This is a genomic window from Nocardia sp. NPDC059764 (assembly GCF_042732555.1).
Lineage (GTDB): Bacteria > Actinomycetota > Actinomycetes > Mycobacteriales > Mycobacteriaceae > Nocardia.
In genome coordinates, this window is the sequence record NZ_JBHWHH010000047.1 from 1 (window position 1) to 44,821 (window position 44,821).

Below are 44,821 nucleotides of genomic sequence, written 5' to 3' on the forward strand. Positions count from 1 at the left end.
GGCGGTGGCCGCGCGCACACCGCCACTCGTCACCGCGGTCAGTAGGACCGGGGCAGGCCCAGCGAGTGCTGGGACACGAAGTTGAGGATCATCTCGCGGCTGACCGGAGCCACCCGCGCGATGCGGGCGGCGGCCAGCATGCCCGCCAGGCCCACATCGGAGGTCAGGCCGGACCCGCCGTGGGTCTGGATGGCCTGGTCGAGCGCCTTGATACTGGACTCGGCCGCAGCGTATTTCGCCATATTGGCGGCCTCGGCCGCGCCGAAGTCGTCACCGGCGTCATAGAGGAACGCCGCCTTCTGCATCATCACCTTGGCCAGCTCGAGCTCGATCTTGACCTGGGCCAGCGGATGCGAGATGCCCTGGTGCGCACCGATCGGCACGCCCTTCCACACCGCGCGCTCCTTGGCGTAGGAGACCGCCCGGTCGATGGCGTAGCGGCCCATGCCGACCGCCATGGCAGCGCCCATGATGCGCTCCGGGTTCAGGCCCGCGAACAGCTGCGCGATGGCCGCGTCCTCCTGGCCGACCAGCGCGGTCGCCGGGAGCCGGACGTCGTCGAGGAACAGGGTGAACTGATTGTCCGGCTCGATGATGTCCATCTCCTGCTTCGTCTTCACGAAGCCGGGGGTGTCGGTGGGGACGATGAACAGGGCGGGCTGCAGATTGCCGGTCTTGGCGTTCTCGGTGCGGGCCACGATGAGCACGGCCTCGGCCTGGTCCACGCCGGAGATGAAGATCTTGCGGCCGTTGAGGATCCAGTCCTCGCCGTCGCGGCGGGCCGTGGTGGTGATCTTGTGCGAATTGGAGCCCGCGTCCGGCTCGGTGATGCCGAAGACCATTTTGCCGCTACCATCGGCCAGCTTGGTCAGCCACTCCTGCTTCTGCGCCTCGGTGCCGTACTTGGTGATGATGGTGCCGCAGATGGCGGGCGAGACCACCATGAGCAGCAGGCCGCAGCCCTGCGCCGCCAATTCCTCCTGGACGAGGGCGAGTTCGTAGATGCCCGCGCCACCGCCGCCGTACTCCTCAGGCAGGTTCACACCCAGGAAGCCGAGCTTGCCGGCCTCGTCCCACAGCTCGTCGAACGGCTCGCCCTTGCGGGCCTTGGGCCCGGCGTAGTCGCGGAAGTTGTACTTGGCGGCCAGCTTGGCCACCGCCTCCCGCAGCGCCTTCTGTTCGTCGGTCTCGATGAAACCCATTGCCTACTCCTGATCTTCGCTGTGGACGACGGCGAGCACCGTGCCGACTTCGACCTGCTGGCCGGCGGAAACGTTCAATTCGGTGAGCACGCCCGCGGCGGGGGCGGCGATGGTGTGCTCCATCTTCATGGCCTCCAGCCAGAGGATCGGCTGCCCCTTCTCGACCCGGTCACCCGCGGCCGCGCCCAGGCGGATGACCGCGCCGGGCATCGGGGCCAGCAGCGAGCCCTCGGCCACCTGGTCGGCCGGATCCTCGAAGCGCGGCAGGCGGCGCACCGCCACTGGGCCGAGCGGGGAATCCACCGCCACCAGATCGCCGTAGCGGGCGACCTCGAAGCGGCGGCGCACCGGGCCCCGCTCACCGGGCACCTGGAGGATCACCAGATCCGGTGTGGCCTCCAGCAATTCGAGACCCTCGTGGCCCTCGACCTCCAGGCCGGACCGGGCGATCCGGTAGCGCACGTCGTGGCGGCCGGTCAGGCGGGACTCGTAGGACTTGGACTGCGCCTGCGACGGCAGGTTGCGCCAGCCGCTGGGCAGACCGCCGCCGATCCGGGCCGCGCGCCGGTTGACGGCGGCGTCGGCGAGCGCGGCGGCCACGACGGACAGCTGCTCGTCCGCCTCGGAAACCAGTGGCGCGGACAGCTTCTCCAGATCGTGGGTGGCGAAGAAGGCGGTGTCGGTGTCACCCGCCAGGAACGCCGGATGCCGCAGCACCCGCACCAGCAGATCGCGGTTGGTGACCAGGCCGTGGATCTTGGCCCGCTGCAAGGCGGAAGCCAGCAGATGCGCGGCCTCGTCACGGGTCTCGGCGAAGGAGATGACCTTCGACAGCATGGGGTCGTAATGCACGCCCACCACCGAGCCGTCCACGATGCCGGTGTCCAGACGCACACCCGGCTCGGTCAGCACGGTGAATTCGCCCAGGGTGCCGGGGATGTCGAGGCGGTGCACCGGGCCGGACTGCGGCTGCCAGTCGTGGGCCGGGTCCTCGGCGTAGAGCCGCACCTCGATGGAGTGGCCCCGCATCTCCGGCTGCCGCGTGGGCAGCGGGCGACCGGCGGCCACCTGCAACTGGAGGCGCACCAGGTCCAGGCCGGTGACCTGCTCGGTGACCGGATGCTCCACCTGGAGACGGGTGTTCATCTCCAGGAAGAAGAAGTCGCCCTTCTCGTCGGCGAGGAATTCCACGGTGCCCGCGCCCTCGTAGCCGATGGCCTCCGACGCCAGCCGGGCCGCCTCGAACAGCCGCGCCCGCATCCCGTCGATCCTCTCGACCAGCGGGGACGGGGCCTCTTCGACGACCTTCTGGTGGCGGCGCTGGATCGAGCACTCGCGCTCGCCGACCGCCCACACGGTGCCGTGGGTGTCGGCCATGACCTGCACCTCGATGTGACGGCCGGTCTCCAGGTAGCGCTCACAGAAGACGGTCGGATCACCGAAGGCGGACTGGGCTTCCCGCTGCGCGGCCTCGATCTGATCGTTCAGCTCGGCTACATCGCGCACCACGCGCATACCGCGACCGCCACCACCGGCGGACGCCTTGATCAGCACGGGCAGCATGTCCGCGGTGACCTCGGCCGGGTCCAGCTGCTTCAGCACCGGGACACCGGCGGCGTCCATCATCTTCTTGGACTCGACCTTGGAGCCCATCTGCTCGATGGCCGCGACCGGCGGGCCGATCCAGGTCAGCCCGGCCGCCTGCACGGCCTTCGCGAATTCGGCGTTCTCGGAGAGGAATCCGTAGCCGGGGTGGATGGCGTCGGCGCCGGCGGCGAGCGCGGCCTCGATGATCAGCTCACTGCGCAGGTAGGTCTCGCCAGGAGTGTTGCCGGGCAGGCGAATTGCCGCGTCCGCCTCGGCGACGTGCGGCGAGTTCGCGTCGGCGTCGGAGTAGACGGCGGTCGTCGAAATGCCCATGCGACGGCAGGTCGCGAAGACGCGCCGCGCGATCTCGCCACGGTTAGCGACCAGAACGTTGGTGAGTCCACCCGTCGCCCCGCCGCCACCCCTGTAGGAATCGCTTCGCGATACAGTCATTTCGGCCTCACATCCGGAAGACGCCGAAGCCCTCGGCGCCCTTGATCGGGGCATTGTGAATGGCGGACAAGGCCATTCCCAATACCGTGCGGGTGTCGCGGGGGTCGATGACGCCGTCGTCGTAGAGGCGGCCCGACATGAACATGGGCAGCGATTCGGCCTCGATCTGCGCCTCGATCATGGCGCGCAGCCCGGCGTCCTGCTCCTCGTTGAACGGGATGCCGCGCGCCTCATTGGCCGCGCGACCCACGATGGAGATGACGCCCGCCAGCTGCGCACCGCCCATGACGGCGGATTTGGCGCTCGGCCAGGCGAACACGAAGCGCGGGTCGTAGGCGCGACCGCACATGCCGTAGTGGCCCGCGCCGTAGGACGCGCCCATGAGCAGCGAGATGTGCGGGACCTTGGAGTTCGAGACCGCATTGATCATCATCGCGCCGTGCTTGATGATGCCCTTCTGCTCGTACTCCTTGCCGACCATGTAGCCGGTGGTGTTGTGCAGGAACAGCAGTGGCGTGTTCGACTGGTTGGCCAGCTGGATGAACTGGGTCGCCTTCTGCGCTTCCTCCGAGAACAGCACGCCACGCGCGTTGGCGAGAATGCCGACCGGGTAGCCGTGCAGTTCGGCCCAGCCGGTCACCAGGCTGGAACCGTAGAGCGGCTTGAACTCGTCGAAGTCCGAGCCGTCCACCACGCGGGCGATGACCTCGCGCGGGTCGAACGGGATCTTGAGGTCGCCCGGCACGATGCCGAGCAACTCCTCCTGGTCGTACAGCGGCTCGATCACCTCGGTGAGCGGGCGGGCCGTCGGCCCCTTCTTCTCCCAGTTCAGGCGCTTGACGATCGAGCGGCCCAGCCGGATCGCGTCCTGCTCGTCGACGGCGAGGTAGTCCGCCAGACCCGAGACGCGTGCGTGCATTTCGGCACCGCCCAGCGATTCGTCGTCGGACTCCTCACCGGTGGCCATCTTCACCAGCGGCGGACCGCCCAGGAACACCTTGGAGCGCTCCTTGATCATGACCGTGTAATCCGACATGCCGGGGATGTACGCGCCACCAGCCGTCGAATTGCCGAACACCAGTGCGACAGTCGGGATTCCGGCCGCGGACAGCCGAGTCAGGTCGCGGAACATGCGTCCGCCCGGGACGAAGACCTCTTTCTGCGTCGGCAGATCCGCGCCGCCTGATTCCACCAGGCTGATGCAGGGCAGACGGTTCTCCAGCGCGATGTCGTTCATCCGCAGCGTCTTGCGCAGCGTCCACGGATTCGAGGTGCCGCCGCGCACCGTCGGGTCGGGCGCGACGATCATGCATTCGACGCCCTCGACGATGCCGATGCCCGCGATCACGCTCGCGCCGACATGGAAGTCGCTGCCCCAGGCGGCCAGCGGGGCCAGCTCCAGGAACGGCGAATCCTCGTCGATGAGCAGTTCGATGCGCTCGCGCGCGGTCAGCTTGCCGCGCTTGCGATGCCGCGCCATCTTGTCCGGGCCGCCGCCCGCGATGTTCTTGGCGTACTCGACCTCGACCTCGGCGAGCTTGGCGCTCATCGCCTCGGACGCGGCCTGATAGTCCGCCGAATTCGGGTCGACGGTACTGCGCAGAATACTCAAGACTGGAACCCCAATCGCTTGGCCGCGAGGCTGGTCAGAATCTCATTGGTGCCGCCACCGATACCGAGGATGCGGACATCGCGGTAGTGCCGCTCGACCTCGGACTCGCGCATGTAGCCGAGCCCGCCGAACAGCTGAACCGCCTGGTGGGCAACCCATTCGGCGGTCTCCACCGCGGTGTTCTTGGCGAAGCAGACCTCGGCGATCAGATCCGTCTCGCCCCGCGCGGCGCGTTCGGCCAGCACGTGGGTGTAGACCCGAGCCACGTCGATGCGACGAGCCATCTCCGACAGCGTGTTCTGCACGGCCTGGCGGCTGATCAGCGGGCGGCCGAAGGTCTCCCGGTCCCGGGTCCACTGCAGGGTCAGGTCCAGGCAGCGCTGCGCGTGACCGTACGCCTGCACGGCCAGACCCACCCGCTCGCTCACGAAAGCCTGTGCGATCTGGGCGAATCCGCTGTTCTCCGGACCCACCAGGTTCGAGGCCGGCACCCGCACGTCGACATACGAGAGCTCGGCGGTGTCGGAGGCCAGCCAGCCCATCTTCTCCAGCTTGCGGCTGACCGTGAAACCGGGCGTGCCCTTCTCCACCGCCAGCAGCGACACACCCGCCGCGCCCGGACCGCCGGTGCGGACCGCGGTCACCACGTAGTCGGCGCGCACACCGGAGGTGATGAAGGTCTTGGAGCCGTTCACGATGTAGTCGTCGCCGTCGCGCACCGCGGCGGTGCGCAGATGCCCGACATCGGAGCCGCCGCCCGGCTCGGTGATGGCCAGCGAGCCGATCTTCTCCCCCGCCAGCGTCGGCCTCACCCAGCGCTCGATGTGCTCGGCATTGCCGGAGGCGATGATGTGCGGCACCGCGATACCGCAGGTGAACAGGGATGCGAACAGGCCGCCCGAGCAACCCGCGTAATGCATCTCCTCGGCCACGATGGCGGCGTCGATGGCGTCACCACCGGAACCGCCCGCGGACTCGGGGAACTGGATGCCCAGCAGGCCCAGCGCGCCCGCCTTCTTGTGCAGCTCCCGCGGGATCTCGCCGTCGCGCTCCCAGCCGTCCAGGTAGGGCAGCACCTCGCGCTCGGCGAAACCACGGACGGTGGCGCGCAATTCGCGACGCTCCGGGGTGTTCCAGGGACTCACGTAACTCATGGCAGCAGCTCCACGGGAATCTCGACGTGCCGGGCTCGCAGCCATTCCCCGAGCCCCTTGGCCTGAGGATCGAAGCGGGCCTGATAGGCCACGCCCTCGCCGAGCAGGCCCTCGACGATGAAGTTCAGCGCCCGCAGGTTCGGCAGCACGTGCCGGGTGACCGGCAGGTCGGCGGTCTCGGGCAGCAGGCGGCGCAGCTCCTCGACGGTCAGGGTGTGGACCAGCCAGCGCCACTGCTCGTCGGTGCGCACCCAGACGCCGATATTCGCGTTGCCGCCCTTGTCACCACTGCGAGCCAGGGCGATCGTGCCCAGTGGGGCGCGGGTGGCGGCACCGGACGGAAGCGGCTGCGGCAGTTCGGGTTCCGCGACCACGTCCAGTTCCAGAGTCTCTCCGGCGGGCGCGATCGCCACCTCGGAGCCGTCCGCCAGCACGGCGGTGTGCGGGATCTCCTTGGAATCCACGTATCCCGGCGTGAACACGCCGTACGGACCGCCATTGCCGGGCGGGGCCGTCAGCGAGAAGCCGGGGAAGCTGGCCAGCGCCAATTCCACCGCGACACTGGAGAACGCGCGCCCCACCTTGTTCGGGTCGGGGTCGCGGACCACGCAGCGCAGCAGCGCGCTGGCCTGCTCCTCGGTGTCGGCGTCGGGGCGGTCGAGCCGCGCCAGCGTCCAGTCCAGTTCGGCGGGACGCACCGTCAGCCACGACTCCAGCTGACGCTGCGCCAGCGCGGCCTTGGCCTCGATGTCCAAACCGGTGAGGATGAACTGCATTTCGTTGCGGAAGCCGCCGATGGTGTTGGTGGACACCTTGGTTCGCGGCGGCGGGGCCTCACCGGTCACGCCGCTGATCAGCACCCGATCCGGGGCCTCCTGGCTCACCTGGATGCTGTCCAGGCGGGTGGTGACGTCCGGGCCCGCGTAGCGCGCGCTCTGGATCTCGTACATGAGCTGCGCCTTCACCGTGTCCACGGTGACCGCGCCGCCGGTGCCCTCGTGCTTGGTGATGACGCTGCTGCCGTCGCGGCGCACCTCGGCGATCGGGAAGCCGGGGCGGCCCAGATCCGCGATCTCGGTGAAGAAGGCGAAATTGCCGCCGGTGGCCTGGGTGCTGCACTCGATGACGTGCCCCGCCACCACCGCACCCGCCAGGGCGTCGTAATCGGTTCGGGCCCAGCCGAAGTGCGCGGCCGCCGGGCCGACCACCACGGAGGCGTCGGTGACCCGGCCGGTCACCACGATGTCGGCGCCCGCGGTCAGGCATTCGGCGATGCCCCACGCGCCCAGGTAGGCGTTGGCGGTCAACGGCGCGCCCAGGCCCAGTTCACCGGCGCGGGCGAGCAGGTCGTCACCGGTCACGTACGCGACCTTCGGTGCGAGACCGAGCTTTTCGGCAACCTCGCGCACCCGCTGGGCCAGGCCCGCCGGGTTGAGGCCGCCCGCGTTGGCGACGATCTTGACGCCCGACTCCAGGGCCAGCCCGAGGCTGTCCTCCAGTTGCCGCACAAAGGTTTTGGCGTAGCCCAGGTTCGCGTCCTTCATGCGGTCGCGACCCAGGATGAGCATGGTGAGCTCGGCCAGATAGTCGCCGGTGAGCACGTCGAGCTGACCGCCCTCGAGCATCTCCCGCATGGCGCTCATGCGATCGCCGTAGAACCCGGAACAGTTGCCGATCCGGATGAGATCCGGAGTGTCGGCGAGCTGACTCATGGAGGGCCTCCCTGTGTGCGCCCGAAGCCGGCGCAGCCTCGGTGCTGCGGTCGGTTACAGGGTCACATCAGGAACAGAAAAAATCAAGCCCGCGTGCTTGTTATTTGCGGAAATACCAGGTCAGGGCCGGGTAGCGGGGTGGCAGCAACCGTCAGGCAGACTGAACGGGTGTCCACAGACGTCAGCGCGCTCATCCTGCTCGCCCTCGCCGGATTCCTCTTCGGCGGCGCGTACTCGCTGTTCAAGACCTCACGCCCACTGGCCGTGACACTCGCCGTCTGTGGCGTGCTCGCAGCAGTGGGCGCGATCCTGTGGATGGCGAACTAGCTATTCCGCTTCGAGGCGGAAGATGCGCAGGTCTTCGGGGACGCCGCTGAGCGGGGCTGCGAAGAAGCTGCGGCGGTAGGGCTTCACGCCCAGGCCGAGTTCTTCCAGGGTCTCCGACTTCAGGGCGTCCAGGGTGGCACCCGAGAGCATGGTGTTGCCGTTGCCGCCCGCCTCCATGACGCGAGCCGCGATGTTCACGTCGATGCCGAGCCAGTCGCCGCCGATCTCGCGGGGGCTGCCGGTGTGCAGGCCCAGGCGCATCTGCGGGCGGTAGCCGTCCACCGACACCGCGGACAGGTTCTCCTTGGCGGCGATAGCGGCTCGGACGGCCCGGTCCGCGGACGGGAAGACGGCCATCACACCGTCACCCATGCGCTTGACCACCTGGCCGCCCCGATCCACGATCGGCGGCTCGATGGCCTTGGCCACCCGGCGCAGCAGGTCCAGGGTCACCTCGTCGCCCGCCGCCAGCGACCAGCTGGAGAAGGCCACCAGGTCGGTGAACATGATGGTGATCTCGTCGCTGCCGCGGCCCTTGCCGACCCGCTCCAGCATGGCCTGCCACACCTGCAGCGCGCCCAGCCCCAATTCGCGTGCGGCACTGGGCGAATCGCCGACCAGCTTGTCCGCCGCACGGGCCACCGCGCGCACCCCGCCCGGCCCGGAGACCGAGAGCGGATCGCCGAAACCCGGGTCACCGGGCAGGTTCTCGCGCGCCTTACGGATGGCGCCGATGATGTCGCCGCGCTGATTGGCGGCATTGACGAGGGCCGAGAGCTGGCCCGGGAAGCGGCCGCGGCGGCGCGGCTGCCCATCGAGCTCGTCCGGGTCCTCCGGATCCTCGGAAAGTTCTGCGGGGATCAGCGGGATGACCACATCCGGGTCGATACGCGGTTGGTCGCGCCCCCGGTTCCCGCCCGTGTCACGCGAGCGGTTGTGATCGGTCCCCAGTCCGTCCGTGCGGTTCGCGTCTTTGGCGCGGTCTCCGCCGTCGGAGGGTCGTTCGCTCACGCCCAGAGCGTATCCCAGCGCTCCGTCATGGGATGGATTAACGATTGCCACCGGACACCTCCCGATCGGTGCTAGCGGCCACATCGTTGGACCCGCCGAAGGTTTGAGTGTTTTGGTTGCTGAACCGATGCTACCGACCGTCCAGTGCAACGCGCCACACCACCACGGCCCGAATCAAACGTTAGCTGGACCACACTTTCGGCCCGGTATGAACCACCCCGCCGAATAACATCGGCCCGATACGGAATCCGTATCGGGCCGATGCGCGCCGCCGTGCCGGGCAGTGGCCGGCGGCTCCCCGGGCAGGGTCTATATCACTCGTAAAACGAGTCAGGCATCGCGTTTGTTCACCACGAAGAGCGCGGCTCCGAACACGACTGCGACGAAGGCCGCAAAGTAGATGAGACCACCCCAAGGACCCCAATGCCAATACTCGGATTTCTCGTCCACGGTTCCGAGGAACAGGCCCGCGTTCTGGAAGGGCAGCAGCACCTGGATTTCGCGGCCCACCTTGCCGAACGCGCCGACCATCGGCTCCAGGATCACCGGCCACACGATCAGTAGCGAGAGCGCGCCCGCCGACTGCCGGACCAGGGTGCCGACGCCCACCGCCAGGAAGACGATGAGCAGGATGAAGATCGGGACCGCGTAGAAGACCCGCAGGTCACCACTGGTGAGGCTGAGATGGGCGCCCGCGTCGTGGGTGACCATCGCCTTGAAGATGAAGAAGCCGAGGAAGGTCAGCACCAAACTCAGCAAACCCATAGCAACACCAATCAGGCCCGCTTTGGTGAGCAGCACGGTGGTCCGGCTCGGGGTCGCCAGGAAGGTCGTCTTGATGGTGCCGAAGCGGTACTCACTGGTGACCGCCAACGCCGCCAGGATCATCACCATCAGGTAGCCGAAGCCCGGCATACCTTGCGCCAGACCCGTGATACCCAGCCCCGCGATCGAGTTCTCCGCGTACGGCGCGTCCGAGGGATGCATCTTGCCCTCGGCCAGCTGGTCCTGGAACACCCGCCACGACGCGTTCAACGCCAGGCTGAACAGGGCGGCGATCCCCAGCGCGAACACCGCCAGCAGCACCGTGCACCACACCGGCGACTTGGTCGAGGTCAGTTTGATTCGTTCCGCGGTGAGCACTCCCATCAGAGGCCACCTCCCATCACCTGATCGAAGCCTTCGCCGTGGTACTGCACCGCACCACCGGTCATGCGCATGAACGCCTCCTCCAGCGACGCGCGCTGCGGGGACAGCTCGTAGAGCGTGATGTCATTGGCCCCGGCCAGCTTTCCGACCGCGTCACTGGTCACACCCGCCACCATCAGCGCCGGGCCGTCGGCCTCCGCGCCGTCCTCGCGCACCGTCATGCCGTTCGAAGTGAGCAGGCTGCGCAGCTGATCCAGCTGCGGACTGCGCACGCGCACAGACTGTTCCGACGCCTTCTCGATGAAATCCTTGGTGGAGGTGTCGGAGATCAGCCGACCGCGGCCGATCACGACGAGATGCTCAGCGGTCTGCGCCATCTCGGAGAGCAGGTGACTCGACACCAGCACGGTGCGGCCCTCCGACGCCAGCCGCTGCATGAAACGGCGGATCCAGAGGATGCCCTCCGGGTCCAGTCCGTTCACCGGCTCGTCGAACAGCAGCACCTGCGGGTCGCCGAGCAGCGCGCCCGCCAGGCCCAGCCGCTGCGACATGCCCAGCGAGAAGCCGCCCGCGCTCTTCCCGGCCACCTCGTTGAGGCCGACCAGGCGCAGCACCTCCTCCACCCGGGACTGCGGAATGTCATTGGACGCGGCCAGCCAGCGCAGATGCGAGCGCGCGGAACGATTGGGGTGCACCCACTTCGCGTCCAGCAGCGCGCCGACGGTGTCGAGGGGACGTTTCAGGTCGTGGTACGGCTTGCCGTCGATGAGCGCGGTCCCCGAGGTCGGGGTGTCCAACCCCAGGATCATGCGCATGGTGGTCGACTTACCCGCCCCGTTCGGGCCGAGAAAGCCGGTCACCTGCCCCGGACGGACCGTGAACGACAGATCCGACACCGCGACGGTCTGGCCGTAATGTTTGGTCAGGCCTCTCAGTTCGATCATGCTGCCCAGTCTTCCCCATGTAGTGAGCGCGCACTATCGCTAAAAGGTCGCGCGTCGCTCATCCTCGGGGATGATTACGGCCCGGACCCGGCTCCGGGTTCAGACCGCGGACCGGGCAATCAGAAACCGGGCGAGGAAGCCTGCGCCCAGAAGCGTTTCGGGATGCGGCCCGCCTGGCGGGCCAGCCAGCCGCCCTCCACCGCGCGAGCCATGGCCGCCGCCATCACCGCGGGCTGACGGGCGCGAGTGACCGCGGTCGCCAAAAGGACCGCCGAACAGCCCAGTTCCATCGCCAGGGCGGCATCGCTGGCGGTGCCGATGCCCGCGTCCAGGATCACCGGGACGCCCGCGGCGGCCACGATCATCTCGATATTGTGCGGATTGCCGATGCCCAGTCCGGTGCCGATCGGCGAACCCAGCGGCATGACCGCGGCGCACCCGACCTCCTCGAGGCGCTTGGCCAGCACCGGGTCGTCGGTGGTGTAGGGCAGCACCGTGAAGCCGTCGTCCACCAATTGCTCTGCGGCGGAGACCAATTCGATGGCATCCGGGAGCAGGGTGCGCTCGTCGGCGATGACTTCCAGCTTCACCCAATCGGTTTCGAGAGCTTCGCGGCCCAGCTGCGCGGTGAGCACGGCCTCGGCGGCGGTGCGACAGCCCGCCGTGTTCGGCAGCGGGGCGATCTCCAGGCGCTTGAGCAGGTCCAGCACGCCGGTGCCGCCGGCGGCGTCCACCCGGCGCATGGCGACCGTGGTCAGCTCGGTGCCCGACGCCAGCAGCGCCTCCTCCAGCACGGCCAGGTTCTCCGCGCCGCCGGTGCCCATGATCAGGCGCGAACCGAACTCGCGGCCCGCGATGACCAGCGGCTCGACCGCGCTAGCCACCCTGCACCGCCGTCAGCACCTCGATCTCCCAGCCGCGGCCCACCGGCTCGTCCCAGCGGGACTTCGGGAAGACCGCGCCGTCGATCGCCAGCGCCACGCCCTGACACGGCAGGTTCAGGCGCCCCAGCAGCTCGCGGACGGTGAGCTCCTCCGGGAACACGTGGTCCTCACCATTGACGGTGACGCCGACCGGAATTGCGGTCATCGAACTCCTCCTGAGATGAAACGGTGCGGGTCCGCGGCTCGCGCCTCGGGCAGCTCGGTGTCGGCGAGCAGGGCCAGTACGGCGTCCGCCGTGACCGGGGTGTCCAGGATGCCGTTGCGGCCGTGGCCCGCGGCCACGATCACCGTGTCGTCGAGGTATCCGATCAACGGCAGATTGTCCGGCGAGCCGGGACGCGAACCCGCGACGGCCTCGGCGAACTCGTATTCGCCCAGGCCCGGCAGGACGGCCTCGGCATCGGTGATCAGGTCCCGGACACCGGCGACGGTGACGGCGTTGTCGAACCCGACTTCGTATTGTGTTGCACCCAGCACGATCCCGTCAGCCCTCGGCACAAGATATATAGGGCGGCCGTGCACGCGGGCCCGGATCACCCGGCTGGGCGGGACGGGGGCGCTCGGGCGGCGGCGCAGGCGCAGGATCTCACCCTTCACCGGACGCACCGGCAGGCCCGGCCACAGCTGCGCGGAGGCGGCGCCCGCGGACAGCACGACGCGGTCGTGCGGCAGCGCCGCCAGGTCCTCGATCCGCTCCCGGCGGAACTCGACCCCGGCCTCGAGGCAGGCGAATTTCAGCGCGTTCACCAGGGCCCGGTTGTCGACGGCGGGTTCGGCGGCGGCCAGCAGTCCGGCGCGCACGCCGCGCCCCAGGCTCGGCTCGGCCGCCCGGACGCCCGCGCGATCCAGCAGGCTCAGCTCGTGGCCGCGGGCGTTCACCCAGTCGGCGATGGTGCGCAGGTCGGCGGCGTCGGCGGCATCCAGGGCGACGGTGAGGGTGGCGTCGGCGACGAAGACATCGGTCCCGGTGACGGCCTTCAGATCACCCGCGAACCCGGGCCAGCGGACCAGCGAGGCGGCGCCGAACGCGAGGGCCGCGTCCTCCCCCGGCCAACCCTCCGACAGCGGCGCGAGCATCCCGCCCGCGACCCAGGAGGATCCGGTACCCGAGGCCGGGTCGAAGAGGGTGACGGTCCAGCCCGCTCCGGCGGCCCGCCAGGCCACCGACAGTCCGATCACACCGCCGCCGACGACGGCCAGAGTCCGCATGTGAATCCACCTAACTCGTCCCCGCGTTCCCGGGGACCCGCATATATCCGATGCGAAACATCGGCCGCGAGGAAATGTCGCGAGTCGCCACACCGGGCGTTTTCCCTCGGGTCGTTTCGACCCGACAACCGTAGCGCGACTACCGTCACCCCTGTGCAACCCTCCCACCCGAACCGGCCCGCCACCCCACGGGAACGCCTCGCCACCGCGCGGCTCTACCTGTGCACCGACGCCCGCCGCGACCGGGGCGACCTGGCGGACTTCGCCGACGCGGCCCTCGCCGGCGGCGTCGACATCATCCAGCTCCGCGACAAGGGTTCCGCCGGTGAGAAGCAGTTCGGCCCGCTCGAGGCGAAGGCCGAACTCGCCGCCCTCGCCGAACTGAAGGCGGTGGCCCGCCGCCACGGCGCCCTGGTCGCCTGCAACGACCGCGCCGACATCGCCCTCGCCGCCGGCGTCGACGTCCTCCACCTCGGCCAGGGCGACCTCCCGCCCTGGTACGCCCGCCAGATCCTGGGCCCCGACGTGGTCCTGGGCCGCTCCACTCACAACCGCGCCCAAGCCGGTCTGGCCGCCATCGACGAACACATCGACTACTTCTGCACCGGCCCGGTCTACGCCACCCCCACCAAACCCGGCCGCACCCCCGCCGGCCTCGACTTCGTCCGCTCCACCACGGACTCCCACCCCACCCGCCCCTGGTTCGCCATCGGCGGCATCGACGAGCACACCCTCCCCGAAGTCCTCGCCGCCGGCGCCACCCGAATCGTCGTCGTCCGGGCCATCACCGCCGCCGACGACCCTCGAGCCGCCGCCCGCGCGATCAAGCAGCGCATCCTGGAGAACGACCAATAGCACCGATCTCGAGTGCTGTTGGTCGGCGCGAGCTTCCGTCGTGCCATTGGAACTGGCGGCATTTCAAAGATCCGGATATCACCTAGGTTCGGCTGCGATGGTGATCAATCCGATCGCCGCATCCTTCGGAGGTCGCCAATGCTCGCAAGTTCTGTGGTACGCAATGGATTCGGCGCGCTACTGCTGACCGCCACCGCGGTCGGCAGTGTCATCACGGCCGCGCCCGCACAGGCGTCGGTCACCCGCATCTGGATCCAGCAGGTCAGCGACGCCCAATCCAACCTCGCCGCGGACGTCGACAGCACCGCCCCCGTGTCCTTCTACGACAACGGCAAACTCATGCCGGGCAGCCCCGCCACTCCGGTCACCATCGACGGCAAGCACTACTGGGCCAGCGTCCCCCTCTTCGCTGGCGGCGTCCACAGCGTCACCGTCAAACAGGGCGACACCCAGCTCTCCGCCACCTTCCTCTCCACCGGCAGCGGCGAACCGAAACAGATCGGCAGCGGCAGTGCCGGCTGACGCGCCAGGGTCGATTCACCCATCGGCGACCACAACGCGAACACTCGAGCGTCGTGGGTTCTCGCAGTCGACACGCGATCCGCTGCATCACATGGTCAGGCCGCTGGGACCGCCGCGTGAATCCTCCTGCCCCGCACGGGAATAGCGGAGCAGGAGGGTGCGGGTTACAGGCCCGCGCAGCTGGCGCCGGAGACGCCGTGGTTGACGTAGACGTTGTTCTCGGGGTTGCTGTATTCCTGGGTCATGATCAGGGCGCCGCCGAGGCTGTTCTTGATGCCCAGGGCAACATCGTAATTGGTGCTTCGCAGAGTGAATCCGTTGTCGGATTGGGTGCTGTAGAAGTTGGTGGTCTTGGGCAGGCTGCCGGGGACCTCGAGGCAGGTTTCGCCGTAGATGACGGTGAAACCGGTGGAGAGGACGTACATGGCCTGGTTGGACCAGGCGCCCATGGGGAGGGCGGTGGCTCGGGTGTTGTGATGGGAGTCCTGGGGGTTGATGATGCCGATGGCGGCGCCGGTGTTGTTGTGGATCCAGACGTAGACCAGGGACGCCTGGGCGGGCTGAAGGTCCGGAGTCGCTTGTACCGGACCTGCTGTCATGGTCACGGCGGCTGCGGCCAGGGACAGGGCGGCGAGGAACTGCTTGAACATCTTCATAATGCGCTCTCCAACGGTGAGCCCGGCCGGTGTGGCCGGGGTCTCGGGGTGGGAAGCTACCAGCACCGGAATCCTCTGCGGCGCAAGTTGTTCCAGCTTTACCAAAATAGAGTCATTCGCGTTTCAGATTGACGATCGACTGCTACCGTCTGCCGCGTGACTCCGGCGAACCACGGCCGGAGCACTCGAAACATGGAGTGCACCATGAGGTTCAACAGGCTCTTCGCCGCCGTCGCCATGCTGATCGCGGTCGCGTTCGGAGCCGCGAACGCGCAACCGGCACAGGCGGACGCCACGCCCGTCGTCATGATCACGGTGTGGAACGGGACCGGCGCCGCCATCGGGCTGATCAACCCCGCCGACGGTCAGCACACCACGCGCGCCAAGGCCCTGCGGATCGAGGCGTGGGGTGAGGCCCAGAACATCTTCGTGCCGACCGACGGCAGCTTCGTCGTGGTCTACGCCGAATCCTGCCTGCACGTGCCGGGCAGCCTGGGCAACTTCACCCTGAGCGGCGGCGGCCGGTACAACGTCCAGCTCGGGCTGGTCTGGCTCACCTCGACGCTCACATTCACCCGCGACGGATCCAACCCGCCGGTCGGGGTCCAGGTCGCTCAGAACTCGACCGGTTCCAGCTGCTCCGGGCTGTGAGGTCAGCTCACCGGGTCCAGGCGGACCGGGACGCCGTTGAGGTTGGCCATGCCGGCCAGGCGTTCCACGTCGGCGAGATCGGTTGACATCAGGTCGTTCACGTTGGCGCCGCCGGCGGCGTTGGCTCGGTGCCAGCCGCCGGCGTGGCCCCAGCCGTGGGGAATGGCGACCGTGCCGATGGCCAGGTCCTCGGTGAGGCGGGCCGTTACCTCGATCGAACCGTGAGCGGAGGTGACCCTGCAGCGGTCGCCGTCCGAGATACCGGCTACCGCAGCGTCTTTGGGGTTGATGCGGGCGGCGTGTTCGCGGTCCCCTCGCATGAGGGGTTCGACGTTGTGCATCCAGGAGTTGTGGGACTTGAGTTCGCGGAGGCCGATCACGCGCAGGGGGTAGGTGGGGTCGGCGGGGCGGTCGGTGAGGGTGCGGAGTTCGATGATGATCTCGTCGGGGTCCAGGCGGACTCGTCCACCCGTGTGCCGCACGATGTTTCGCAGGACGCCGGTGGCGATGCTGTCGGCCAGGACTACGCCGTGGGGGTGGCGGCGCAGCATGCGGAGGCTGAGGCCGTCGCGGCGGAGGCCGAAGCGGTCGCCGTAGGGACCGGTACGCAGGGCGAGATCGGCGAGGAGGGGTGGGGTCGGGCGGGCCGACGCCAACCCGGGGACGCGGCGGCGCAGGGAACTCAGCGCGCGGCCGAACGGGCGGGCGGGGCCTACGGCGAAGGGCTGCACCCCGATTCGGGTGGCGATGGCGTCGATGATCTGCCATTCCTCGCGGGCCTCACCGTACGGTTCGACGACCCGTTCGGTGTATTGGGTGTACGGGGTCGGGGACAGCGCCGTGAACGGGAGCGGGATGTCGTCGCGTTCGAGGAACGTGGTCGCCGGGAGGATGTAGTCGGCGATCCGGTTGGTGTCGTTGACATAGAGGTCTATGGATACGAACAGGTCCAGTTCCGGGAGCGCGGCGGCGAGTTCGCAGCCGTTCGGAACCGAGGAGACCGGATTGCCCGCGGAGGTGAACAGGGCGCGCAGGCGGCCCGGGCCCGGGGTGGTGATCTCCTTGGCCATGATGGCGGCGGGGAACGTGCCCAGGACGTCGGGGAATCCGCCGACCCGGGAGTGGTTGCGGCCGTAGCCCGCGAAACCCAGGCGGGCGCTCAGTTCGGAGACCGCCACCAACTCCTTGCCGAAGACGCTGCCGCCCGGCTTGTCGAGATTGCCGGTGACCAGCGCGAGCGCGTCGATGAGGAAGGCCACCAGGGTGGCGTGGCGGCCCAGGCAGGTGCCGGTGCGGCCGTAGACGGCGGCGGAGTCGGCGCGGGCCAGATCACGAGCCAGGGTGCGGACGAGGTCGCGGTCCAGGCCGGTGATCCCGGCGGTCGCCTCGGGGGTGAAACGGCTGACGGCGGAGCGCAATTCGCGGACGCCGCGGGCCTGACGGCGGAGCGCCTGCTCGTCCTGGAGGCCCTCCTCGAAGATCACCTGGAGCAGCGCGGCCAGCAGCCAGGCATCCCCGTCGGGCCGGATGCCGACGTGCTCGAAGAGTTTCGCCGTCTCGGTCTTGCGCGGATCGACCACCACCACCCGGCCGCCGCGCTTGGTGATCGCGGTCAGCTTGTCGCGGACCCGCGGGACGCTCATCGCACTACCGTGCGAGACAAGGGGATTCGCCCCCAGCATGAGCAGGAAGTCGGTGCGGTCCAGATCGGGGACCGGCACCGAGGTCGCCGAGCCGTAGAGCAGTTCGCTGGCCACGAAGCGGTTGTTGATGTCCTGCGAGCCCGCCGAATACACATGCTTCAGCCCGGCGGCCAGCTGGAAACCCACCATCCACAATGTGTGCGAGTAGGAGAAGGTGGACGGATTGCCGAAATACCAGCCGAGACTGTCGATTCCGTGCTCGCCGATCAGCGCGCGCAGCCGCTCGCCGATCTCGTCGAGCGCGGTCTCCCAGGACACCCGCTCGAACTCGCCGGAGGCCGTGCGCCGCAGTGGATACAGCACCCGGTCCGGGTCGTTCTGGATCTCGGCGAAGGCGATGCCCTTCGGGCAGGCGTTGCCGCGGGAGAGCGGATGGTCCTTATCGGCGCGCAAGCGCACCAGCCTGCCGTCCTCGACGGTGGCGATCAGGCCGCAGAGCGGCTCACAGATCCGGCAGTACGTGGGAAGCTCGCGCGCGCTCACGCCTCAAGACAACACCTGATCCAGAGTGAGGAACAACACATTTCCGGCCAAATCGGTCTGTTCCAGGCTGGGTTCGGCGGCCCCGATCCGGGCGGTGCGGCCGGTCTCGTCGCCGGTGGAGCGCAGCCACAGGAAACCCAATTCGGCCAGATCCAGGGTGCGCGGCAACGCGGCCGCCACCGCGCCGCTGTCGCTGATCCCGGACAGGCTGACCCGGGTGGGGGTGGCGCGCAGGGTGGGCCAGGCGGCGGCGAATCCGGGGTGCAGGGGCCGGTCCACGACCTCGTCCTCGGGCACCCACACCAGATCCTGGCTCTCCAGATTGCCGCGGGTGCGCAGCCTGTCGGCGGCGTCGGCGATGACCGTGGTGTAGGTCCAGCCGCTGGGCGCGGTCGCCGTCACCCGGGAACCGCGCACCCGGATCGAGCCGGACGCGATGCCCGCCTCCTCCTCGGCCTCGCGGACCGCGGCGTGGACGCTGGTCTCGTGCGAGTCGCGGGCGCCGCCGGGCAGCGCCCAGGTACCGCCCTGATGGGTCCAGGCGGCCCGGTGATGCAGCAGCACTGCAGAACCACCATCGGCCAGCGGGGCACGCAGCAACAATCCAGCAGCCCCGAAACGACCCCATTGGCGGGTGCCGTCCGCGCTCTCCGCCCACCCGTCGCCGTCACCACGCATCTTCGCAATCCCATCGTCCGACCGCGCCGAGAACTACCGCGGGGATTCCCGCGTCACGGCGGCGGTACATCCACAATAAGCTCATCCGGCAGGAACAAGTCGGTCGTTCGATTTCGGTCAGTGGGAGGTGAGGATGGCTCGAGCCGAGGAATTGCGGCTGGACGAGCTTTCCCCGCGCGCCGCCGCGGCAGCGTGGCGCGAACGGTTCGCTACCACTGAACTGCGCGCCTTCGCCGAATCGTCGCCCGCGAAGCTGATCGCGATCGGGCTGGTTCTGCTCGCGCTGTGCCTGTCCGCGGGCATCGTCACCGCCACCGCGGTGACCGATCGGCAACACGCGCTCGACGTCCTGCTCGACCAGTCCGAACCCGACGCCTACTCGGCGCAGCGGCTCTACACCTCACTGTCGGTGGCCGACGCCTCCGCGGGCACCGCCTTCATTTCCGGTGGGCTGGAAACGAAACCGGTCCGCGACCGCTACAACCAGGCCGTCGGCCAGGCCGCCGCCGAACTGGTGGTGCAGTCCACCGGCGGCGACGCCGACACCGACGCCCAACTGCGCACCGGCATCGCGACCGGACTGCCGGTCTACACCGGCATCGTCGAGACCGCGCGGGCCAACAATCGCAGTGGGCAGCCGGTCGGCGCGGCCTATCTGAGCGAGGCCTCCAACCTCATGCAGAAGTCCGTGCTGCCGATGGCGCAGGAACTGCAGGAGCACCGGGCCGCCGCCATCACCGAGACCCAGCGCAATCACGTGCGACCGCCGTGGCCCGCCATCCTGCTGCCGCTGCTGGCGGTGGCGGCGCTGATCGCGGCCCAGCTGTTCCTGTTCCGGCGCTGGCACCGGGTGCTGAACTTCGGACTGCTGCTGGCCACCGCGACCATGGTGGTGCTGCTGTCCTGGACGGTGATCGCGGGCTTCATCTCCGCCGTCGACACCACCCACGCTCGCGACAAGGGCAGCGTGCCGACGACCGCGCTCACCGAGAGCCGCATCCTCGCCCAGCAGGCCCGCACCGCGGAAACCCTGAAACTGGTGCGCCGCGACACCAGCGCCGACTACGACCGCACCTACGACCAGGCCATCGAGAAACTGCGGAACATCCTGTCCGGCTACCGATCCGACGCGCCGGGCAGTGGTGACGTGAGGACCGCGGCGGCCGCCCTGGACCGCTGGCGGGCCGCCCACCAACGGATGAACGACGCCCTCTCGAAGGGCGACTTCATCGGCGCGGCCGCGGTCGCGACCGGGCCGGGCGCGGTCGAGGCCACCGCCCAGACCGACGCCCTGGACCGCGCGCTCGGCGACGGCATCGCCGACACCCGGAACCAGTTGCGCGCCGACACATCCCACGCCGCCCGCACCCTGGATCTGCTCGGCCCCGGCGCGCTGGGGCTGAGCACCGCCGCCGCCGTGCTGATCGCCGTCGGGCTCTGGCCGCGACTGCGGGAGTACCGATGACCAGCCGACCGGTCCGTTCCCTGGTCGTGGCGGCCCTGACCGCGGCCATGGCCTGCACCGCCGCCTGCGGGGACAACAGCCCGCCCCCGCCCGCGCCCTCGACCCGGGTCCCCAGCTACGTCGAACCGCCGCTACCCTCCGGTGCGGTGGCGGCCCAGCCGCAGGCCACCCCGCCGCCCGAGGTGACCGACTGCGGCGACCCCACCGCCAGCCTGCGCCCCACCGGCGTGCGCAGCGGGCCCACGCTCGACGCCATCCGGGCCCGGGGCCGACTGCTGGTCGGCTTGGATCCGGGCAGCAACCTGTTCAGCTTCCGCGACCCCACCACCGGGGCGCTGGCGGGCTTCGACGTGGAGATCGCCCGGGAACTGGCCCGCGACCTGCTCGGCGATCCGGGCGCCATCGAATACCGGATCCTCGGCTCCGCCGACCGCGAGAAGGCGTTGCAGGAACACACCGTCGACGTCGTGGTCAAGACGATGACCATCAATTGCGCACGGCGGCAACGGGTCACGTTCTCCACCTCCTATCTGCAGGCGCATCAGCGCGTGCTGGCGGTGCGCAATTCCGGGATCAACGGGCTCGCCGATCTGGCCGGGAAGCGGCTGTGCGTGGTCAGCGGCACCACCTCCCTGGACCTGGTGCGGCGCACCCAGCCCGCCGTCTCCATCCTCACCGTCCCCAGCTGGGCCGACTGCCTGGTGGTGCTGCAGCAGCGGCAGGTCGACGCGATCAGCACCGACGACACCGTGCTGGCCGGGCTGGCCCAGCAGGATCCGGCCATCGAGGTGGTCGGGCCCAACCTGAGCACCGAGCAGTACGGGATCGGGATCTCGCAGGGCTCCGACGATCTGGTGCGCTTCGTCAACGGCACCCTGGAACGCATTCGCGCCGACGGCACCTGGAACCGGCTCTACCGCCGCTGGCTCAGCGCCGAACTCGGCGACGCCGCCATCCCGCCGCCCCCGAGGTATCAGGACTGACGATGAGCACTCCGTCCGATCCGCAGCACCCCGACCGCGGCGACGCCGAGGGCGTCCCGACCCACGCCACCAGCGTCGGACCGCACTGGCCCGCCCGCACCGAGGTCACCACCCGGCAGCCCGACGCGACCCAGGCCACCCCGCGCACCGAGCTGACCCAGCGCGCGCCGCGCATCGAGGACGAACCGGAAGTTCCCCCGGCGGACGAGGTTCCGGTCTCGGAGGGCGAACCGCGCACCCCCACCCGCCCGTCCCAGCGCACCGCGCGCATGGCTCGCCCGCGCCCGGTGGTGCGGCGGCTCGGCGCGGGCCTGGTGCCGATCCCGACCGTGGAGCCGGTGGATCCGGAGCAGGCGGTGCTCGACGATCCCGTGGTCGCCGAGGGCCGCCGCTTCTGCTGGCGCTGCGGCAAACCGGTCGGCCGGGCCACCCCGACGCTGCCGTCCACCACGGCGGGCGACTGCCAAACCTGCGGCGCCCCCTACGATTTCCGGCCGTCCCTCTACCCCGGCGACCGGGTGGCGGGCCAGTACGAGATCCAGGGCTGCATCGCGCACGGCGGCCTGGGCTGGATCTACCTCGCCATCGACCGCAATGTCAGCGACCGCTGGGTGGTGCTCAAGGGCCTGTTGCACGCCGGTGACGCCGAAGCGCAGGCGGTCGCGCTGGCCGAACGGCAGTTCCTCGCCGAAGTGGTGCACCCGAGCATCGTGAAGATCCACAACTTCGTGGAACATCCGGGCCCGGACGGGACGCCGATCGGCTACATCGTGATGGAGTACGTGGGCGGGTATTCGCTGCGCCACCTGCTCGACCACTACGCGCCCGCCCGCATGCCCGTCTCGGTGGCCATCGCCTACCTGCTGGAAATCCTTCCGGCCCTGGACTATCTGCATTCGGTGGGGCTGGCCTACAACGACCTCAAGCCCGACAACATCATGATCACCACCGACCGGGTGGAGCTCATCGACCTGGGCGCGGTCAGCCAGTTCGAGGCGTACGGAAACCTGTACGGCACCAGAGGATTCCAGGCCCCCGAGATCGCGCACACCGGCCCCACCGTGGCCTCCGACATCTACACCGTCGGCCGCGCGCTCGCCGTGCTCACCCTGCACCTGCCGATGGAACGCGGAGCGTACGTCGACGGCATCCCGGATCCCAAGGACGAACCGATGCTGGCCCAGCATCCGTTCCTCTACCGGCTGCTGCTGCGCGCCACCGACCCCGATCCGGACCGCCGCTTCCCGTCCGCGCGAGTGCTGGCCGCCCAGCTCACCGGTGTGCTGCGCGAGATCCTGGCCGCCGAGACCGGCAACGAGCACCCGCAGCTGTCGACGCTGTTCAGCCCGCCGCGCACCAGCTTCGGCACCGGTGAACTCATCGCCCAGACCGACGGCATCATCGACGGCGTCGGCCGCGACACCCTACTGCAACCCGGTGACGTGGTGGCCGCGCTGCCGGTGCCCATCATCGATCCGGCCGACCCGTCCGCGCCGCTGCTGGCCGGCGCGGCCCACCCCGAACCCCGGCACTCGCTCGAGGAGCTGCGGCACGCCCGCCAGCGCGGGGCCGCCGAACCCGGCGGCGCGCCCGAGACCCTCGAACTGGAGGTCACCCTCGCCGAGGCCCGCGCGCACCTGGACCTGAACGAACCCGCGGCCGCGCGCATGCTGCTGGCCCGGCTCACCGACGAACCCGAGCCGCCCGCCTGGGACTGGCGCATCGACTGGTATCTCGGGCTCACCGAACTGCTGGAACTCGAGTACGAGCGCGCCTTCGCCCGCTTCGACGCGGTGCTGGAGGCGCTGCCCGGCGAGATCGCGCCCAAGCTGGCGCTCGCCGCCACCGCGGAACTCATCCTCCAGCACTGGGATTCGCCGGACCCCGAGGAATGGCGCTCCTTCGCCGAGAACTACTACGCCACCGTGTGGCGCACCGACCGGGGCGTGGTGAGCGCCGCGTTCGGCCTGGCCCGGCAGCTCGCGGCGGCCGGGAACATCACCGCCGCGGTGCACGCCCTCGACCAGGTGCCGCCCGCCTCCCGGCATTACGCGGAAGCCCGGATGACGGCCATCCTCATGCTGCTGACCTGCGCTCCGGCCGCGGAACTGGACGAGTCGACCCTCCGGGTGGCGGCGGCGCGCGTGCAGGACCTGCCGCCGGGCGAGGGGCGCGCGGCACAGCTGCGGATCCTGTCGATGGGCATCGCGCTGGGCTGGGCGCAGGCGGGAAACAAGCCGAAGTCGGCCGGCTCCACGCTGTTCGGGTCGCCGTTCACCGAGCGGGATCTGCGGCGCGGCATCGAGACGGGGCTGCGTGGGCTGGCCCGGTCCGCGCCCGAACGCAATCACCGGTACGCGCTGGTGGACCTGGCCAACGCGGTGCGCGCCAAATCCTGGTTCTGACAGCCGGTCTCAGGGAATCCGGAGGAGTCCCGTGCCGCCCGCGGCGGTCTCGAGGGCAGCCTGAGACCAGATGACCGGCGAGGGATTTACGGCCACCACCGCGGTTGTGCGTGGTGCGACACGGGTTCCGGTGGACCGGCGGGAACCGGTCCGGGCACCACTGTGCCAACCGCATCATGATGTTTTCGTGAGGGAGCCTCAGCCGACCAGCTGCGCGGCCGCGCGGGCGATGGCGAGCTCCTCATTGGTCGGCACCACCAGCACCGAGATCTCCGAGTCGTCGGCCGAAATACGGCGCGCGGTCCGGTCTTTCGCGATATTCCAGTCCGCGTCGATCCGGATGCCGTAGCGCTCCAGTCCGGCCATAGCCTCCGCGCGCACCCGGGCGTCGTTCTCGCCGACCCCGGCGGTGAAGGTGATCGCGTCCACCCGGCCCAGCTCGATCAGGTACGCGCCGATGTAGCGCCGCAACCGGTGGATGTAGACATCGAACGCGAGTTTCGCGGTGGGATGGCCGGTTTCGATCAGACGGCCCAGCTCGCGGAAGTCATTGACCCCGGACAGGCCCTTGATCCCGGAATACCGGTTGAGCAGGGCGTCCACATCGTCGACATCCATGCCCGCGGTGCGGATCAGGTGGAAGATGATGCCCGGATCCAGATCCCCGGACCGGGTGCCCATGACCAGGCCCTCCAACGGCGTCAGACCCATGCTGGTATCCACCGCCTGCCCCGCGCGAATAGCGGAGGCGGACGCGCCGTTGCCCAGGTGCAGCACGATCTGGTTCAGCTCGGCGCGATCCTTGCCGAGGAACTCCGCCGCCTGCCCGGACACGTAGTCGTGCGAGGTGCCGTGGAACCCGTATTTGCGGACCCCGTGCGCCGCGGCGGTTTCCGCGTCGATGGCGTAGGTCTTGGCGGCGGCGGGCAGATTGTGGAAGAAGGCGGTGTCGAACACCGCGACCTGCGGCACCTGCGGCAACAGCGCCCGCGCGGACTCGATACCGATCACGTTCGGCGGATTGTGCAGCGGCGCCAGGGCGGACAGGTCGGTGATGGCCTGCACGACGTCGTCGGTGATGAGCGTCGGCTCGTAGAACACTTCGCCGCCGTGCACCACCCGATGCCCGACCGCGCCCAGATCGGCGTGCGCCAGATCCTGGCCACTCGCGATGAACAGGTCGAACACCACCCGCAGGCCCTGCGCGTGATCGGCGATCGAGCCCTGGTACTCGAAAGTCTTCTCGCCCGTGTGATGTTCGACGGTCACCGAGTCCGGCTCGACCGCCTCGCCGATGCGCTGCACCATGCCGTGCGCGCACACGTCGGCCGTGGCGGGCTCCAGCAGCTGGTACTTGATCGACGAGGAACCCGAATTGATCACCAGGACCTTCATTTACGCCTCCTGCTGCGCCTGAATCGCGGTGATCGCGACCGTGTTCACGATGTCGGCGACCAGCGCGCCCCGCGACAGATCATTGACCGGCTTGTTCAAACCCTGCAACACCGGGCCGATCGCCACCGCGCCCGCGCTGCGCTGCACGGCCTTGTAGGTGTTGTTGCCGGTATTGAGGTCCGGGAAGATGAACACCGTCGCCTGCCCGGCCACCACGGAATTCGGCAGCTTGGTCTTGGCCACCGCGGGCTCGATCGCCGCGTCGTACTGGATCGGGCCCTCCACCAGCAGCTCCGGCGCGCGATCGTGCACGAACTTGGTGGCGTCGCGCACCTTGTCGACATCCGCGCCGGTGCCCGACTCTCCCGTCGAATAGGAGAGCATGGCCACCCGCGGGTCGATGCCGAACTGGGCGGCGGTCCGCGCCGACGAGATGGCGATATCGGCCAGCTGATCCGAGGTCGGGTCCGGCACCACCGCGCAGTCGCCGTACACCAGCACCCGATCCGCCAGGCACATGAGGAACACGCTCGACACCGTGGACACGCCCGGCTCGGTCTTGATGATCTCGAAGGACGGGCGGATGGTGTGCGCGGTGGTGTGCGCCGCACCCGACACCATGCCGTCGGCGACCCCCATGTGCACCATCATGGTGCCGAAATACGAGATGTCGCCCATGTATTCGCGAGCCCGCTCCACCGTCATGCCCTTGTGGGCGCGCAGGCGGGCGTACTCCTCGGCGAATTCGTCACGCAGCGGGCAGGTCTGGGGATCGAGCACCTCGGCGGCGTCGATGTCCACGCCCAGTTCGGCGGCGCGACCGCGCACCGCGGCCTCGTCGCCGAGAATGGTGAGGTCGGCGATCTTGCGCTGCAGCACCCGGCCCGCGGCGCGCAGGATGCGGTCGTCGTCGCCCTCGGGCAGCACGATGCGCTTGCGGTCGCCCCGGGCCCGCTCGATGAGCTGATACTCGAACATCTGCGGGGTCACGATATTCGGAATGGGGATCTCGATCTGCCGCAACAGCTCCCGCGGATCGACCCGCTCCTCCATCAACGCCAGCGCGGTGTCCACCTTGCGCATACTGGACAGCGAGACCCGGCCGCGGGTCAACGCGGTGGCCTTGGCGGCATCGAAGGTGCGCAGGTCGGTGGACAGGATCGGCAACCGCGGCTTGAGGCCGGCCATCAACCGGGCCACCGCCGGATCGGGCAGCATGCCGCCGTTCATGATGATGCCCGCCAGCGACGGAAAACCCTCCGCCTCATGGGCGTTCACCAGGGCGAGCAGCACGTCGGAGCGATCGCCGGGCGAGATGACCACGACGCCGTCGGTGAGACGTTCCAGAATGTGCTCGGCGGTCATGCCGCCGACCATCACATCCAGCGCCTCACGGTGCATGAGTTCCGGGTCGCCGCTGTAGATCTCGCCGTCGATCGCCTCGCGCAGCTCCTCCATGGTGGGGGCCTGCAGCAGCGGCACCTCCGGCAGCGTCCAGGACGGCACCGCGCACGCCTTGGCCAGGGCCTGGGCGTCGGCCTCCAGCTGGTCGGGCTCGCAGCGGTTGGCGATCACCGCCACCAGCTTGGCGTGCTCGGCCACCAGTTCGCTGCGGCACAGCTCCACCAGCTGGCCCAATTCGTCGGGGGTGCGGCCGATTCCGCGCACCACCAGCAGCACCGGCGCACCCAGGTTGACCGCGATGCGGGCGTTGAACCGCAGTTCGCTGGGGCTGGCCACATCGGTGTAGTCCGAACCCAGGATGAGCACGGCGTCGCAGTGTTTGGCGACATCGTGATAGCGCATGACGATCTCGCTGATCGCCGCGTCCGGGTCCGTGTGCACCTGCTCGTAGGTGACGCCGATGGCCTGGTCGTAGTCGACGTCGGCGGTCGAATGCTCGAGCAGCAGTTCGAGGATGTAGTCCCGGGCGGTGGCGGACCGGGTGATCGGCCGGAACACGCCCACCCGCGGGGTGGTGGCCGCCAAGGCCTGGAGGACGCCGAGCGCGACCGTCGACTTTCCGGTGTCGCCCTCGGGCGACGCGATATACACACTGGAGACCGGTGTGGCAGCCATGGCCGAAAGCCTACCGACCGTTATGCGCCCTTTTCCGCGGGGACGGGCATGCGGGTTCGATGCCCGTCCCCGATGGAGACCACCTCACGTCCAGTTACGTGCGGCCCACCCGGTGTTCGGGGCGCAAGCGCGGGGAGGCGGAGCGCTCGTTCTGGACCGAGGGGAGCGGGGGAGCGAACGGCTCCATAGACCCGCGCCTTGGAGGAGCGGAGGGAGGGAAGAACGAGACCTCCGGCGCCCCGAACCCGCCCGTAGCGAAGCGGAGGACAATCAAACACCGAGCGCGCGGAGGCGGGGAGCCAGGTCGCGCTCGAACAGGTCGAGGAAGCGGCGCTGGTCGTGGCCCGGGGCGTGGAAGACCAGGTGGTTCAGGCCCGCGTCGAGGTAGGGCTTGATCTGCTCGACGGCCTGATCCGGGTCGCTGGCCACGATCCAGCGCTTGGCGATCTGCTCGATCGGCAGCGCGTCGGCGGCGGCCTCCATCTCCATCGGGTCGGTGATGGAGTGCTTCTGCTCCGCGGTCAGCGAGAGCGGGGCCCAGAAGCGCGTGTTCTCCAGCGCCAGAGCGGGATCGGTGTCATAGGAGATCTTGATCTCGATCATGCGGTCGATGTCGTCGACCGAACGGCCCGCCTTGGCCGCGCCCTCCGCGACGGCGGGCATCAGCTTCTCGGTGTACAGGTCCATGCCCTTGCCCGAGGTGCAGATGAAACCGTCACCCGCGCGCCCCGCGTACCGGGCCACCAGCGGGCCGCCCGCCGCGATGTACACCGGGATGCCGCCCTTGGGCACGTCGTAGATGGAGGCGCCGACGGTCTTGTAGTACTGGCCGTCGAAGTCCACGCGCTCGCCGGTCCACAGCGCGCGCATCAGCTCCACCGACTCGCGCAGCCGGGCGAACCGCTCCTTGAACTCCGGCCACTCGCCCTGGAAACCGGTCGCGATCTCGTTGAGCGCCTCACCCGAGCCGACGCCCAGCATGATGCGATCCGGGTACAGGCAGCCCAGGGTGGCGAACGACTGCGCGATCACCGCCGGGTTGTAGCGGAAGGTCGGGGTCAGCACCGAGGTGCCGAGCTGAATCCGATGGGTGCGCTCCCCCACCGCGGCCAGGAAGGCCAGCGAGAACGGGGCGTGCCCGCCATTGTGCCGCCACGGCTGGAAATGGTCGGAGACCGTGGCGCTGTCGAGGCCGTGCTCCTCCGCCGCCACCGCGAGCTCCACCAGCTCACGCGGGCCGAACTGTTCGGCGGACGCCTTGTAACCGAGCTTGAGGTCCTTCACCTGGGCACTCCTGTCGCCATGCTGCGCTCGCGCCGGTCGGCGCGAACGGCCTCCTTCGCACCCTAGTCAGCACCGGAAGACGGTGCGGCAGCGGTCACACCGCAGGAATATATGAGCTTTCGATCCGCGGATAGCGGAGAATATGCGCGTGACCAACTCGAGCCAAGAACCGATCCTCTCCTACCTCACTGACATGGACGGCGTCCTGGTGCACGAGAACCACCTGGTACCCGGAGCCGACGAGTTCCTCGCCGAACTGCGCGACAACCAGATCCCGTTCCTGGTGCTCACCAACAACAGCATCTACACCGCGCGCGACCTGCAGGCCCGGCTCCAGCACACCGGCCTCGACATCCCCGTCGAATCCATCTGGACCTCCGCCCTGGCCACCGCCACCTTCCTGAAGGACCAGCGGCCCGACGGCACCGCCTACGTGGTCGGCGAATCCGGGCTCACCACCGCGCTGCACGAAATCGGTTACGTCCTCACCGATTCCAACCCCGACTACGTGGTGCTCGGCGAGACCCGCACCTACTCGTTCGAGGCCATCACCACCGCCATCCGCCTGATCGCGGCCGGCGCGCGCTTCATCGCCACCAATCCCGACGCCACCGGGCCCTCGCGCGAGGGCATCCTCCCGGCCACCGGCTCGGTCGCGGCCCTGATCACCCAGGCCACCGGCAAGAAGCCGTACTACGTGGGCAAGCCCAACCCGCTGATGATGCGCTCGGCGCTGCGCCGGCTGGGCGCGCACTCGCAGTCCACCGTCATGATCGGCGACCGCATGGACACCGACGTCATCTCCGGTCTGGAGGCGGGCATGCGGACCATCCTGGTCACCACCGGCATCTCCACGCCCGCCCTGGTCGAGCAGTTCCCGTACCGCCCGACCGCCATCCTGCCGTCGGTCGCCTCGCTGGTCGGCAAGACCAAGGACCCGTTCGCACTGTAGTCAGCCGGGCGCACTGTAGTCAGCCGGTCTCGGGCCCTCGAGCGCGTCGAGGGCGGCCGACAAGGCGGTGAGCGCGTCCACGATCCGCTCCAGCTCGCCCCTGCCGACCTGCGCGACAAGACGTTTCGCCATGGCCGCGTGCTGCGGATCGATCGCGCGGACCGCGTCGTGACCGGACTCGGTGATGGCCACCAGTTTGGCGCGCCGATGCGCCGGATTCGGCTTGTACTCGACGAATCCCTTGCCCTCCAGCACATCCGCGATGCGCTGCACGCTCTGCCGAGTGATGCCCATCTCGCGGGCGATGCCCGCCACCGGCAGCGGCTGGCGCACGATCGCGCCGAGCACCTGCCACCAGGCCACGGTGATGCCGGACGGCTTCGCCAATTCCTCGGCGATGGCGAGGAATTGGCCGTTCAGCTTGAACGAGGTGACGGCTGCGGTCCCGAGCAGCTGCTGCGCGGTGCGGGTCACCGGGTAACGGCCGCGCGCTGCTGCTGGTACTCGAACAGCTCGTAGAAGCCCGCAGGATCGTTGTTTCCGTAGAGCTTGTACCAGGACTCCAGCACCCGCGGTTCGAAAATGCCCAGGCGAGCGAAGATCTCGCGGGCGAAATCGACCGGGCGGGTGCCCGTCGCGGTGATCAGGTCGCCGTCGGTGACCGCGGTTTCCGATACGTAGTGCTCGCCGCCCGAATATCCGCTGTAGGCAAGGTATCCGGGGTCGTTGCTGGTGTGCCGCCGATCGTCCAGCAGCCCCTCCTGCGCCAGTCCGAAGGTCGCGCCGCAGATGGCCGCGACCGGAACACCCACGGCCAGGAACTCCCGGGCCTTGCGCGCGAAGGCTGCCAACATCTCGGGCGCGTGCCCGGTCTCGAGTCCGGGCAGGATCAGCATCGCGCTGTCGGCGGGCGACAGATCGTCGAGGACGAGGTCCGGCAGGATCCGCATGCCGCCCATCGAGGTGACCGGATCCGCGCTGACAGCGACGGTCTCGACCTGCCAGGTCCCTGGATCACAGTGCCACAGTTCGCGATTGATGTGCGCGGTGGCGTGCCCGACCTCCCAGTCGGAGAAGGTGTCGTAGACGGCCATGTGCACTGTTTTCATCATGACAGCATGCTGTCATGTTTGACAGCATGCTGTCAATGATCGCGAGATGCGCCATGACGCATGGTCGCGACCCGCGCGCAACCGACAAGCACTCCGCCGCCGCCGATCAGCTCCAGCGCGACGCCGTCGAGAACGGGTGCGGGAAGGCCGTCAGGATCGCGTATCGCGGTGGCCATGCCCCGGCCCACACCGGAAGGACCGACAAGACTCTGCGGATCGTCGCGGGTATCGAACACCGCATCGAACACCGCGACGATGCTGGAAGCGGCCGCGGTCCGGCGTGCGTGTGGGACTCAGCCCCGTTAGTCATGCTGTCGCGCACGGTATTCCGTGACGGGCACCCCGCCCACACCCCAGTCCGCGAGCGCGACCTCGTCGATCACGACGAAGGTGGTGCGCGGGTCCTTGTCGAGGACCTCCACCAGGACATCGGTCATGCGTGCGATGATCTCGGCCTTCTGGGCCGGGGTGACGCCTTCGCGGGTGACTCTGACATTGACGTAAGGCATTTCGGATCCTTTCGAGTGAAGGTCGTCAAGCGCGGGTGGTGACGAAACCGCCATCGGCGGCCAGGAGGGCGCCGGTGAGGAAAGCCGCATCGGTGAGGTGCAGGACGGAATCGGCGATTTCAGTGGGTTCGGCCACCCGATCGAGTACGGCGAGCGGTCCGAGGGCGTCGACATCGATGGCCGCGTGCAGGGGAGTGCGCACGATGCCGGGCGCGACCTCGTTCACCCGTATGCCGTAGGGCGCGAGTTCGGCCGCCAGGGCGACGGTGAGCGCGCGGACCCCGCCCTTGGACACCAGGGGGGCGCTGGCGGGGAAACCGCCGATGGCGTGAGAGAGCAGGACAGTGGTGATGTTCACGATCGCGCCCCCGCGCGCCTGCTCGATCATCCGGCGGGCCACGGCCTGGGTGATCAGGTAGGTGCCGCGCAGGTTGCCGTCGAGGAAGTGATCGAGATCGGTGGGAGTGACGTCCAGGAAAGGGGCCGAGGTAAAGGTGCCCGCGTTGTTGACCAGGATATCGACGGCGCCGAAAGCGCCGACGGTCGTATCGACCAGGGCCGCGCCGGACATCGGATCGTTGAGGTCGGCGACGATGTGGTGCAGGCGGGCTCCGGCGTCGAGCGCCTCGGCCGCGGCGGCGAGCTTGGCCGCGTCACGGCCGCTGATCACGACGTTGTCGCCGCGCTCGAGCAGGGCCGCCGCGACGGCGAATCCGATACCGCTGGAACCGCCGGTGACTATCGCGGTGCGTGAAGAAGTTGTCATGCTTCGAGCTTCGAACGCCCCGGCATATAAGTCCACGACGCACTTTTGCGGATATTACTAGACTCAGCTTATGGATCTGGATATCCGGGATCTGGAACTCCTGGACGCATTGGCCGGCGGCGGCACCCTGCAGCAGGCGGCCGGTCTGCTGTACGTGAGCCAGCCCGCGCTCAGTCAGCGACTGCTGCGCATGGAAGAACGTTTGGGCACACCGATTTTCGATCGGGTGGGGCGGCGGCTGGTGCCGAATCAGGCGGGAGCGCGACTGCTGCCACGCGCCTCCCGCATCCTGGCGGATCTGGCGGCAGCCGAACGGGAGGTGCGGGAGGTGGCGCGTAGCGGGGATCGGCACATCCGGTTGTCCACGCAGTGCGCGACGACCGTGTCCTGGCTGACGCCGATCATGCGGGACATGCGGCAAGCCAGTCCCGACACCATGGTCCGGATGGTGACGGTCAGCGACGACGATCTGGCGGAAGCCCTGGTGGCGCAACGCATCGATGTGGCGGTGCTGACCAAGCTGGGCCCATCCGCCGAGCGAGTACGGCTCACGACCCTCATGGACGACGAGATGCTGGCGGTGGTGGCGCCCGGGCACCGCTGGGTCACCCGGAAACACGTGACCGCACGGGATTTCGCCACCGAGAACCTGATCCTGTACGACAGCTACGACCAGAGCCGCCCCCACGCGACCCCGCTGCCGATCCCGGCAGGCGCGCGGCCGGAGCGGATCACCCTGGTGCCCATGCTCACCGAACTTGTCGTGGAACTCGTCGCAGCGGGTGAGGGCGTCGGGATATTGCCCTCCTGGTTGATCGCGCCCTACCTGTCACGCGGCGAGATCGCCGCCGTGCGGATCGGACACCGAGGTGACACCCGAACCTGGTATGCAGGTACCCGATCCGACGATGAGCGACCTCATATCCTCGATTTCGTGCACCGGCTGACCACCCACTTCGCGGCGGCCGGCCTGGCTTGAGGACCCGCGCGAGCGGCGCCAGTTCTTCCGCTGCCGCGGCGAACCGTCCGGTCGCTCACCGCCAGCCGCTGGTCGAGCAGCGACGCAGCCCAGTCACGGCGAGCCTGCGGCAACGACAGCAGCGAGAACAGGCGGCGGAGGTCACCTTCGAAGACGCGGTCGGCATGGCCACCAGGCTGCCATCAATAGCGGACGTTCCCTGACCGGTACACGGTGGTGTCGTCGCCGGGACCTTCCGTCGGCGACACCACCTCCGAAAGGACCCGATCAGCATGTCGGTACACGCAGGGTTGTGCCGAGCCCGCGGAACAGCGAAAGGGCCGGAAACCAGCGGGTTCCGGCCCTTCGTGGAGTGGTCTTCGGATCAGCTCAGCGCGTGATCCAGGTCGTCGAGGAGGTCCTCCACGTCCTCCAGACCGATGGAGACGCGCAGCACGCCATCGGTAATGCCCACGGCCGCACGGCCTTCCGGCCCCATCGCCCGGTGGGTGGTGGTGGCCGGGTGGGTGATCAGCGTCTTCGCGTCACCGAGGTTGTTGGAGATGTCGATGATCCGCAGCTGGTTCAGCACCTCGAACGCGCGCTTCTTGGCCTCGTTGTCGCCGGCCTTCAGCTCGAAGGTGATCACCGTGCCGCCGCCCGACATCTGGCGCTTGGCCAGCTCGAACTGCGGATGCGAGGACAGGAACGGGTACTTCACCCACGCCACCGCCGGATGCGACTCCAGGAACTGGGCGATCTTCAACGCCGAGTCCACCGACTGGCGCAGGCGCAGCGGCATCGTCTCCAGACCCTTGAGCAGGGTCCAGGCATTGAACGGGCTCAGCGCCGGACCGGTGTGGCGCATCAGGTTCTTCACCGGGCCGTCGATGTAGTCCCGCGGACCCAGGATCGCGCCGCCGAGCACCCGGCCCTGGCCGTCGATGTGCTTGGTGCCCGAGTAGACGGTGATGTCCGCGCCCAGATCGAAGCCGCGCTGCAGCAGCGGGGTGGCGAAGACGTTGTCCAACACCACCTTCGCGCCCGCCGCGTGCGCCAGATCCGAGACCGCGCGCACATCGGTGAGGGTCTGCATCGGGTTCGAGGGGGTCTCGAAGAAGACGGCCTGGGTGGGGACGGACAGCGCCTGCTCCCACTGGTTCAGGTCCTCGCCGTCGACGAACACCGTCTCCACGCCCCAGCGCGGCAGGATCTCGTTGGCCACCACGAAGCAGGAGCCGAACAGGCTGCGCGCCGCGACCAGCCGGTCACCGGCGGACAGCAGCGCACCCAGCGCGGTGAACACCGCCGACATGCCCGACGCGGTCGCGAAACAGGCTTCCGCGCCGTCGATCAGGCGCAGCCGCTCCTCGAACATGGCGACCGTCGGGTTGCCGTAGCGCGAGTACACGAAGTGCTCGATATCGCCGGTGAAGGAGGCCTCGGCCGCCTCGGCGCTCTCGTAGACGAAACCCGAATTGAGGAACAGCGCCTCGGAGGTCTCGTCGAAGCCGGAACGCCGGGTGCCGCCGCGCACCGCCTGGGTGCCGGGGCCGACGCCCTCGGGGAGCGGTTTCTCGAAAGAGCCGCCGGTGATCATGACTGCCTCCACGGAAGTCCGTCGGCGCGCCAGCCGGTGCTGCCGCGGTGGCCCTGGCCGTCGAGAGCACCCTCGAAGCCGTCGACCACATTGAACGAGGGGGTGATGCCGAGTGTGGTGGCGGCGGTGGCCGCGCCGATCGAACGCTGGCCGGAGCGACAGATGAAGATGACGGGCGCGTCCGAGTCCGGGGTCCGGTGGGCCAGCGACTGCTTCAGCAGGTCGGTGAACCGGGCATTGGGGGTACCGGTGACGTCGACCCACTCGATCAGCGCGGTCGGACGGCCGATGCCGCTGGTGTCGGGCACGCCGACGAACCGCCACTCGGCCTCGGTGCGCACGTCCACCAGGACCGCATCGGGGTTGTCGCGCAACAACTCCCACGCCTGCTTGGGCGTGATGTCACCTGCGTAGCTCACTTGTACCTCCTGAGAATCCGCACTTGCCGCACCGCTGTCCGATGCGAGGCCAGGTCGTCACCCGGAGCACCCCACCGCGGAGGAGGGTTGCCGACCAGCCAGCCGGGGCTTGGCGCTGGTACTCATGACCTGGGATTGAGATTGCCGAAGAACCGTCCCCACTGTCAAACCCCAGTGAGGTATTCGGCCGTTGTCACGAATTGCAGACCAACCAGCGGGAATTCTCCTTGGCGAAGTGCCACGTCGACGTCGACGGCGCCCCGGCGACGGTGAACGTGACCTGCGCGGTGGCCTGGTCGCCCGTGACGGACGCGTCGGTCAGCTTGTCGAAGGCGATCGAGCCGCCGGTCGCGGTGGCCGCCTTCAGCGGCGAGGCGTTCTCGTCGAATCCCTTGCAGGACAGCATCGGGTCGTACTTCCCGGAGTCGTTGCGGGCCATCACGAACTTGGTCGCCGCCAGCGAGAGCCGATCGGAATCTGTGACATTCTTCTCAACCGGCGACACGACCGACGCGATCACGATTCCCATGATCACCACCGCGATGATTCCCGCCGCCACCAGGAACGGCCACATGCTGCGGGTCTCGTTCTGGTCGATCCGGATCGGGGTCTCCTCGGCGTCGCTCATGGGTAGATCATGCCTGGTCCCCTTGTGCGGGCCGCCGCGTGCCATCGATAGAATCAGCAGAATTTCCCGCCCCAGCGCGGGAATAGCAAGACTACGCAGCAACGCTGCAGCGTCGGGGGCCAACGGAGGCCGCCGAGGCCAGAGCGTCAACTTAGCCTAAGCTAAGAGCGACGGCTGAGTTTTGACGGCAAGTTAGTTTCGACCCAAAGGGTGCGCGGAAGAATGACCGAACAGAGTGCAGCGACCCGCCCGCTACGCATTGCGATCGTGGGCGCAGGACCGGCCGGCATCTACGCCGCCGACGCGTTGATGAAGTCCGACGCGGACGTGAGCATCGATCTCTACGAGCGCATGCCCGCGCCCTTCGGCCTGATCCGCTACGGCGTGGCGCCGGACCACCCGCGCATCAAGGGCATCATCACCGCGCTGCACAAGGTGCTCGACAAGCCGCAGGTCCGCCTGCTCGGCAATATCGACTACGGCGTCGACATCACCCTCGAGGACCTGCAGCAGTTCTACGACGCGGTCATCTTCTCCACCGGCGCCAACGCCGACCGCGCGCTGGGCGTGCCGGGCATCGACCTGGACGGCTCCTACGGCGCCGCGGACTTCGTGTCCTGGTACGACGGCCACCCCGACGTCGCCCGCACCTGGCCGCTGGACGCGGAGAAGGTCGCCGTCCTCGGCGTCGGCAACGTCGCCCTCGACGTGGCGCGCGTGCTCGCCAAGACCGGCGACGAGCTGCTGCCGACCGAGATCCCGCCGAACGTCTACGAGGGCCTCAAGGCCAACAAGGCGCTCGAGGTGCACGTGTTCGGCCGCCGCGGTCCCGCGCAGGCCAAGTTCACCCCGCTCGAGCTGCGCGAGCTCGACCACTCGCCGACCATCGAGGTCATCGTCGACCCCGAGGACATCGACTACGACGAGGGCTCCGAGGCCGCGCGCCGGCACTCCAAGCAGGTCGACATGATCTGCAACACCCTCGAGCAGTGGGCCATCCGCGACGTCGGCGACCGCCCGCACAAGCTGTTCCTGCACTTCTTCGAGAACCCCTCGGAGATCCTCGGCGAGGACGGCAAGGTCGTGGGCCTGCGCACCGAGCGCACCCAGCTCGACGGCACCGGAAACTGCAAGGGCACCGGCGAATTCAAGGACTGGGACATCCAGGCCGTGTACCGCGCGGTGGGCTACCTCTCGCAGAACATCCCGGCCCTGCCCTTCGACGACCAGGCCGGCACCGTGCCCAACGAGGCCGGTCGCGTGATCATCGACGAGGACGCCGACGGCGCGGCTCGCTACATGCCCGCTACCTACGTCACCGGCTGGATCAAGCGCGGCCCGGTCGGCCTCATCGGCCACACCAAGGGCGACGCCAACGAGACCATCGCCTGCCTGCTCGACGACGCCGCCAACTTCGCCCCGGCCGCCAAGCCGGAGCTCGAGGCCGTCACCGAGTTCCTCGAGGGCAAGGGCATCCCGTTCACCACCTGGGCCGGCTGGTACCGCCTGGACGCGCACGAGCGCGCCCTCGGCGAGCCGCAGGGCCGCGAGCGGGTCAAGGTCGTCGAGCGCGACGAGATGCTGGCCGCCTCCGAGCCCGACAAGGCCTCCTGAGCGGTTATCGACCCGACGTCCTGACCAGCGTGAATCCGCCTGCCGGACAAGGTTGTCCACACTTGTCACCGTTCTGAGGCATGCTGATCACGTGTTCGACGCCCATCTCCACATCTTCGATCCGCGGTTCCCGCTGGTCGAGAACGAGGGCTACCTGCCCGACCCGTACACCATCGCCGACTATCGCAAGCGCATGTCCCGCTTCGATATCGACGGTGGCGCGGTGGTCAGCGGGTCCTTCCAGGGCACCGATCAGAGCTATCTGCTGGCCGCCCTCGCCGAACTCGGCGAGGGCTGGGTCGGCGTCACCAACCTGCACGTCGACGCGAGCGACGCCGAGATCCTCGCGCTGAGCAAGGCCGGGGTGCGGGCCATCCGGTTCAACCTCAAGCGGGCGGGCGGCGACATCGTCGGGCTCACCATGCTGGCCCTGCGCGCCTACGAACTGGCCGGGTGGCACGTCGAGCTCTACATCGACGGGTCCATGCTGGGCTCGCTGGAACCGGTCATCACCAAGCTGCCCAAGCTGTCCATCGACCACCTGGGCATGTCCGACGACTGCCTGCCGTACCTGCTCAACCTGGTCGATCGGGGAGCCAAGGTGAAGGCCTCCGGCTTCGGGCGGGTGGCCATGAATGTCGGCTCGGCCCTGCGCAAGATCCACACGGTCAACCCCGAAGCCTTGATGTTCGGCACCGACCTGCCGGGCACCCGGGCCGGGCGGCCCTTCCGCGACGCCGACATCTCCCTGCTCGCCGACTCGGTGGGCTCGGATCTGCACAAGGTCCTGGAAGACAATGCCCGCGCCTTCTACGGGCTGCCCGCCAAGGTCCGCGACTTCGAGGACCCGGCCGCGAACCGCTCGACCGGGGAACCGCCGACGCTGCGGCTGCCGCGCTCGGAACTGCCCGCTCCCCAGCACCCGGCCACGCTCCCGCTGCCCCGCATCGATCGATAGGCCGCGCCCTCCGCGCTGCCGAACCTTCGCGTTATTGTCATAGCGTCAACACCGGCGGGTGAGCCGGTGCGCAGCATTCGACGACGAACCGAGGTAGGGCGTGAGCACTCCATCCACCGCCAAGCAGGGCCCGCTCGCGGGCATCCGGGTTGTTGAACTGGCCGGCATCGGCCCCGGTCCGCACGCGGCACTGCTGCTCGCCGACCTCGGCGCCGACGTGGTCCGGGTCCAGCGGCCCGGCATGCTGCCCGGCTTCATGGAACGCCCGCAGTGGCGCGGCCGCACCATCGTCGAGGCCAACCTCAAGGATCCGGCCGACATCGAGAAGGTGCTCGGCCTCATCGAGAAGGCCGACGTGCTGCTCGAGGGCTTCCGCCCCGGCGTGACCGAGCGCATGGGCCTGGGCCCCGACGCCGCGCTGGAGCGCAACCCGCGCCTGGTCTACGGCCGCATGACCGGCTGGGGCCAGTACGGCCCGATGGCCGACCGCGCGGGCCACGACATCAACTACATCTCCCTCACCGGTGTGCTGAACGCCATCGGCCGCAAGGGCGAGCGGCCGGTCCCGCCGCTGAACATGGTCGGCGACTTCGGCGGCGGTTCCATGTTCCTGGTCTTCGGCATCCTGGCCGCGCTGGTGGAACGCCAGAACTCCGGCAAGGGCCAGGTCATCGACGCCGCCATGATCGACGGCGCGCTCGCGCTCTCGCACATGATCTGGGGCATGAAGGGCGTCGGCCTGTGGTCGGACGAGCGCGGCACCAACCTGCTCGACACCGGCATGGCGTTCTACGACACCTACGAGACCTCCGACGGCAAGTACATGGCCGTCGGCTGCATCGAGCCGCAGTTCTACGCCGAACTGCTGCAGGGCCTGGAGATCTCGCCCGAGGGCCTGCCCAACCAGCTCGACCCCAACGGCCAGGACCAGCTGCGCAAGCTGTTCACCGAGAAGTTCAAGACCAAGACCCGCGACGAGTGGTGGGCGATCTTCGAACACACCGACGCCTGCACCACCCCGGTGCTGACCTTCACCGAGGCCGAGCAGAACCCGCACATCCAGGCCCGCACCGGCCTGGTCGAGATCGACGGCGTCGTGCAGCACGCCCCGGCCCCGCGCTTCTCGCGCACCCCGGCCGCGGTTCCGACGCCGCCGCCGAACGAGGGCACCCCGATCGAGAACGTCTGGGCCGACTGACCTTCCCGTAGACCGCCGAACGCCCCCTGTGGAATTCCACAGGGGGCGTTGACTTTTCCGATGCGGCGGAGTGTGGCTCGGGGATTACGGGGCGACCAGCTGGATGTCCAGCTCGATGGCGATCTTGTCGCTCAGCATGGCGTTCGGCATGCCCGGGGCGACGTCGAAATCGCTGCGCTTGATGGAGCCGGTGGCGTTGAAGCCCGCGTGCTCCTTGTTGTCCTGCGGGAAGACCTGCACGCCGCCCCACTCGACCGCTAGGGTGACCGGCTTGGTGATGCCGCCGATGGTGGCCTCACCGGTGACCTCGAACTCCTCCGAGAGGGCGATCGGCTCGGGGATGCGGAAGGTCAGGTGCGGGCGGTTGGCGACATCCAGGATGTCGGCGCTGCGGACGTGGCCGTCGCGCATCTCGTTGCCGGTGTCGAAGGAGTCGAAGTAGATGGTGGCCTCGATGGCGGCCTCACCGGCCTCGTTGACCACGAAGCCGGTCTCGAAGCGATTGAAGCGGCCGCGGACCTTGGAGATGCCCAGGTGCTTCACGGTGAAGTTGACCGAGGAGTGGGCGGCGTCCAGGGTCCAGGAGCCGGGGGCGAGGGTGGTCTGCTCGGAAGTCGTCATGGCACTTACCATAAGTGGACTCCGGTCCGCTTATCCACACCGTGGTTATCCGGGGACTGGCAGGGCTGGGATAACGGAACACGGACCAGGCAGTATGGAAGGGTGTCCCGTTCCGAATTCGCCGAGTTCCTGATCGCCCGACGCGCCCAGCTGCAGCCCGAGGACGTCGGCCTGCCCAGCGGCCGCCGCCGGCGCACACCCGGCCTGCGCCGCGAGGAGGTGGCCGCGCTCGCCGGCGTCAGCGCAGACTACCTGGCCCGGCTGGAACAAGGACGCGACACCAACCCCTCCACCGCCGTGCTCGCCGCACTCGCGGATGCCTTGCGGCTCAACGAAGTCGAGAAGCACCACTTCGGCAAGCTGGCCCTGAGCCTGGAACAGAAGACCCCCTGCCCGGCTGCCGGACAGGCCCGCGAAAAGGTCTCCGACACCATCCAGGCCGTCATCGACGCGCTGCAGCCCACACCCGCCTTCGTGCTCGGTCGCTGGCTGAACCTGCTGTCCTGGAACCCGTCCTTCCGCGACTTCGCCGAACCGCTCGGCATGTTCGACACCGAGGCGCACCACAACTTCGCGATCTACGTCTTCGACCATCCGGCCGCCCGAAAAACCTTCCTGAACTGGACCGACGTCGCCGATATGGCCACCTCGGCGCTGCGGGCCGCCGCCACCCGATTCCCCGACGACCCCTCGGTCGCCCGGACCATCGAGACCCTGAGCCGCAATCCCGAATTCGAGCGGCGCTGGCGTGAGCATCGGCTCACCGACTTCCGTTCCGTCGTGGTGCGCCTGCAGCACCCGCTGCGCGGCGAGGTGGAGGTCGAAGTGGAGACCCTGGATCCGGCCGCGGACCAGACGGTCATGATCTGGCTGGTCGACCGCCGACACGCCCGAACCCCTGGATTGCGGCTGGTCAACGAATAAAAACCGCAGCTCGCAGGCCCGCGTTCCGACCGCCGGGGCGGGCCCGGCGAACTACAGTTGATCCATGGCTCGGAATTGGCCGATGGTCGAACGGGAGAAGGAGCTCGAATCGATCAGGTCGGCGCTCACCGGCGGCGACTTCGTCGGTGTGGTGCTCACGGGTGACGCGGGGGTCGGGAAAACCACGCTGGCGCGGATGGCCACCGCCTCCGCGGGAAACGTTCGCTGGGTGGCCGGCACCGAATCCGCCCGCAGCATTCCGCTCGGGGTCTTCGCGCACATGGTGGGGGTGTACACCGCCCACGACCCGGTGACCTTCATGGCCGCCGCCCGCGAAGCGCTGCTCGCCGACGGGCACACCATCATCGGCGTCGACGACGCTCACCTGCTCGACCAGCTCTCCGCCACCCTGCTGCTGCAGCTGGCCATCGACAAGGCCGCCCACATCGTGGCCACCGTGCGCAGCGGGGTGCAGGTGCCCGACGCCATCACCTCGCTGTGGAAGGACGGGCACCTGCTGCGCATCGACCTCGCCCCCTTCACCCAGCGGCAGAGCGTCGAACTCGTGGAATCCATGCTGGGCGGGCAGCTCGAGGGCTTCACCGCCAACCTGATGTGGGAATCCTCCGGCGGCAACGCGCTTTTCCTGCGCCACCTCGTCGACGGCGCGCTCGAGGCGGGCACGCTGCGGCAGGTCAACGGGGTATGGCAGCTGCGCGGCCGGGCCGCAGTCACCTCGGAACTGGCCGCGCTGCTGGAGGATCGGGTGGAACAGCTGCCCGAATCGGTGCTGCGGGTGCTGGAACTGCTCACCTTCTGCGAGCCCATCGACCTCGACGTGTTATCCGAGATCGCGGGCGAGGAAGCCATCGAATCGGCCGAAACCCGCGGGCTCATCAGGATTGTCGAGAACGGGCACCAGCTGCTGGTGCGCTACAACCATCCGCTGTTCGGCGAGGTGATCCGGCGACGGCTGGGCATCGCGTCGGCGCGGCGGCTGCGCGGACGGCTGTACTCCTCGCTCAAGGACCGGCCCGTCAACTCCGCCTCCGAACGCATCCGGCTCGCCGAATTGGCCCTGGACAGCGACAAATCCGCCGACCTGGAACTGTTCCTGGCCGCGGCCGCCGACGCCATCAGCCTGGCGAATCTGCCACTGGGAGAACGGTTCGCGCGCGCCGCCGTGGAACGACAGGGTGGCGTCGAAGCCGCCGATCTGCTCGCCCGCGCCCTGCTCTGGCAGGGGCATCGCATCGAGGCCGAACGCACCCTCGCCGGATTCGACCCCGACCAGCTCACCGAGGTCCAGCTGGCGCGCTGGGGCAGCACCCGGGTCTCGAACCTGCTGTGGTCCATGGGTGACGCCGACCGCGCCGACGCCGTGCTGGAATCGGTGCGCAGCCGGGTCAGCCAACCGAAAATCATTGCGGCACTGGACGGTCTGGCTTCCGCCTGCGCGGTCAACGAGAACCGGATCGAGGAGGCGTTCACCCTCGCCGAATCGGTCATGTCCACGCCCGAGGCGCCGCCGTGGGCGGTGTACTGGGCGGCGTTCGGCGGCGGACTCGCGCTGGCGCTCATGGGGCGCGGCGAGGCGGCCCGCCAATTCGCCGCCCGCGGGCACGCCGTGGAACCGCACATCGACGGCTTGAACCGGTTCATGTTCACGCACGCGGAAGTCCTGGCGCTCACCTTCACCGGCGAACTCGAAGCCGCGCGGCGGTGCGCCAACCGGCCGTACCCGTTCTCGTCCGCCGGGCAATACCTGGCCTGGGGAATGGCCAAGATCCTGCAGGGCACCGTCGATGTGGCGCAGGGCAAGTTCCCGCAGGGCATCGACAATCTCGAGCAGGCGCTCGCGGCGCTCACCACCGAGGGCGCGGCGGCCTGGATGTTCCCTGCCCAGCTGCGCCTCGCGGAGGCCTATTCGGCACTGGGGCGGTCCGCCGACGCCGCGGAAGCCATTGCGGCGGCGTCCTTCCGGGACGGACGGCACAGCGCTGTGTACGGGCCGCTGCTGGACTTGGCGCGTGCCATGCAGGCCGCCGCCGAAGGCACCGCGACACCCGCCGTCCGGCTCGCCATCGCCGCCGCCGACCTGGCCGCACGATCGCAGCAGCACGCTGTCGAAGCGATGGCGCTGCACACCGCCGCCCGCTTCGGCGATCCCACGGTGGCGGGACGGCTCGCCGACCTGGCGGCCCGCATCGACGGGCGGCTGGTCCAGGTGCAGGCCCGGCACGCGGTCGCGGTCGCCGCCCATGACGGGCCCGGATTGGATACCGCCGCAGCGGAATTCGAGTCCATCGGGGCGATGCTGTCGGCCGCCGACGCCGCCGCGCAGGCCGCGTCCGCGCACGAGCGGGCCGGGGATCGCCGCCGCCTGCTGGAATCCGCGGCCACCGCCAACCGGCTGGCCGCCGCCTGCGGCGGGGCCTCCACCCCGGCGCTGCGGCAGTCCGCACAGCCGTTGCCGCTCACCGCGCGGGAACGGGAGATCGCGAATCTGGTCGCGGCCGGACTGTCGAACCGGCAGATCGCGGATCGGCTGACCGTCTCGGTGCGCACGGTCGAGGGGCATCTGTACCGGGCGTGCATCAAGCTCGATGTCACCGATCGCGAGGCGCTGGCGGATCTCATGCGGGGCGGGACATCTTCTGGCAACACCGTGAAATGACCCGGCGCCGGGTCAATCACACCACCCCTACCAGCAAAATGTGCGATATCTCTCGCCACCCACGGTCGTATCACCGGGCCGACAATTGAGACTGGAGCCAGCAGCTCCCTACCGGTTGCCCTTCCGCGCAACGTGAACCCAGTGGGGTCACAGCCTGCGGGTCAGAAAACTTCGCACCCCCGATCCGGCGCTGTGACGTGCGTAAACGCGTTCACACCGGACCGGTGGCAACGCTCGTGTCAGGGGCGGTCGCGAATCACCGGCGTCGATGGGCGGTCCGCCGGACCGGTGAAACGAAATATGTTCGGAAGGTTGGTGTTTCGGCGTGCGTGGTCGAATTCGTGAAATGAACGGCAGTGTCGCCCGGCGCACGCTCGCGGTCGGGGCCATTCCGTTGGCACTGGCCGTGGCCTGCTCCAACAGCGAACCGGCCAAGGTCGCCGACGGCACCGCCACCCAGGCGGCTGTTCCCCTGACGGGGAGCATCGCTCCGGGCGGCAACAGCTCCCCGAACCATGCCGCGCAGCCCGGGGCCCCCGGCCCGAACCCCTGGGGCATCGAGGTCCCCGGCCCCGACCTCCTCCCCTCGCCCCGCACCGCCGCCGCCCAGCCGGGCGTCGCGGTCCCCACCGGCGACCAGGACCATCCCATTCGCGTCACCACGGTGCAGCCCGGCGTAACCGTCCCCGCCCGACCCCCGTCGCCGCAGCCGCAGCTCGCCGACTACCCGGTCCCCGCCAACTTCCGCCCCATCCCCAACACCCGAGACGCGGCCCCGGCCCTGGATGTGCAAACCCTGCACGCCCCCACCGTGGTCACCCCGGTCCTCCCCATCGCCCCGCCCCCGCGCACCGTCCGCATCGGCGACTTCATCACCCCGGCCCCGGACGAGCTCCCCGACAACATCCTCAATGGCGTGAACGGCGTCGCCGCCGACGCCGAAGCGGGCCTCGCCACCGGCCTCAACTCCATCGGCGTCAACCCGACCCGCTCCGACAAGATCGCCGCGGGCGCCCTCGGCGGAGCTGCCATCGGCGCGGGCCTCGGCGCGGTGGGCGCGGGCGTCCCCGCGGCTGTGGTCGGCGCGGCCGCGGGCGGACTGGCGGGCGCCGCCATCGGCACTGCCGTCGGAGCCGGGCTCGGAGCGACCTCGGTCGTGGTCATGCCGGGCCTCGCGGCGATCGACGTTCCCGGCGGGATGATCGGCGGAGCTCTCATCGGTGGCGGCGTCGGCGCGGCTGCCGGTGCGGCGGCCGCAGGCATCCCGGCCGCCTTGGCCGGCGGGGCTGCGGCCGGAGCCGCGGGCGCTGCTGTCGGCGGCTTCCTGGGTGGCGCACTGTAGGTCCGAGGACCACGCCGCCACCAATTCCCGCCCTGATCCACCCCGAACTCGACTGGAACCACGTCGTCAAAACTCGAACC

Annotated in this window: 41 protein-coding genes and 1 riboswitch; of the genes, 15 read left to right on the forward strand and 26 right to left on the reverse strand. The window is 69.1% G+C overall.

Going from position 1 to position 44,821, the window contains the following annotated elements:
- Positions 1-38: 38 nt before the first annotated feature.
- Genes ACFV4K_RS13310 through ACFV4K_RS13330 form a run of 5 tightly spaced genes read right to left on the reverse strand, consistent with a single transcriptional unit; the run spans position 39 to position 7,720 of the window.
- The gene (locus tag ACFV4K_RS13310) at positions 39-1,202 is read right to left on the reverse strand and encodes an acyl-CoA dehydrogenase family protein (RefSeq protein ID WP_379274658.1); all 1,164 of its coding nucleotides are present in this window, start codon (positions 1,200-1,202) and stop codon (positions 39-41) included.
- Between the two features lie 3 nt (positions 1,203-1,205).
- A complete protein-coding gene (locus ACFV4K_RS13315; RefSeq protein ID WP_379274660.1) occupies positions 1,206-3,242 on the reverse strand; it encodes an acetyl/propionyl/methylcrotonyl-CoA carboxylase subunit alpha in 2,037 nt (678 codons plus the stop codon).
- Between the two features lie 7 nt (positions 3,243-3,249).
- Complete coding sequence (locus tag ACFV4K_RS13320) at positions 3,250-4,854, reverse strand: acyl-CoA carboxylase subunit beta (RefSeq protein WP_379274662.1); 1,605 nt, start codon at positions 4,852-4,854, stop codon at positions 3,250-3,252.
- A complete protein-coding gene (locus ACFV4K_RS13325; RefSeq protein ID WP_379274724.1) occupies positions 4,851-5,999 on the reverse strand; it encodes an acyl-CoA dehydrogenase family protein in 1,149 nt (382 codons plus the stop codon). The genes ACFV4K_RS13320 and ACFV4K_RS13325 overlap by 4 nt, the downstream gene beginning before the upstream one ends.
- 5 nt (positions 6,000-6,004) lie before the next feature.
- Positions 6,005-7,720 (reverse strand): acyclic terpene utilization AtuA family protein, encoded by a 1,716-nt coding sequence (locus ACFV4K_RS13330; protein ID WP_379274664.1) that lies wholly within the window; start codon positions 7,718-7,720, stop codon positions 6,005-6,007.
- 168 nt (positions 7,721-7,888) lie between these two features.
- Between ACFV4K_RS13330 and ACFV4K_RS13335 the strand changes: the two genes are divergently transcribed.
- Complete coding sequence (locus ACFV4K_RS13335) at positions 7,889-8,047, forward strand: hypothetical protein (RefSeq protein ID WP_379274666.1); 159 nt, start codon at positions 7,889-7,891, stop codon at positions 8,045-8,047.
- Here the strand turns inward: ACFV4K_RS13335 and ACFV4K_RS13340 are convergent, their stop codons facing one another.
- From ACFV4K_RS13340 to thiO, 6 genes are all read right to left on the reverse strand, one after another.
- The gene (locus ACFV4K_RS13340) at positions 8,048-8,935 is read right to left on the reverse strand and encodes an adenylate/guanylate cyclase domain-containing protein (protein ID WP_379274726.1); all 888 of its coding nucleotides are present in this window, start codon (positions 8,933-8,935) and stop codon (positions 8,048-8,050) included.
- 453 nt (positions 8,936-9,388) lie between these two features.
- The gene (locus ACFV4K_RS13345; protein WP_379274668.1) at positions 9,389-10,207 is read right to left on the reverse strand and encodes an ABC transporter permease; all 819 of its coding nucleotides are present in this window, start codon (positions 10,205-10,207) and stop codon (positions 9,389-9,391) included.
- Positions 10,207-11,151 (reverse strand): ABC transporter ATP-binding protein, encoded by a 945-nt coding sequence (locus tag ACFV4K_RS13350; RefSeq protein ID WP_379274670.1) that lies wholly within the window; start codon positions 11,149-11,151, stop codon positions 10,207-10,209. The genes ACFV4K_RS13345 and ACFV4K_RS13350 overlap by 1 nt, the downstream gene beginning before the upstream one ends.
- Positions 11,152-11,270: 119 nt before the next feature.
- Positions 11,271-12,035 (reverse strand): thiazole synthase, encoded by a 765-nt coding sequence (locus tag ACFV4K_RS13355; RefSeq protein ID WP_379274672.1) that lies wholly within the window; start codon positions 12,033-12,035, stop codon positions 11,271-11,273.
- On the reverse strand, positions 12,028-12,240 hold the full coding sequence (thiS, locus tag ACFV4K_RS13360; RefSeq protein ID WP_379274674.1) for a sulfur carrier protein ThiS: 213 nt from the start codon (positions 12,238-12,240) through the stop codon (positions 12,028-12,030). Before thiS ends, ACFV4K_RS13355 begins: the two co-directional genes overlap by 8 nt.
- On the reverse strand, positions 12,237-13,304 hold the full coding sequence (gene thiO / locus ACFV4K_RS13365) for a glycine oxidase ThiO (RefSeq protein ID WP_379274676.1): 1,068 nt from the start codon (positions 13,302-13,304) through the stop codon (positions 12,237-12,239). Before thiO ends, thiS begins: the two co-directional genes overlap by 4 nt.
- 153 nt (positions 13,305-13,457) lie before the next feature.
- On the opposite strand from thiO, the gene thiE reads away from it, so the two are divergent.
- The gene (thiE, locus tag ACFV4K_RS13370) at positions 13,458-14,159 is read left to right on the forward strand and encodes a thiamine phosphate synthase (RefSeq protein WP_379274678.1); all 702 of its coding nucleotides are present in this window, start codon (positions 13,458-13,460) and stop codon (positions 14,157-14,159) included.
- A gap of 138 nt (positions 14,160-14,297) precedes the next feature.
- Positions 14,298-14,681 carry a hypothetical protein gene (locus ACFV4K_RS13375; RefSeq protein ID WP_379274680.1) on the forward strand — a complete coding sequence of 128 codons (384 nt, stop codon included), beginning with the start codon at positions 14,298-14,300 and terminating at the stop codon, positions 14,679-14,681.
- Positions 14,682-14,845: 164 nt separating this feature from the next.
- Here the strand turns inward: ACFV4K_RS13375 and ACFV4K_RS13380 are convergent, their stop codons facing one another.
- A complete protein-coding gene (locus ACFV4K_RS13380; RefSeq protein ID WP_379274682.1) occupies positions 14,846-15,403 on the reverse strand; it encodes a hypothetical protein in 558 nt (185 codons plus the stop codon).
- Positions 15,404-15,541: 138 nt separating this feature from the next.
- On the opposite strand from ACFV4K_RS13380, the gene ACFV4K_RS13385 reads away from it, so the two are divergent.
- Positions 15,542-15,988 carry a hypothetical protein gene (locus tag ACFV4K_RS13385; protein WP_379274683.1) on the forward strand — a complete coding sequence of 149 codons (447 nt, stop codon included), beginning with the start codon at positions 15,542-15,544 and terminating at the stop codon, positions 15,986-15,988.
- Positions 15,989-15,990: 2 nt separating this feature from the next.
- On the opposite strand, the gene ACFV4K_RS13390 is transcribed toward ACFV4K_RS13385, so the two are convergent.
- Both ACFV4K_RS13390 and ACFV4K_RS13395 read right to left on the reverse strand, forming a co-directional pair.
- Entirely contained in the window at positions 15,991-18,174 is a 2,184-nt protein-coding gene (locus tag ACFV4K_RS13390; protein WP_379274685.1) for a molybdopterin-dependent oxidoreductase, read from the reverse strand.
- A 3-nt stretch (positions 18,175-18,177) separates the two neighbouring features.
- Positions 18,178-18,852, reverse strand: coding sequence for an NUDIX domain-containing protein (locus tag ACFV4K_RS13395; protein WP_379274686.1), 675 nt, complete (start codon positions 18,850-18,852; stop codon positions 18,178-18,180).
- 133 nt (positions 18,853-18,985) lie between these two features.
- On the opposite strand from ACFV4K_RS13395, the gene ACFV4K_RS13400 reads away from it, so the two are divergent.
- The 3 genes from ACFV4K_RS13400 to ACFV4K_RS13410 are packed head-to-tail and all read left to right on the forward strand — an operon-like array spanning position 18,986 to position 23,705.
- Complete coding sequence (locus tag ACFV4K_RS13400) at positions 18,986-20,317, forward strand: hypothetical protein (RefSeq protein WP_379274688.1); 1,332 nt, start codon at positions 18,986-18,988, stop codon at positions 20,315-20,317.
- Positions 20,314-21,300: a transporter substrate-binding domain-containing protein gene (locus tag ACFV4K_RS13405; protein WP_379274690.1), complete on the forward strand. Its 987-nt coding sequence runs from the start codon at positions 20,314-20,316 to the stop codon at positions 21,298-21,300. The genes ACFV4K_RS13400 and ACFV4K_RS13405 overlap by 4 nt, the downstream gene beginning before the upstream one ends.
- 2 nt (positions 21,301-21,302) lie before the next feature.
- Positions 21,303-23,705, forward strand: coding sequence for a tetratricopeptide repeat protein (locus tag ACFV4K_RS13410; protein WP_379274692.1), 2,403 nt, complete (start codon positions 21,303-21,305; stop codon positions 23,703-23,705).
- Between the two features lie 198 nt (positions 23,706-23,903).
- Here the strand turns inward: ACFV4K_RS13410 and ACFV4K_RS13415 are convergent, their stop codons facing one another.
- The 3 genes from ACFV4K_RS13415 to fgd all read right to left on the reverse strand — a co-directional run bounded on the left by ACFV4K_RS13415 (position 23,904) and on the right by fgd (position 28,463).
- Complete coding sequence (locus ACFV4K_RS13415; protein WP_379274693.1) at positions 23,904-25,100, reverse strand: acetate kinase; 1,197 nt, start codon at positions 25,098-25,100, stop codon at positions 23,904-23,906.
- Positions 25,101-27,179 carry a phosphate acetyltransferase gene (gene pta / locus ACFV4K_RS13420; protein ID WP_379274695.1) on the reverse strand — a complete coding sequence of 693 codons (2,079 nt, stop codon included), beginning with the start codon at positions 27,177-27,179 and terminating at the stop codon, positions 25,101-25,103.
- A 270-nt stretch (positions 27,180-27,449) separates the two neighbouring features.
- Positions 27,450-28,463, reverse strand: coding sequence for a glucose-6-phosphate dehydrogenase (coenzyme-F420) (gene fgd, locus ACFV4K_RS13425; protein ID WP_379274697.1), 1,014 nt, complete (start codon positions 28,461-28,463; stop codon positions 27,450-27,452).
- 193 nt (positions 28,464-28,656) lie between these two features.
- On the opposite strand from fgd, the gene ACFV4K_RS13430 reads away from it, so the two are divergent.
- Positions 28,657-29,415 (forward strand): HAD-IIA family hydrolase, encoded by a 759-nt coding sequence (locus ACFV4K_RS13430; protein ID WP_357094669.1) that lies wholly within the window; start codon positions 28,657-28,659, stop codon positions 29,413-29,415.
- Here ACFV4K_RS13430 and ACFV4K_RS13435 read toward each other — a convergent pair whose 3' ends face one another.
- From ACFV4K_RS13435 to ACFV4K_RS13455, 5 genes are read right to left on the reverse strand one after another with little or no spacing between them, the layout of a single operon-like run.
- Complete coding sequence (locus tag ACFV4K_RS13435; protein ID WP_379274699.1) at positions 29,416-29,889, reverse strand: MarR family winged helix-turn-helix transcriptional regulator; 474 nt, start codon at positions 29,887-29,889, stop codon at positions 29,416-29,418.
- Positions 29,886-30,527, reverse strand: coding sequence for a type 1 glutamine amidotransferase family protein (locus ACFV4K_RS13440; RefSeq protein WP_379274701.1), 642 nt, complete (start codon positions 30,525-30,527; stop codon positions 29,886-29,888). The genes ACFV4K_RS13435 and ACFV4K_RS13440 overlap by 4 nt, the downstream gene beginning before the upstream one ends.
- A 32-nt stretch (positions 30,528-30,559) precedes the next feature.
- Entirely contained in the window at positions 30,560-30,775 is a 216-nt protein-coding gene (locus ACFV4K_RS13445; RefSeq protein WP_379274702.1) for a hypothetical protein, read from the reverse strand.
- A gap of 54 nt (positions 30,776-30,829) precedes the next feature.
- Positions 30,830-31,036, reverse strand: coding sequence for a 4-oxalocrotonate tautomerase family protein (locus ACFV4K_RS13450; RefSeq protein ID WP_379274704.1), 207 nt, complete (start codon positions 31,034-31,036; stop codon positions 30,830-30,832).
- 25 nt (positions 31,037-31,061) lie between these two features.
- Positions 31,062-31,802 carry an SDR family NAD(P)-dependent oxidoreductase gene (locus tag ACFV4K_RS13455; protein WP_379274706.1) on the reverse strand — a complete coding sequence of 247 codons (741 nt, stop codon included), beginning with the start codon at positions 31,800-31,802 and terminating at the stop codon, positions 31,062-31,064.
- A gap of 70 nt (positions 31,803-31,872) precedes the next feature.
- Between ACFV4K_RS13455 and ACFV4K_RS13460 the strand changes: the two genes are divergently transcribed.
- A complete protein-coding gene (locus ACFV4K_RS13460; RefSeq protein ID WP_379274707.1) occupies positions 31,873-32,781 on the forward strand; it encodes a LysR family transcriptional regulator in 909 nt (302 codons plus the stop codon).
- A gap of 364 nt (positions 32,782-33,145) precedes the next feature.
- On the opposite strand, the gene ACFV4K_RS13465 is transcribed toward ACFV4K_RS13460, so the two are convergent.
- The 3 genes from ACFV4K_RS13465 to ACFV4K_RS13475 form a co-directional block, all read right to left on the reverse strand.
- A complete protein-coding gene (locus ACFV4K_RS13465; RefSeq protein WP_379274709.1) occupies positions 33,146-34,360 on the reverse strand; it encodes an O-succinylhomoserine sulfhydrylase in 1,215 nt (404 codons plus the stop codon).
- Positions 34,357-34,779, reverse strand: coding sequence for a rhodanese-like domain-containing protein (locus tag ACFV4K_RS13470; protein WP_379274710.1), 423 nt, complete (start codon positions 34,777-34,779; stop codon positions 34,357-34,359). The genes ACFV4K_RS13465 and ACFV4K_RS13470 overlap by 4 nt, the downstream gene beginning before the upstream one ends.
- A gap of 14 nt (positions 34,780-34,793) precedes the next feature.
- Positions 34,794-34,909: riboswitch (SAM riboswitch) on the reverse strand.
- A 63-nt stretch (positions 34,910-34,972) separates the two neighbouring features.
- Positions 34,973-35,407: a hypothetical protein gene (locus tag ACFV4K_RS13475; protein ID WP_379274712.1), complete on the reverse strand. Its 435-nt coding sequence runs from the start codon at positions 35,405-35,407 to the stop codon at positions 34,973-34,975.
- 222 nt (positions 35,408-35,629) lie between these two features.
- Here ACFV4K_RS13475 and ACFV4K_RS13480 point away from each other — a divergent pair, with 222 nt between their 5' ends.
- The 3 genes from ACFV4K_RS13480 to ACFV4K_RS13490 all read left to right on the forward strand — a co-directional run bounded on the left by ACFV4K_RS13480 (position 35,630) and on the right by ACFV4K_RS13490 (position 39,177).
- A complete protein-coding gene (locus ACFV4K_RS13480) occupies positions 35,630-37,021 on the forward strand; it encodes an FAD-dependent oxidoreductase (RefSeq protein ID WP_379274713.1) in 1,392 nt (463 codons plus the stop codon).
- A 91-nt stretch (positions 37,022-37,112) separates the two neighbouring features.
- Positions 37,113-37,979, forward strand: a complete 867-nt coding sequence (locus ACFV4K_RS13485; protein ID WP_357284816.1) for an amidohydrolase family protein — start codon at positions 37,113-37,115, stop codon at positions 37,977-37,979.
- A 100-nt stretch (positions 37,980-38,079) separates the two neighbouring features.
- The gene (locus ACFV4K_RS13490; RefSeq protein WP_379274715.1) at positions 38,080-39,177 is read left to right on the forward strand and encodes a CaiB/BaiF CoA transferase family protein; all 1,098 of its coding nucleotides are present in this window, start codon (positions 38,080-38,082) and stop codon (positions 39,175-39,177) included.
- A gap of 84 nt (positions 39,178-39,261) precedes the next feature.
- Here ACFV4K_RS13490 and ACFV4K_RS13495 read toward each other — a convergent pair whose 3' ends face one another.
- The gene (locus tag ACFV4K_RS13495) at positions 39,262-39,798 is read right to left on the reverse strand and encodes a YceI family protein (protein WP_379274717.1); all 537 of its coding nucleotides are present in this window, start codon (positions 39,796-39,798) and stop codon (positions 39,262-39,264) included.
- Between the two features lie 102 nt (positions 39,799-39,900).
- On the opposite strand from ACFV4K_RS13495, the gene ACFV4K_RS13500 reads away from it, so the two are divergent.
- From ACFV4K_RS13500 to ACFV4K_RS13510, 3 genes are all read left to right on the forward strand, one after another.
- Positions 39,901-40,722, forward strand: a complete 822-nt coding sequence (locus ACFV4K_RS13500; protein WP_379274719.1) for a helix-turn-helix domain-containing protein — start codon at positions 39,901-39,903, stop codon at positions 40,720-40,722.
- A 64-nt stretch (positions 40,723-40,786) separates the two neighbouring features.
- Entirely contained in the window at positions 40,787-43,399 is a 2,613-nt protein-coding gene (locus ACFV4K_RS13505; RefSeq protein ID WP_379274720.1) for a LuxR C-terminal-related transcriptional regulator, read from the forward strand.
- A gap of 346 nt (positions 43,400-43,745) precedes the next feature.
- Positions 43,746-44,741 (forward strand): hypothetical protein, encoded by a 996-nt coding sequence (locus tag ACFV4K_RS13510; RefSeq protein ID WP_379274722.1) that lies wholly within the window; start codon positions 43,746-43,748, stop codon positions 44,739-44,741.
- Positions 44,742-44,821: the final 80 nt, after the last annotated feature.

Excerpts from the sequence above, each read along its gene's own strand:
- ACFV4K_RS13345 (WP_379274668.1), bottom strand. The coding sequence starts at position 10,207 with ATGGGAGTGCTCACCGCGGAACGAATCAAACTGACCTCGACCAAGTCG.
- ACFV4K_RS13450 (WP_379274704.1), bottom strand. The coding sequence starts at position 31,036 with ATGCCTTACGTCAATGTCAGAGTCACCCGCGAAGGCGTCACCCCGGCC.
- ACFV4K_RS13440 (WP_379274701.1), bottom strand. The coding sequence starts at position 30,527 with ATGATGAAAACAGTGCACATGGCCGTCTACGACACCTTCTCCGACTGG.
- ACFV4K_RS13395 (WP_379274686.1), bottom strand. The coding sequence starts at position 18,852 with ATGCGTGGTGACGGCGACGGGTGGGCGGAGAGCGCGGACGGCACCCGC.
- ACFV4K_RS13400 (WP_379274688.1), top strand. The coding sequence starts at position 18,986 with ATGGCTCGAGCCGAGGAATTGCGGCTGGACGAGCTTTCCCCGCGCGCC.
- ACFV4K_RS13480 (WP_379274713.1), top strand. The coding sequence starts at position 35,630 with ATGACCGAACAGAGTGCAGCGACCCGCCCGCTACGCATTGCGATCGTG.
- ACFV4K_RS13475 (WP_379274712.1), bottom strand. The coding sequence starts at position 35,407 with ATGAGCGACGCCGAGGAGACCCCGATCCGGATCGACCAGAACGAGACC.
- ACFV4K_RS13415 (WP_379274693.1), bottom strand. The coding sequence starts at position 25,100 with ATGAAGGTCCTGGTGATCAATTCGGGTTCCTCGTCGATCAAGTACCAG.
- ACFV4K_RS13505 (WP_379274720.1), top strand. The coding sequence starts at position 40,787 with ATGGCTCGGAATTGGCCGATGGTCGAACGGGAGAAGGAGCTCGAATCG.
- ACFV4K_RS13315 (WP_379274660.1), bottom strand. The coding sequence starts at position 3,242 with ATGACTGTATCGCGAAGCGATTCCTACAGGGGTGGCGGCGGGGCGACG.
- ACFV4K_RS13350 (WP_379274670.1), bottom strand. The coding sequence starts at position 11,151 with ATGATCGAACTGAGAGGCCTGACCAAACATTACGGCCAGACCGTCGCG.
- ACFV4K_RS13460 (WP_379274707.1), top strand. The coding sequence starts at position 31,873 with ATGGATCTGGATATCCGGGATCTGGAACTCCTGGACGCATTGGCCGGC.
- ACFV4K_RS13375 (WP_379274680.1), top strand. The coding sequence starts at position 14,298 with ATGCTCGCAAGTTCTGTGGTACGCAATGGATTCGGCGCGCTACTGCTG.
- ACFV4K_RS13455 (WP_379274706.1), bottom strand. The coding sequence starts at position 31,802 with ATGACAACTTCTTCACGCACCGCGATAGTCACCGGCGGTTCCAGCGGT.
- ACFV4K_RS13385 (WP_379274683.1), top strand. The coding sequence starts at position 15,542 with ATGAGGTTCAACAGGCTCTTCGCCGCCGTCGCCATGCTGATCGCGGTC.
- thiO (WP_379274676.1), bottom strand. The coding sequence starts at position 13,304 with ATGCGGACTCTGGCCGTCGTCGGCGGCGGTGTGATCGGACTGTCGGTG.
- ACFV4K_RS13510 (WP_379274722.1), top strand. The coding sequence starts at position 43,746 with ATGAACGGCAGTGTCGCCCGGCGCACGCTCGCGGTCGGGGCCATTCCG.
- ACFV4K_RS13405 (WP_379274690.1), top strand. The coding sequence starts at position 20,314 with ATGACCAGCCGACCGGTCCGTTCCCTGGTCGTGGCGGCCCTGACCGCG.
- ACFV4K_RS13330 (WP_379274664.1), bottom strand. The coding sequence starts at position 7,720 with ATGAGTCAGCTCGCCGACACTCCGGATCTCATCCGGATCGGCAACTGT.
- ACFV4K_RS13495 (WP_379274717.1), bottom strand. The coding sequence starts at position 39,798 with ATGACGACTTCCGAGCAGACCACCCTCGCCCCCGGCTCCTGGACCCTG.
- thiS (WP_379274674.1), bottom strand. The coding sequence starts at position 12,240 with ATGACCGCAATTCCGGTCGGCGTCACCGTCAATGGTGAGGACCACGTG.
- ACFV4K_RS13410 (WP_379274692.1), top strand. The coding sequence starts at position 21,303 with ATGAGCACTCCGTCCGATCCGCAGCACCCCGACCGCGGCGACGCCGAG.
- ACFV4K_RS13430 (WP_357094669.1), top strand. The coding sequence starts at position 28,657 with ATGGACGGCGTCCTGGTGCACGAGAACCACCTGGTACCCGGAGCCGAC.
- ACFV4K_RS13310 (WP_379274658.1), bottom strand. The coding sequence starts at position 1,202 with ATGGGTTTCATCGAGACCGACGAACAGAAGGCGCTGCGGGAGGCGGTG.
- ACFV4K_RS13465 (WP_379274709.1), bottom strand. The coding sequence starts at position 34,360 with ATGATCACCGGCGGCTCTTTCGAGAAACCGCTCCCCGAGGGCGTCGGC.
- pta (WP_379274695.1), bottom strand. The coding sequence starts at position 27,179 with ATGGCTGCCACACCGGTCTCCAGTGTGTATATCGCGTCGCCCGAGGGC.